The sequence below is a fragment of the Kitasatospora sp. NRRL B-11411 genome (assembly GCF_000721345.1).
In the GTDB taxonomy this organism is placed as follows: Bacteria; Actinomycetota; Actinomycetes; order Streptomycetales; family Streptomycetaceae; genus Kitasatospora; species Kitasatospora cineracea.
In genome coordinates, this window is record NZ_JOGH01000036.1 from 1 (window position 1) to 57,341 (window position 57,341).

Below are 57,341 nucleotides of genomic sequence, written 5' to 3' on the forward strand. Positions count from 1 at the left end.
CGTTCCGCGTCCCGCCCCGCCCCCGCCGGGCCCCGCATCCCGCGGCTCCCCGTGTGCCCGGCACGCCTCCGGTGCCCCGGCCGCTTACGCTGCGACCATGCCGCGCCGACACCTCAGCGTCCGGGCCGCCCAGACCGCCAGGATCAACACCGAGCTCGCCGACCTCAGGACCCGCCTGGAGATCCGCACCGACTGGCCCCCGGAGGTGCTCGCCGAGGCCGACCGGGCGGCCGCGCTGCCCCGGCTCCCCGAGTTCGACGCCACCGACCTCGACCTGTTCACCCTCGACCCGCCGGACTCCCGCGACCTCGACCAGGCGATGCGGCTGACCCGCCGGGGCAGCGGCTACCGCGTCCACTACGCGATCGCCGACGTCGGCGCGTACGTCGCCCCCGGCGGGGCGATCGACACCGAGGCCGCGCACCGGGTCCAGACCCTGTACTTCCCGGACGGCAACGTGCCGCTGCACCCCGTCCGGCTCTCCGAGGGCGCGGCCAGCCTGCTGCCCGGCGAGCTGCGCCCCGCCCTGCTCTGGCAGCTCGACCTGGACGCCGACGGCGCGCTGGTCCTCGCCGACCTGCGCCGGGCCCGGGTCCGCTCCCGCCGCCGGCTCGACTACGCCACCGTCCAGGGCCGGCTCGATGCCGGGGACGCCGACGAGCAGCTCGTCCTGCTCGCCGAGGTCGGCACCCTGCGCGAGGCCCTGGAACAGGCCCGCGGCGGCGTCAGCCTGCCCGTCCCGGAGCAGGAGGTGGCGGCCGAGGACGGCGGCTACCGGCTCGGCTACCGCGCGCCCCGCCCCGCCGACGGCTGGAACGCCCAGATCTCGCTGCTCACCGGCATGGCCGCCGCCGAACTCATGCTGGACGCCGGCACCGGCCTGCTGCGCACCCTGCCCGCCGCCCCCGACTCCGCGTACGCCCGGCTGCGCCGCACCGCCGCCGCGCTCGGCGTCGACTGGCCCGCGGGCCTGCCCTACCCGGCGCTGATCCGCTCCCTCGACCCGGCCCGCACCGCCGACGCCGCCTTCCTCAACGAGTGCACCGGCCTGCTGCGCGGCGCCGGCTACCGGGCCTTCGACACCGCCCGCGGCACCGCCCCGCCCGCCGACCCGGGCCACGCCGCGCTGGCCGCCCCGTACGCGCACTGCACCGCCCCGCTGCGCCGGCTCGGCGACCGGTACGCGCTGGAGATCTGCCTGGCGGTGGCGGGCGGCACCGACGTGCCGGGCTGGGTCCGCGACACCCTGCCGCTGGTGCCGGGGCTGATGGAGAGCGGCGACCGGCGGGCGCACGAGGTGGAGCGGGCCTGCGTGGACCTGGTGGAGACGGAGCTGCTGCGCGGCCGGGAGGGCGAGGAGTTCGAGGCGGTGGTGGTCGACGTGGACGAGCGCCGCCCCACCGTCGGCACCGTGCAGCTGCGCGACCCGGCGGTGGTCGCCAAGTGCGACGCCCCCGACCGGCTGCCGCTGGGCCACCGGGTCACCGTCCGGCTCACGCTGGCCGACCCGGCCACCCGCACCGTCCGGTTCGCGCTGGCGGCGGACGGGTAGCCGCGGCGCGGACAGGGGCCCCGGGGCCCGGGCGGTTCCCGGGGGTCCAGGAAGCGTTCATGAAGTGGTGGGATGATCGGACGATGAGCCGATCGACCGCCGCGCCGGACCGCCGTCACAGGCTGCTGATCCTGGCCATCTGCTGCCTCAGCCTGTTCATCGTCGGCCTGGACAACACCGTCGTGAACATCGCGCTGCCCGCGATCCGCACCGACCTGCACGCGCCCGCCTCCGGCCTGCAGTGGGTGATCGACGCCTACACCCTGGTGCTGGCCTCGCTGCTGATGCTGGCCGGCTCGGTGGCCGACCGGATCGGCCGCAAGCGGGTGTTCATGACCGGGCTGGTGCTGTTCGTGCTCGGCTCGTTGCTGTGCAGCCTGGCGCCCGGACTGGGCTGGCTGATCGGCTTCCGCGCGGTGCAGGCGGTCGGCGGGTCGATGATGAACCCGGTGGCGATGTCGATCATCACCAACACCTTCACCGACCGGGGCGAGCGGGCCCGGGCGATCGGCGTCTGGGGCGGCGTGGTCGGCATCAGCATGGCGCTCGGCCCGCTGATCGGCGGCTTCCTGGTGGACACCGCGGGCTGGCCGTCGATCTTCCTGATCAACGTCCCGGTCGGGCTGGTCGCCTGCCTGCTGACCTACCGCCACGTCCCGGAGTCCCGGGCGCCCCGGGCCCGCCGGCTGGACCCGGTCGGCCAGCTGCTGATGGTGCTGCTGCTGGGCTGCGGCACCGCCGCGATCATCGAGGGCCCGGACCACGGCTGGACCTCGCCCGGCATCCTCGCGCTGGCCGCGGTCGCCGTTGCCGCGCTGATCGCCTTCCCGCTGTGGGAGCGCCGGGTCGCCGAACCGCTGATCGACCCGCGGTTCTTCCGCAGCGCCCCGTTCACCGGCGCCACCGTCACCGCGGTCTGCGCGTTCGCCGCGCTCGGCGGCTTCCTGTTCCTCAACACCCTGTACCTGCAGGAGGTCCGCCACTACACCCCGGTGGTGGCCGGCCTGTGGACGCTGCCGATGGCCGGACTCACCCTGTTCGCCGCCCCGCTCTCCGGCCGGCTCGTGGCCGGGCGCGGCCCGCGCCTGCCGCTGCTCGGCGCCGGCACCGCGATCGCCGCCAGCGGACTGCTGCTGACCAGGCTCACCGCCGACTCCCCGGCGCTCCTGCTGCTGCCCGCGTACGCGCTGTTCGGCATCGGCTTCGGCCTGGTGAACGCCCCGATCACCAACTCGGCGGTCTCCGGCATGCCGCTCTCCCAGGCCGGGGTGGCCGCCGCGGTGGCCTCCACCAGCCGGCAGGTCGGCCAGTCACTGGGCGTCGCGGTGATCGGCACCGTGGTCACCAGCGCGGTCGCCTCGGCCGGCGGCTTCACCCCCGCCACCCACGCCGGCTGGTGGATCATCACCGGCCTCGGCCTGACCGTCCTGCTCCTCGGCCTGTTCACCACCACCCCCTGGGCGGCCGGCACCGCCGCCCGGGTCGCCGCCCGCTTCGACCACCTCCCCGCCCCCGCCCGCCAGGACACCGCGGGCCCCACCCGCTGACCGGCGTACGGGAGCGCCCCGCGGAGCGGCTACGATGACCAGTACGGCGGACGAGCCGGCCGGGCGGTCGCGTCGGGTCCCTTCGGGGCCCGCCGAGGAACGTCCGGGCTCCACAGAGCAGGGTGGTGGGTAACGCCCACCCGGGGTGACCCGCGGGACAGTGCCACAGAGAACAGACCGCCTGCCGCTCCGGCAGCAGGTAAGGGTGAAACGGTGGTGTAAGAGACCACCAGCGACCGAGGTGACTCGGCCGGCTCGGTAAACCCCACTCGGAGCAAGGTCAAGATCGGCGCCCCCGGGCGCCGTGCGCGAGTGTTCGAGGGCTGCTCGCCCGAGCTCGCGGGTAGACCGCACGAGGCTGTCGGCAACGGCAGCCCTAGATGGATGGCCGCCTCCCCCGGCCGCGCGAGCGACCGGGGAGACAGAACCCGGCGTACAGGCCGACTCGTCCGCCGCCTTCCGCTTCGAAGGGCCCGGCCGCGCACGCGCGCGGCCGGGCCCTTCGGCGTGGGCGGGGACGGCCGGGGTCAGCCGACCGAGGAGTTGTAGCTGTCGATGGCGGGCTGGAGTTCCTTGGCGGCGTCGGTCAGGGCCTGCTGGGCGGTCTTGGAGCCGGAGACGGTCTGTTCGATGGCGGTCTCCACGCCCTTGCGGGCCTGCGGCATGACGCCGAGCAGGCAGCCGGCGGTGGCGGGGGTGGGCTTGGTGGCGGCGAGTTGGTCGACGGCGGTCTGGAACTGCGGGTACTTGGCGATCCACTCCTTGTCGGTGGGGACGTCCAGCGACTTGGTGTTGACCGGGAAGTAGCCGGTGCCGACGTGCCAGGCGGCCTGCTGTTCGGGGGCGGTGAGGAACTTCTCGAGCTCCCAGGAGGCCCGCTTCTGGGCGTCGGAGTGGCCGGGGCCGGAGATCCAGAGGGAGGCGCCGCCGATGACCGGGCCGCCCTGGTCGCCGGCGGCGGTCTTCGGGAACGGCGCGGTGCCGACGGTGAACTTGGCGGCCTCGGTGTAGCCGCGCAGCACGCCGGTGGACTCCAGGTGCATGGCCACCGTGCCGGCCTTGAACGCGGCCTGGGCGTCGGTGGTCTGACGGCCGGTGTTGGCGGCGTAGCCGTTCTTGACCAGGTCGGCCCACCACTGGACGATCTCGGCGCCCTTGGCGGTGTCGAAGCCGACCTTGGCGGCCTTCCCGGTGCGGCCGTTGCCGTTGTCGCAGTACAGCGAGCCGGACTCGGCCATCAGCTCCTCGACGAACCAGCCGTAGACGGCCGCGCCGAAGCCGTAGCGGACGGTCTGCCCGCTGCCGTCCTTCTTGGTCAACTGCTTGGCGAGGTCGCCGAGTTCGGCCAGCGTGGTGGGCGGCTTGGCCGGGTCGAGGCCGGCCTCCTTGAAGGCGTCGTCGTTCAGGTAGAGCAGCGGCACCGAGGAGTTGAACGGCATCGAGGCGAGCTTGCCGTCCACCGAGTAGTAGTTGCGGATGTTGGGCTGCAGGTCGTCCAGCGCGTAGCCGTCCTTGTCGGCGAACGCCTGGGCCGGGACGGTCTGCTTGGAGTCGATCATGAAGCGGGTGCCGATGTCGTAGACCTGCACCAGCGCCGGGGTGGCCTTTTGCTGCACCGACGCCTTGTACTTGGCGATCAGGTCGTCGTAGGTGCCCTGGAAGACCGGCTTCACCTCGATCCTGCCCTGGTGCGCGGCGTTGAACTGGGAGACCAGCGCGGTCAGCGTCTCGGCGTTCTTGCCCGTCATCGAGTGCCAGAACTCGACGGTGGTCACCCCGGACGCCTGGTCGAGCGCGGAGGCGGCGGGCGCGGCGGCGTCACCGGAGGCGCCGCCGCCCCCGGAGCCGCCGGAGCTGCAGGCCGTCAGGGCCAGGCCGGACACCAGCAGGGCGGCGAGCGCGCGGGCACTCTTCTTCACGGGTTCTTCTCTCTTCTACGAGGGTGGGTGCCGGGAGAGTCGAGCGGAGCGGGAGGGCCGGCCGTCAGCGGACGGCGCCGGTGGTCAGGCCGCGGACGATGAAGCGCTGGCCGAACACCACCAGTGCCAGCGTGGGCAGCAGCGACAGCACCACGCCGGCCAGGATCAGGCCGGGGTCGGCCATCTCCGAGTCGCGCAGCGTGGACAGGCCGATCTGCAGGGTCTGCATCTCGGCGGTGCGGGTGATGATCAGCGGCCAGAAGTACTGGTTCCAGGCGGACAGGAACACGTAGACGGCGAGCGCCGCCAGCACCGGCCGGTTCAGCGGCACCAGGATCCGCCACAGGAACCGCCAGTGGCCCGCCCCGTCGATCCGGGCGGCGTCCCGCAGTTCGGCCGGGAACTGCCGGAACGACTGCCGCAGCAGGAACGTCCCGAAGCCGGAGGCCAGGAACGGCAGCACCAGCCCGAAGTAGGTGTTCCCCAGGCCCCAGCCGGACAGCGTCAGGTAGTTGGGGATGACCACGGACTCCCACGGCACCATCAGGGTGGCCAGGAACAGCCCGAACACCGGCTTGCGGGCCCGCAGCGGCAGGAACACGAAGGCGTACGCGGCCAGCACCGAGGTGAACAGCTGCGCCGCGGTGATCACGCCCGCCACCAGCACCGAGTTGGCGTACTGGCGGACCAGCGGTACCGCGTGCACGGCACCGGAGAAGTTGCGCCCGGTGACCGAGTGCGGCACCAGCGCGGGCGGGTAGCCGGCGATCTCGTCCGGGCGCATGAAGGCGCCCGCGAACACGTAGTAGACCGGGAACAGCACCGTCAGCGCGGCGGCCAGCAGCAGCAGGTACACCGCGGCCCCGGCCAGCGCGCTGCGCGGGTGGACCCGGCGGCGGGCGGTCCGGGCGGGCGCGGCGGCGGGCGCCCCGGGCTCGGTGAGGGCGGCGGTCATGCGTAGTGCACCTTCCGTTCCAGGGTGCCGAACTGGACGGCGGTGCAGGCCAGTACGACCACCAGCAGCACCACGGCCTGGGCGCTGGCGGTGCCGAAGTCGCTGGAGCCGTAGGCGAACGCCTTCTGGTAGACGGAGTAGACCAGGGTGCGGGTCGAGCCGTCCGGGCCGCCCCGGGTGAGGATGTGGATCTGGCCGAAGCTCTGCAGCGCGTTCACCGTGGAGACCACGACCAGGAAGAACAGGCTGGGCCCGAGCAGCGGCACCGTCACCGAGCGGGCCAGCCGCAGCCCGGAGGCGCCGTCCAGCCGGGCGGCCTCGGTGATCTCGTCCGGGATCGAGCCGATGCCCGCCGAGAGCACCAGCACGTTGTAGCCGAGGTTCATCCAGACCGTGGACGCGGCGACCGAGAGCAGCGCGTACCGGGAGTCGGTGAGCCAGCCGACCGGACCCAGGTGGAACTGCGACAGCAGCCCGTTGAGCACCCCGCTGGCCGGGTTGTAGAAGACCGAGAACACCACCGAGGCGCTGGCCACCGAGAACGCGAACGGCAGCGCGAAGGCCGAGCGCAGCAGCCGCACGCCGCGGATCCGGCTCTCCAGCAGCAGCACCAGGAACAGCGCCCCGAGCACCCCGGGCACCACCGTCAGCAGCACGAACAGGGCGGTGGTGAGCAGGGTGTCGCGGAACTCGGCCGAGGCCAGCAGGTCGGTGTAGTGCTGCAGGCCGACGTACCGGGAGGGCGCGCCGAACAGGTCGTTGGCGTGCGCGCTGAGGTAGAGGGTGCGCCCGAGCGGATAGCCGATGAACAGGGCGAAGACGGCGACCGAGGGCAGCAGGAACGCCCAGGCGAGCCCGTGCTCCCCGAGGCGGCGCGGCGGCGCCTGCGCGGGTGGTGCGGTCGGCATGGGGCGCGTCCGCCTTTCGTACGTCGGTTCCGGCCAAACCGTGTCGCGCCCGAACGACAGGCCGGCGAGGGGAGGGTGAGCGGAGCGTGTCGCGTTTCTTACGCGTTCGCGTCACACCGGGCGGCCCCGTGTGGCTACCCCCCTCCCGCCACTTCTGCACCTTCCGGATGTCACCGGTTCGCCGGATTCCGCGGTTGGCCGGATCCGTGCGGCGCGGGGGAGCCGCGGTACGGGCGGGCCGGGCCGGTCGTCGCTGTTCGGTTGTCAAGGAGCTTTGGTGCGGCGGGAGTTCAGCGCAGCAGGCGGCGCTCCTTGGCGATCGCCACCGCGCCGGAGCGGGTGTCCACGCCGAGCTTGGCGTAGATCCGGCCGAGGTGGGTCTTGACCGTCGCCTCGCTGATGAACAGCGCCCGGGCGATCTCCTTGTTGCCCAGCCCCTGGCCGAGCTGGTCCAGGATGTCCTGCTCGCGGTCGGTCAACTGGGGGAGCGGGGAGCGCATCTGGGCCATCACCCGGGAGGCGATCGGCGGGGACAGCGCGGGCCGGCCCGCCGCCGCGGCCCGGATCGCGGCGAACAGCTCCTCCGGCTTCTCGGCCTTCAGCAGGTAGCCGGTGGCGCCCGCGTTGATCGCCCGGCTGATGTCGGTGTCGGTGTCGAAGGTGGTCAGCACCAGGACGTGGCTCTCGCCGGGCCCGGCGAGGACCCGCCGGGTGGCCTCCACGCCGTCGATGCCGTCGCCGAGTTGGAGGTCCATCAGGACCACGTCCGGCCGGAGGGCGGCGGCCAGCGAGACCGCCTCCTCGCCGGTGCTGGCCTCGCCGACCACCTCGATCGCCGGATCGCTGGACAGCAGGGCCAGCAGCCCGGCCCGGACCATGGCGTGGTCGTCGCAGATGACCAGCCGGACGGTGTCGCTGCGGACGGTGTCGTTCATGAACCGCTCCTTCCGTGTGCTCCTCGGCGGCCGACGCTACCGGCCGGGGCCGTCGGACCGGGGCCACCGCCAGGGCCGGTGCCGCTGCCGTGCCCGGCGCCCCCGGCCCGGGTTCAGCGGCCCTCCAGCGGGATGGCCGCCGAGACCACCGTGCCCTCGCCCGGGGCGGACTCGATGGTCAGCGTGCCGCCGAGCTGGCGCAGCCGGGCCCGCATCGCCGGGAGCCCGTGCCCCCGGCTCCCGCCGGCCGGGCGCTCGCCGCGCTCGCCCCGCCCGGCCCGGCCCGGGGCGAAGCCGCGCCCGTCGTCCGCGACGTCCAGCACCGCCTGGTCGCCCAGGTAGGAGAGGGTGATCGAGGCGTGCTCGGCCTGCGCGTGCTCCCTGGTGTTGGCCAGCGCGCCCTGGGCGATCCGCAGCAGCGCGGACTGCGCGGCGGCCGGCATCGGCGCGGGCGCGCCGTCCAGGTGGAAGCGGACGGCCAGGCCGCTCTCGGCGGCCTCCCGGTCGGCCAGTGCGGCCAGCGCGGCCTCCAGGGTGCCCTGCTCCGCGAGGTCGGCCGGGGCCAGGTCGTGGACGAAGCGGCGGGCCTCCGCGAGGTTCCGCGCGGCGATCGAGGCGGCCGTCCGGACGTGGCCGCGGGCCGCCGCCGGGTCCTGCTCCCACGTCCGGTCCGCGGCCTGGAGCAGCATCTGCTGGCTGGACAGGCCCTGGGCGAGGGTGTCGTGGATCTCGACGGACAGCCGCTCCCGCTCGGCCAGCGCGCCCTGCCGGCGCTCCACCGCGGCCAGCTCCCGCCGGGTGCGGATCAGGTCGATGATCAGCTTCCGCTGCCGGGCGCCCTGCCGCTGCATGTACAGGAACACCGCGGTGGCCAGCGCGGCGACGGCGGGCGGCAGCAGCAGCATCGTCGGGTCGAAGCCGCCGGGCAGCCGCAGTTCGGAGACCACCACCAGCACCGTCAGCACCGTCACCAGCGGGATCGCGGCCCGCGGCGGCAGCGCCCGGAGCACCGTGTACACCAGCGGGACCGCGCACCAGGCGAAGCTCGGCGCCATCAGCACCAGCACCGCCCAGCTCGCCAGCACCGCCGCCAGCCAGCCCTGCCGCCGCTCGGACAGCCCCGACAGGTGGCCCACGGCCAGCGCCAGGCTCAGCCCGACCACCCAGGGCGTCAGCGGGCTGGAGAGGTGGTGCGTCAGGTACCTGGCCAGCGAGGTGCCGAGCAGCAGCAGGAAGGCCAGCCGCATGACGACCGTGAGCCAGCCCGCGTCCGGGTCGACCGCCCGGGAGAGGGGGTGACGCATCATGGCTGCCTCCTTACGTGCCCAGTGCTCCGTGTACTCCGGGTGCGCCGTGTGCCCCGGCTGCTCCGGCTGCCCCGTGTGCTCCGTGTGCTCCGTGTGCTCCGGGTGCCCCGGGTTCTCACGCTGCGTCACGCCCGTCATAGCGATGGTGGACCGGGCCGGCGCCCCGCGCATCAACCGATCGGTTGACACGGTTGTCGTCCATCATGCTCCGCGGAGCGAGCCGGTTCGCCGATCCGGGGAGGGGGTGCCGGGGCGAAGTATGGATGGCGAGGCCGGAGCGCACAGGAATCCGGCGCCGAACCGAACCCCCTCGATACAGGAGCCGAAAATGAAGAAGCTGAGCACCCGCACCCGCGTCGTCACCGGTGCCGTTGCGGTCGCCGCGGTCGGAGCCAGCGTCGTCGGTGCCGTCTCCGCCAACGCCGAGACCCCGAACGCGGCCCCGGCCACCGCGGTCAACTCCGACGTGCAGAACAAGAACACCTTCCAGTCCACCCACCTGACGGTCGAGGCCGCCACCAAGGCCGCCCAGGCCAGCCTGGACGCCGCCGCCAAGGCCGGCCAGAAGATCTCCGTCGCCGTCGTCGACCGCAACGGCAACGTGATCGTCGAGCTGCGCGGCGACGGCTCCGGCCCGCAGGCCTTCGAGTCGGCCGAGCGCAAGGCCTACACCGCGGTGTCCTGGAACGCGCCGACCTCCGAGCTGGTCAAGCGCCTGGCCCAGGCCCCGAACCTGAAGGACATCCCCGGCACCCTGTTCCTGGGCGGCGGCGCCCCGGTCCAGGTCAAGGGCGCCCCGATCGCGGGCGTCGGCGTGGCCGGCGCCCCGAGCGCGGACCAGGACGAGCAGTTCGCCCAGGCTGGCGTGGACGCGCTCAACAAGTGACCCGCCCCGCGTGACGCCGCCGACCGCCCCCCACGGCCCGGCGGCGCACAGCCCCGCGGGCCCGCTCCGTCCCGGAGCGGGCCCGCGGGGCCCTTCGGTGCGTGCCCGTACCGGCACGGGCGGGCGGGGGCTCAGTCCTCCCGGTAGACGCACAGCGCCCAGATCACGAACACGTCCAGTGCGATGATCACCAGAGCCCACAGCGGGTAGTACGGCAGCGCCAGGAAACTGCCGATCAGGCTCAGCGAGGCCAGGAAGATACCGGCGATCCTGGCCCAGGCCGCGCCCTGGATCACGAAGAAGCCGACCAGCGCGACCAGCGCGCCGATCACCAGGTGGATCCAGCCCCACCCGGTCAGGTCGAACCGGAAGACGTACCGCGGCGTGCTGACGAACACGTCGTCCTCGGCGATCGCCATGATCCCGTGGAACACCTCGAGGATGCCGTTCACCAGCATCACCACACCGGCGAACAGCACCATCCCGGAGACCCACCCCTTGTTGCGGGGTGCCCGGGCACTGCCGGCGGGAGCGCCGGGGGGCGGTGTCGCGGTCGGACCGACAGACGAACTCATGGAACCTCCTAGGCCGGAGCAGCACTTGCCCCCGACCCTCCGGCACCGCCCGCCCCCGGGCATTCGGGCGACTCCGTCCGAGTGAATCCGGCGGCCCCCGCCGGTGCCCCGCCCGGCCGCCCGGCACCGGATCGCCCGAACCCCTGGCGCTGTGTTTACTGGTCACAGAGCCGGGTCGGCCGGACCGGGCCCCGGCGAGGAGGTGCGCCCGCCATGGCCGAGGACCTCTGGAGCGCCCTGCCCCGGCCGCTGCGCCAGGTGCTGGACGGCACCGACGCCGGCGTCGCCGTCCTCGACACCGAACTGCGCTACCGCTACGTCAACCCCGCCCTCGCCGGGATGAACGGCCTGCCCGCCGAACACCACCTCGGCCGCACCATCGCCGAACTCCTCCCCGACATCGACGCCCGCGAGGACGTGCTGCGCGCCGTGCTCGCCGACGGCCGGTCCCGCGAGGTCACCTCCAGCGGCCGCACCCGGGCCGCGTCCACGCTGCCGCGCCGCTACTGGCACGGCGCCTACCACCGGATCGACGGCGCGGACGGCCGTCCCGTCGGCCTGGTCGGCATCGTGCTGGAGGTCACCGCCTCCCGCCGCCAGCAGCACGAGCTCGAACAGGCCAGGTCCCGGCTCGCCCTGCTGGACGCCGCCGCCACCCAGGTCGGCACCACCCTCGACGTCGACACCACCTGCGGCGAACTCGCCGCCTTCCTGGTCGAGCACCTCGCCGACGCCGCCACCGTCGAACTCCTCCCGCACCCCGACAGCAGCCACGCCCGGCCGCGCCCCGACGGCAGCCGCCGGCTGCGCCGCGCCGCGCTGGCCGCCGCCCCCGAACTGCTCGACCAGGTCCGCCGGCTCGGCGCCCCCGGTGAGCACATCGACTACCAGCCCGGCTCCACCATCCGCCGCTGCCTGGAGGCCGGCCGCCCGATCATCGAGAACCTGCTGAGCGACGAGGAGTTCGGCCGCTCCGCCCCCAACGCCGCCCGGGTCGCCCTGTACCGGGAGATCGGCATCCACTCCGGCCTGGTGGTGCCGCTCACCGCCCGCGGCCACCGGATCGGCGCCGTCACCCTGATGCGGATCGGCGCCTCCCCGGGCTTCGGCCCCGACGACGCCGTCTCCGCCCAGGACCTGGCCGGCCGCGCCGCGATCACCCTCGACAACGCCCGCCGCTACAGCCGCGAGCACGACGTCGCCGCCCGCCTGCAACGCGCCATGCTCGCCGAACCCGGCAGCCCGCACCCCGACCTCGACGTCGCCTTCCGCTACCGCCCGGCCGGCACCGGCGCGCTGATCGGCGGCGACTGGTACGAGACGGTCGCGCTGCCCGACGGCCGCACCGTACTGGCCATCGGCGACGTGATGGGCCACGGCATCGAGGCCGCCGCCCACATGAGCCACTACCAGGCGATGCTGCGCGCCATGGCGCTGCTCGAACCCACCGCCGACCGGCTGCTGACCCGGCTCGACCACCTCGCCTGCGAGGTCCACGACTACCGGCCCTCCACCTGCCTGGTGGTCTACGCCGAACCCGCCCGCGGCCGCTACGCGCTGGCCAGCGCCGGCCACCTGCCGCCCGCCGTGGTCCGCCCCACCGGGGAGCTCGCGCTGCTCCCGGTCGAGCCCGGCCCGCCGCTCGGCACCGGCCTGAACGGCTACGCCCCCACCACCGTCGTCCTGCCGCCCGACCACGCCCTGCTGCTGTACACCGACGGCCTGGTCGAGCGCCGCGACGAGGACATCGACCGCTCGCTGGCCCGGCTCACCGCCCGGCGGCTGCCGGCCGGCGCGGGCCCCGCCGGGCTGCTGGACGCCGTCCTGGCCGGGGCCCCCGACCCCGCCGAGGACGACATCGCGCTGCTCGCCGCCGCCCCCGCCGACCCGTACCCGGGGCGTCCCCGGTACCGGGAGGTGCTGACCGTGCTGACCGGCGGCCGCCGCACCGGGCCGGGCTGAGCGGCACGGCGGACCGGCAGCGGCTACCGGCCGTCGGGCAGCAGGGCGTGCAGCGCGGCGGCCCGCAGGTCGGCCAGCCGGGTGCGGTCCCAGCCGTGGTAGACGGCGTTGGTGCACAGCACCACGAAGCGGCGGGTGTCCGGGGCGAGGTAGAGGCTGGTGCCGGTGAAGCCGTGGTGGTAGGCGACCGGGCCCCGTTCGGCGACCAGCCAGGCCAGGCCCCGGGACAAGCCGGGTTCGACGGCGGCCAGCGGGCGGCGGCTCGACGCGAACCACCCGGGCAGCCAGGAGAGTTCGGACGGTCCGGACGGTCCGGGCCGCGCGGACGCCGAGGCCGACCCGGCCCGCTCGGGCTGCGGCCCGGCCGGCTCCGCGGGCCCGAGCAGGTGCTCGGCGAAGGCGGCCAGGTCGGCGGCGGACGAGAACACCCCGGCGTGCCCGGCCACTCCGCCGAGCAGGGCCGCGCTCGGGTCGTGCGGGATGCCCCAGGTCCGGGGCGCGCCGCGCAGCCGCTGCTCGGTCGGGGCGAGCCGGACGTCGCGCGGCAGCGGGCCGTACGCGGTGGCGGTCAGGCCGAGTCCGCGCCACAGCTCGTCGGCGAGCACCGGCAGCGGGCGGCCGAGCAGTTCGGGCAGCAGCAGGCCGAGCAGGATGAAGCCCCGGTCGATGTACCGGTGGTGCGCGCCGGGCGGCGAGACCAGCGGCTCGGCGCACAGGTGCTCGATCAGCGGGCGCCCGGTGTGCTGGTAGCGGGCCAGGCCGGTCTGCGGGAGCAGCCCCGAGGTGTGGGTCATCAGTTGACGCACCGTCAGGTCGCCGCCGGGGGAGGGGAGTCGGGGCAGCGCGGCGCGCAACGGGGCGTCCAGGTCGAGCAGTCCGGCGCGGACGGCGGCGCCGACCAGCGGCCAGGTGGCGAGCACCTTGGTCAGCGAGGCCAGGTCGTAGCGGGTGTGCTCGTCGGGGCGGACGTCGCCGCACTCGGGGGCGACCAGCCCGCGGCCCACCACCGCCCGGCCCGCCCCGGCCTGACCGACCACCAGCACCCCGCCGGGGAACCGGCCGGCGTCCACCGCGGCCCCGAGCCCGGCGCCCAGCGCGGCGGCGGTACCGGCCACCCAGTCGGCGGCAGCCGGTCCCGGGACGGCCGGTTCCGGGGCGGTCGGTTCCGGGGCGGGCCGGTCGGCGGGCGGCTGCGGATCGGCTGACACGGCGTCCCTCTCGTCCGGACCGGCGGGGCCTTCCTCCGGATTGTCGCCCGCCCGGGCCGCCGGGGCCAGGGCGCCTGCCGGGCCCGGCGGCCCTGAGCCCGGATCAGAGCTCAGAGCTCAGAGCTCAGAGCTCAGAGCTCAAGGCCCAGGGCTCAGGAGCGGGACGCCGCCAGCGAGTTGAGCGTCTCCAGGGCCCGGTCGGCCTCGTGGACGGGGACGAACAGGTGGTCGTGGTGGAAGCCCGCCACCACGTTGCAGCTGATCCCGCGCTCGGCGAGGGCGGTGGCGACGGCGGCGGTCAGCCCGACCGCCTCCAGCGCGGAGTGCACCCGCAGGGTCAGCCAGGCGGCGACGTACGTGTACGGCAGGCCGAGCGCGTCGGCCTCCTCCTGGGCGACCACGAAGGTCACCCCCTCGGGTTCGGCCACCGTGACCACCGGCCGCAGCCCGGCGGGCACCCGGCCCGGGAGGGTGCAGTACACGTAGCGGCCCGGGTTGTGGACGGGGTCCATGCCGGAGAGCAGTTCGTCGAGGTCGTGTTCGCCTGCCATGGCGTCACGGTAGCGGGCGCGGACCGGCCCGGCGGGGACGGCGCGGCCCCGTGTCGCAGCGTCCGCCACTCCTGCCACTTCCGCCCCGCAGGCCGCACTGGTGTGTCAACTGCCGGAACAGAGAAGGTAATTGACGGACCAACATCTTTGTTTGGTAACAACGCCGGAGCCTGTTGCCGAACCGTCCCGGGCAGGTGCAAGCTCGGAGCATGAACGCTCGACGTTCGGCGGTGACCGAATGAGCACGTTCGATCCGGGGGAGCCCACGCCCGCCGAGGCGCTCGGCGGGAAGCCGCCGATGACGCCCACCTTCGCCCGGCCCGGCACGCCCGCGGTACCCGCGTCCGCTCCGGCCGCGCCCGCCGCGCCCGCCGCTCCGGCGCCGGCCGGCAGCACCTGGGCGTCCCCGCCGGCGGTGCCGCCGCAGCCGACCGCGCGGGCGGCCACGGACGCGACCCGGTTCCTGTGCGCCGCCGTCCAGTTGGACGGGGCCCTGGGCAACCGGGTGGTCGACGCCGTGCTCAAGGAGCCGTACCGGGCCGTCGCGTTCTCGCCGGGCGTCGACCTGGTCTGCGTCCTGCGGTACGCGCTGGCCGCGCAGGCCCGGCAGGCCACCGCCCGGGGCGTGCTCACCTGCGTCGCGCTGGTGCTGGTGTCGCCGCTGCTCCTGCAGGCGCCGCCCCCGGTGCCGCTGCCGGTGTTCGTCCTGCTGCTGCTCGTCGTGGCCTGGGCGACCGTGCTGACCGAACGGCTCGTCACGTTCTACGGGGTGCTGCGGCCCCGGCTGAGCCGGCACGCCTTCGACCCGGCCCGGGCGCCGCACGCCCAGCCGGCCGAGGAGAAGCTGCTGGGCGAGGTCGCCGCACAGGACCGGCAGGGGAACGTCTCGGTCTTCGCCGGATTCGACCCGTTCCTCGGCTACGGCAAGCTGGTCTCCCCGTGGAACTTCACCATCGCGGTGGACCGGCCCGACGAACAGTCCGACCAGGTCCTCCCGTTCACGCTCGCGGAGCTGAACACCGAGGTGACCGGCGTGCTGCGGGCCCTCGGACTGCCCGGGGTGACGGTCGCCGAACGGGTCTTCGTGAACGGCGCCGACCTCGCCCAGGGGCTCGACCCGGCGCTGCAACGGCTGCTGCTGCCCAGGCCCGACGGCCGGCCGCGGACCGACCTGCCCCCCGACACCCTCGACCGGCTGCGCGAGGACGGCGCGGGCCGGGCCCGGCCCTACCTGATGACCACGGTCTCCGGCTGGAGCGGCGAACTGGTGGTCGGCACCGTCACCCGGTTCTCGCTGAGCGCGGCCCGCGACCTGCTCTTCGTCGAGGGCGGCACCACCGTCCTCCCGCCGCTGCACCACTGGTACCACCAGGTCGACCACCTGCTCGACCGCCCGACCTGGCGGCAGCTGCTCACCCTGCTCGGCTCCTCGGCCGCCGCCGTGCCGGGCCGGCTGCTGGCCGCCCCCGGGGAGGTGCTGGGCCGGCTGGCCGAGGGGCCGGCCGAGCGCCGCAAGAAGCGCGAGCAGCTGCGCCGGATCGCGCTGGGGGCCTTCAACTACGGCGCCGAGCTGAGCATCCGGGAGGCGGCGGCCGAGCCCGGCTTCCACCGGTACTTCCAGCAGGTCGACAGCCAGATGTACACCAAGATCGTCGAGCGCCGGGTGCTGGACGCGCTCACCGACTTCCTGGCGGACCACCAGGTGGACGTCTCCGAGCTCCGGGAGCGCCAGAACGTGATCTACAACGGGGGGATCTTCACCTCCGGCAACGCCAACGTCAGCTTCGTCAACTCCCCGGTGGCCGCCGGTGTCGGCAGCCGGATCATGCGGATGGCCGGCCGGGCCCCGGGCGGCCGGAAGAAGGAGGACAGATGACCGAGCAGCGCAACGTCACCGGCGGGCTGCACATCAGCGGCAACGCCCAGGTCACCATCACCGGCGCCGGGATCGCCGCGGGCCAGAACTCCTCGGCCACCGTCCACAACACCGCGGTGGACGAGGAGGCCCTGGTCCGGCGGGTGCTGGCGCTGGTCGAGCAGCTGCGGCAGAGTGCCGAGCCCGCCACGGTGCGGGCCGCGGAGGAGCTCGGGCAGGAGGTGGCCGCGCCCGCCCGGCGCTGGGAACGGGTGCTGGCCTACCTGACCCGGGCCGGCCAGGGAGTGGCCGCCACCGCGGCGGTGGCCACCGAGATCCAGGGGCTGGAGCAGTCGGTCCGGGCCCTGCTGCAGTAGCGCCCGCCGGGCAACGGCCCGGGACGGGAAACCGAGTGTCGCACGGGCGACGTGAAGGGGGAGAGGGTGGCCGAGACCAGGGGTGTGCTGTTGCCCGCCTACGTGCTGGCCGACGAGTCGGCCTCGATGGGCCCCTACCGCAAGGAGCTGTCCGACGGCCTGGTCTCGCTCTGCGAGGGACTGCGGGCCGAACCGATGATCGCCGCGAAGCTGCGGCTGGCCGTGCTCGGCTTCTCCGACACCGTGCAGGTCCGGCTCGCGGTCGCCGACATGCGCACCGAGACCACCCTGCCCGAGGTGGTCATCCGGGGCTCGACCCGGTACGGGGCGGTCTTCGAGGACCTGCTGCAGCGCATCCCCACCGACGTGCAGTGGCTGCGCGGCCAGGGCTACAAGGTGCACCGCCCGGTGGTGTTCTTCCTCAGCGACGGCCAGCCCACCGACGGCAACGGCTGGCGGCGCGCGCACGGCGAACTCGTCGACCGGACCCGCACCCCCACCGCCCCCAACATCATCGCCTGCGGCATCGGCGACGCCCAGGCCCGGACCATGCTGGAGGTCGCCACCCGGCAGGAGTTCGCCTTCGTGGCCCGGTCCGGGACGGACATCGGCCAGGCCGTCGCCGAGTTCTTCCAGTCGCTCACCGCCAGCCTGGTCGCCTCCGGCCACGCGCTGAACTCCGCCGAACCGCAGCTGGTGGTCAACCGGCCGGACCGGTTCACCATGGCCATCGACGAGGTCGGCTAGTGGGTCCGCACGGGGGCGGCGGCGGCACCCCCGCGCCGCTCCCGCCGCCGTCGCTCCCGTCCCCGCCGGTCCCGCCCCCGCCGTCCGGGCCGCCACCGGCCGGGCCGCCGCCCTGGCAGCGGATCGCGGTCGGCACGCCCGGGGCCGAGTTCGAGCCCAGGCCCCCCGGCGAGGACGCCTACGACGTGCCCGACACCGAGTGCGACGGCTGGTCCACCGCCGAGTTCACCCTGCGGCTGGCCTCGGTCCGCGGCGCCCAGCACCGCTACTACCGCCGCCCCCGGCAGGACGCCGCCCGGGCCGTCCCGCACGGGGACAGCGGCGCGGTGGCGTTCGCCGTCGCCGACGGCGTCTCCAGCGCCACCCGGGCCGAGCGCGGCGCCGCCGAGGCGTGCCGGGCCGCCCTGGAGCGGATCCTGCTCCAACTCGCCTGGAGCCCGGCCGCGCTCGACCACCGCGACGTGGCCGGGCACGCCGCCGAGCGGCTGCACCGGCTGGCCCGGGCCCGGCTGCACCGCGCCGACCCGTCCCCGGCCGAGGTCGCCGGCCTGTACGCGACCACGCTGGTCGCGGGCCTGGTCCGGCCGGACCCGGCCGGACCGGTCGTCGAACTGTTCCGGATCGGGGACTCGGACGCCTGGCTGCTCGACCCGCACCGGGGCGGCTACCGGCCGCTGTTCCCGTCGAAGACCGGCGCGGACACCCTGCTGGTCTCCAACGAGGTCCGGCCGCTGCCCAGCGTCCCCGACCCGCTCGAACAGGCCACCGTCCGGCTGGCGCCGGGCCAGGTGCTGCTGGTCGGCACCGACGGCTTCGGCGACCCGCTGGGGGACGGGGACGGCCTGGTCGGCGCCCTGTTCGCCCGTCAACTCGCCACGCCCCCCTCGCCGTTGTGGCTCGCCCAGGTGCTGGACTTCTCCCGGGAGACCTTCGACGACGACCGGACCCTGCTCGCCCTCTGGCGGCGCGACCCGGCGGCGCGGTGAGCACCGCCCCCGGCGGCTCCGTCGACCGCGCCGCCCTGGTCCTGGACCGGCGGCTGGGCCAGGGCGGCCAGGGCGTCGTCCACGCGGTGGCCAACCGGAGGATCAACCGGGCCGCCGCCGACGGCGGTTGGGACGTGGTCTACAAGGAGTACGCCCCGGAGCTGCTCGCCGCGCTCGACACCGCCGCACTGACCGCCATGGTCGGCCTGCTCGGCGAACTGGACGGCGACGAGGGCCGGTGGCTGTGCGAGAAGGCCGCCTGGCCGGCCGCGGTGGTCCGCCGGGCGGGCGAGGTCAGCGGGTTCCTGATGCGCTCCGCCCCCGACCGCTTCCGGTTCGACTTCCGCAGCCTGCGCGGCCCGTCCGGCGGCACCCGGCGGCTGGCCAACCTCGAGTTCCTGCTCAACGACGACGCGTACGTGGCCGGCATCGGACTCACCGTCAGCGAACGCGACCGCCTGCTGCTGCTGGCCGACCTGGCCGGCACGCTCGAACGGCTGCACCGGCTCGGCATCGCGGTCGGCGACCTCTCCCCGAAGAACCTGCTGTTCGCCGCCGACGGCCGGCCCGAGTGCTTCCTGATCGACTGCGACGCGATGCGGCTGCGCGGCGCCAGCGTCCTCCCGCAGGCCGAGACGCCGGACTGGGCGCTGCCGCCCGGCGAGGAGAAGGCCACCCCGGCCGGGGACGCCCACAAGCTCGCGCTGCTCGCCGTCCGGCTGATCGCCCGCGACCAGGGCAGCACCGACCCCGCCGCGCTGGCCGCGCTGAGCCCGGCCCTCGGCGACCTGGCCCGCCGCGGCCTCGACCCCGACCCGCAGCGGCGGCCGGCCCCGGGCGAGTGGGCCGAGCACCTCCAGGCCGCCGCCGAGACCGCCTCGACCATCCCCGCCACCGCCCCCGACTCCGGGCCCGCGCCCGCCCCGAAACCCGTACCCGTGCCCGGGCCGGGGTCCGCCCCGAAGCCCGGGTGGGTGCGGGCCGCCGCCCCGGCCTTCGCCCTGGTCGCGCTGCTCGCGGGCTTCCTGCTGCTGGTGGCCCAGCCCTGGAAGGACACCGGCCGCACCGCGACGCCCGCCTACAGCTACTCCCCGACCCCGTCGCCGTCGCCGAGCCCGTCCCCGTCGCCGAGCCCCTCCCCGTCCCCCACCCCGTCGGTGGAGAGCAGCCCGGCCTTCGACCCCGCCTCGCTGGACCTCGCGCGGACCGACGGCACCCCGCTGACCGCGAACGCGCTGCTCCCCACGTCGTTCACCGACGCCAAGGGCGTGGAGTACACCCGCAACAGCGGCTCGGCCCAGGGCTGCCTGGACAGCACCATCGCGGACAACGTCAAGACGGTGCTGAGCCGGGTCGGCTGCGACCGGCAGGTGGTCGGGACGTACACCGACTCCAAGGACCGGATCATGGTGGTGGTCCTGGTGATCCCGCTCGCCGACCGGAAGACCGCCGAGGACGCCGACGACGCCCTGGCCGGGGCCTCCACCACGGACTGGGGCTTCTGGTGCCCGAAGACCGGCCCCGGCTCCGAACTCTGCGACGGCGGCACCGACCTCACCGGCGCCACCCAGAGCGGCTACCGCGGCCACCACCACCGCTACCTGCTGCACTCACTGGCGATCTACCTGAGCCTCGGCAACGACAGCAGCCTCGAAGAGTGGACGAAGGCCGCCGCCAGCGCCGCACTCGACGAGGCCGGCCCGTCGAACTACCCGGGCAACCACTGACCCCTCCGCCGTCCCCGTCGGCCGACTGTCGGAACGGCATTGCCATCCGATAGTTAACGATATATCGTCGAGGTATCGAGATGCTTCGTTGAGTGGAGCGTCCATTCCTCTGGGAAGACAGGTGTTCGTCATGCGGTACGACAAGCGATTCGGTGGAGAAGGCCGGCGTCGTTGGGCCGAGGGCCCGGGGCGGCCGGGGCGTGCGGGGGTGCCCGGTGAGGGTGTCGACGAGTTCGAGGGGCGGGCGGCGTTCGGGCCGTTCGGGGCGCCGGGGCGGCCGATGCCGCCGTTCGGGCCGGGGTTCGGGCCGCGCGGCCGGGGGTTCGGCGGGCACGGTCCGCGGGGGCACGGGGGCGGGCGGCGGGGCGGGCGGGCCAGGCGCGGTGACGTGCGGGCCTCGCTGCTCGCGCTGCTGCGGGAGCGCCCCATGCACGGCTACGAGATGATCACCGAGATCGGTGAGCGGACCGGCGGGGTCTGGCGCCCCAGTCCCGGGTCGGTCTACCCGACGCTCCAGCTGCTGGAGGAGGAGGGGCTGGTCAAGGCCAACGAGGAGTCCGGCAAGAAGCTGTTCGAACTGACCGAGCAGGGCCGGGCCGAGGCCGAGCAGAACAGCCCGTCCCCGTGGGACGAGGCCGGCCGGCGGGACGACTGGGAGGCCGTGCAGGAGGTCGGCGCCGCGCTCGCGGCGGTGGACCACGCGGTGCGGCAGGTCATGACGACCGGCACCGAGGAGCAGCGGACCAAGGGCCTCGCGGTGCTGGCCGAGGCGAAGAAGAAGCTGTACCTGATCCTGGCCGAGGAGGACTGAGCCCCGAGGAGGGGCTGACGGCCGGTCAGGCGTCGGCGTCGTACTCGTAGCGCCAGCGGTAGCGCCCCTTGGGCCCGTACTCCTTGGCGCGGCGGTAGACCAGGACGGTCGCCGGGGTGTCCCCGTGCGCGGGGACGGGTACCCGGTAGACCTTGGGGACGCTGTGCATCATGCCCAGCAGGACCGGCAGGACCCGGCCGTCCAGCGGGCCCCCGGAGAACTCGGTGTCGGCGCTCTTCACCCGACCAGGGTAGGCGCGGCGCGGCCGGGGCGGAGCGGGCGGGTGTGTCCGTTCCGGGACGGGGGTGTGGAGCGGGTGTGACGGGGACGGCACGCCCCCGGTCATCCGGAGGGCTCCGGGAGCCTTATCCTGCTACGTACGCCCCCGGGGTCCACCCCGGGTCCGCGGGCCCGTACGGGCCGGGTGGGGCGCGCCGTGGTGCGCCCGCCCGGCGGGCGCGACTCTCGTCCCCCGTACCCGACCCCGGACGTCGGCCGCCCGGAGACCCCGGCCCGGCCGGCGGCAGGACGCCCCCGCGCGCGGTGCACCCCTCGGGAAGCAGCGGGCGGCTCCGTGCGTTGGCGTCGGTTGTTGCGTCGGTGGCCGTGCCGTACCTGGCACGGCAGCTCAGGCAGGTGCGTGCGGAAGGGGCCAGATGGAAACCAGCAGCAGGTGGACGTCCTGGTGGCGGCGGGAGCGGCGGGAACGCCCGGGGCCCGCCGGCGGGGACGCGGCCGCGAGGCTGGACCTGTTGCTGGGGGCGGCCAGGGCGGGGTTCCCGGTGGCGCCCGCGGCGCACCCGGCCGGGTACCGGTGCTCGTGCGACCGGGTCGGCTGCCCGGCCCCGGCCCAGCACCCGCTCTCCTTCGCCTGGCAGTCCCAGGCCACCACCGACGCCGAGCAGTTGGCGCGCTGGCTGTCCCGGGACCCGGAGGCGAACTTCGTCACCGCGACCGGCCGCGCGCACGACGTGCTGGACGTGCCGGCCGAGGCGGGCGTGCTCGCCCTGCAGCGGCTGGAGGCGCTCGGCGCGGTCGGCCCGGTGGCGGCGGTCGGCGCCGACCGGTACCTGTTCTTCACCGCGACCCGCGGCACCCCGCAGGACGAGGACGAGTGGTGGACCAGCGCGCTGGACTCCACCCCCGACACCGTCTCCGAGCACCCCGGCCTGCGCTGGCACTGCCGCGGCTCGTACACCCTCGTCCCGCCGGCCGCGCTGCCGGACGGCTCCGAGGTGCGCTGGCTGCGCGGCCCCGAGCTCGCGCTGCCGGACCCGCTGCGGGTGCTGGACGTGCTGACCGACGCCTGCACCGAGGTCGGTGCGGTGGCCCAGGAGCAGTGGCTGATCGGCTGAACCGCCGCCGTGGTGCGGGGTGACGGGCCGTCAGGGCAGCGTGAGGATCTCCGCGCCGTCCGCGGTGACCAGCAGGGTGTGCTCGAACTGGGCGGTGCGCTTGCGGTCCTTGGTGACCACCGTCCAGCCGTCCGGCCAGACCTCGTAGTCGTAGGTGCCCAGGGTGAGCATCGGCTCGATGGTGAAGGTCATCCCGGGCTTGATCACCTCGGTGGCCCGCTCGCTGTCGTAGTGCGGGACGATCAGGCCGGAGTGGAACGAGGTGTTGATGCCGTGGCCGGTGAAGTCGCGCACCACCCCGTAGCCGAACCGCTTGGCGTACGACTCGATCACCCGGCCGATCACGTTGATCTGCCGGCCCGGCCGGACCGCCTTGATCGCCCGGTTCAGCGACTCCTCGGTGCGCTCGACCAGCAGCCGGGACTCCTCGTCCACCTCGCCGCACAGGTAGGTGGCGTTCAGGTCGCCGTGCACACCGTGGATGAACGCGGTGGCGTCGATGTTGACGATGTCGCCGTCCTGCAGCACGGTCGAGTCCGGGATGCCGTGGCAGATCACCTCGTTGACCGAGGTGCAGATCGACTTCGGGAAGCCCCGGTAGCCGAGGTCCGACGGGTACGCGCCGTGGTCGCACATGTACGCGTGGGCGACGGCGTCCAGCTCGTCGGTGGTGGTGCCGGGGGCGATCAGCTTCGCCGCCTCGGCCATCGCCCGCGCGGCGATCCGCCCGGCGATCCGCATCTTCTCGATCGTCTCGGCGTCCTGCACCTCGGGGCCGGTGTACGGCGTCGGCGCGGGCTTGCCGACGTACTCCGGACGCGCGATGTGCGCGGGGACCTTGCGGGTGGGGGACAGCGTGCCGGGTACCAGAGCCATGACGGCGAGTGTATCGGCCGCCGCCCGCCCGGCCCCGGGTCGCGTACGGGGCGGGGCAGCGGGAAGGATCACCGGTGACCGCCGCGGTACCCAGCACAGGACGGGAGACGCAGACGATGGTGTTCGGCCGCAGCAAGCCCACCGGGCAGCCGGGGGAGTGGTTCTACTGCATCAAGCACGGCAAGGTCGAGGAGGGCCCGGAGTGCCCGGCCAAGGACCGGCTCGGCCCGTACGCCAGCCGGGAGGAGGCCGCGCACGCCCTGGAGACCGCCGCCGAGCGCAACCAGGAGTGGCGGGACGACCCGCGCTGGAACGACGAGGAGCCCCGCGGGGGGAACTGACGGCGGCTCAGGACCCCACGGAGACGCCCGCGGCCTGGCGCTCGTGCTGGGCCCGCACCGCCAGCGCGTGCGGGTCGGTGCGCGAGTCCCAGGCCAGCAGCTTGGGGATCGCCGCGGTCAGCGCCAGCACGCCCGCCACGCACAGCAGCCCGCCGGCCCAGATCGAGCCGCGCACCCCGGCCAGCGCCGCCATCCCGCCGGCCCGGACCTGGCCCAGCTGCGGGCCCACCGAGTACGAGAGCAGCTCCACCCCGGCGAGCCGCCCGCGCAGTTCGTCGGGGATGGACTGGTTCCAGATCGTCGACCGGGCCACCCCGCTGATCTGGTCCGCCCCGCCGGCCACCGCCAGGAACAGCAGCACCAGCCAGATGTTCCCGGCCAGCCCGGCCAGCGTCATCGCGCCGCCCCAGCCGAGCGCCGCGAACAGCAGCATCCGCCCGTGCCGGTGCACCCGGGCCGTCCAGCCGCCGGTCGCGGCCACCAGCAGCGCCCCGGCCGCCGTCGCCCCGTACAGCAGGCCCAGCGCCCACTCGGCGTCCAGCGACGAGGCCAGGAACGGGTACAGCGCCACCGGGTAGGCGAACAGCATCGCCACCACGTCGATCGCGTAGGTGCCCAGCAGGTCCTTGCGGCTCCAGGCGTACGCCAGGCCCTGCCCGATGCTGCGCAGCGACGGGGCCCCGGCGCTCTCGGCGGGCGGCACCGGGCGCATCCGGGAGATCAGCGCCAGCGAGACCAGGAAGGTCAGCAGGTCCAGCGCGTAGGCGCTGCGGGCCCCGGCCACCGCGACCACCACGCCCGCCAGCGGCGGGCCGGCCACCGAGGCGACGTTGCGGTACAGCGAGTTGAGGGCGAACGCGGCGGGCAGCTGGTCGTGCGCCACCACCCGGGGCACCATCGAGTCCAGCGCCGGGCGCTGCAGGCCGTCCAGCGCCGCGACCAGGGCCGCGACCAGGTAGATCGGCCACAGCATCGGGTGCGGCAGCAGCGCGTTGGCCAGCATCAGCGCCGACAGCAGGGCCAGCCCGGCCTCGCTGAGCAGCACCAGGCGGCGCCGGTCCAGTGCGTCCGCCAGGGCGCCGCCCCACAGGCCGAACACCACCAGCGGCACCAGCTCGCACGCGCCGACCAGGCCCACCGCGAAGGTCGAGCCGGTCAGCTCCTTGATCTGGATCGGCAGCGCCACGAACGACAGGAAGCTGCCGAAGCCCGTCACGCACCCCGAGACCCAGAGCAGCCGGAAGTCCCGGGAGGCACGCCAGGGCGTGAGGTCCGGAAGGATTCTGCGCAGCAGCGGAGCGGTACGGGTCACATGGCCAGATGCTGCGCGCCCGGGACGGGCCGGGGCAAGCGGTTTTCCGCCCGGCCGGGGCGGCCCCCGGCCGGGCGGGGGCTACCAGCGCAGCACGGGGGAGGCGGTCAGGCGTTCGGTCAGCCGGGCCAGCCGGGAGCGCGGCGGGGCCGCCGAGGCGGCCGAGCTGACCAGGTGCTGGACCAGCTCGAACGGTTCCTCGGCGGCGCCGGGGACGGTGAGCCGCTCGTGGGCCAGGTCGGTCAGCTCCGGGTCGCCGTCGTCCAGGGCGAGCAGCACCGCCCCGGCCCGGCGGGCACCGTCCAGCCGCTCCAGCAGCGGCGCGTCGGCCGGGCCGGGCGCCACCAGGAGCACCGTCGCGCCGGCGCGCGCCTCCGCGAGCCGGGGCAGGCCGCAGGCCAGGTGCTCCGGGGCGCCGGTCGGGACGGCGTGCCGCAGCAGGGTCGGGGCCAGCTCCGGCAGCCCGCCGTAGGCGGCCTCGTCGCTCAGGTGCGCCGCCAGGTGCCACGGCTCGTAGCGGGGGGTGCCCACCAGCAGCAGGCCGCTCGCGCTGCGCCTGGTCACCGAGCCGCGCAGCGCGGCGGCGAAGGCGCCCGCCCGTTCGGGCCAGCCGGTGCCGGCCAGCGACTGCCGGAGTGCGGAAACTCTCACCGCGTCCATGCGCGACAGCATGCTGCTCCGGCGGCCGGTTTGGCAGGATCTTCGGCATGACGCAACCCGATTCAGTGAACGCGACGGCCGGACCGGGCCGGAACCTGCCCGACGTCTCCCACCTCGTGGTGGGGATCCTCGGTGGCACCGGCGACCAGGGCCGCGGTCTCGCCTACCGGTTCGCCAGGGCCGGACAGCAGGTGGTGGTCGGCTCCCGCAGCGCCGAGCGCGCCGAGTCCTGCGCCGCCGAACTGGGCCGGGGCGTGCGCGGCGCCGACAACGCGGCCTGCGCCGCGGCCGCCGACGTGGTGATCGTCGCGGTGCCGTGGGATGGCCACGCCGAGACGCTGGCCGGGCTGCGCGCCGAACTCGCCGGGAAGATCGTGGTCGACTGCGTCAACCCGCTGGGCTTCGACAAGCAGGGCGCCTACCCGCTGCAGGTTCCCGAGGGCTCGGCCGCCCAGCAGGCCGCCGCGCTGCTGCCGGACTCCACCGTCACCGCGGCCTTCCACCACCTGTCGGCGGTGCTGCTGCAGGACGAGGCCGTGGAGCGGATCGACACCGACGTGATGGTGCTCGGCGAGGACCGGGCCGCCACCGACACCGTGCAGGCGCTGGCCTCCCGGATCCCCGGCATGCGCGGCGTCTTCGCCGGGCGGCTGCGCAACGCCCACCAGGTGGAGTCGCTGGTCGCCAACCTGATCTCGGTCAACCGCCGCTACAAGGCCCACGCGGGGCTGCGGATCACCGACGTGTGAGCGCCCGGCGCGCGCCGCGGTCCGCCCCGCGCTCCCGGCGCGCGCCCCCGGGTGCCCCACCCCCGGCCCCGGCGGCCCCGTTCGGTCGGCGAGAATGGCCGGGCACACCACCGCCCCGAGGAGCCCCCGCCATGCCCCGCAACGCCCTGTACGCCCTGACCGTCCTCGTCCTGGCGGTGACCGCCGCGGTGGTCTCCTTCATGAAGGGCAACTGGCTCGGCGTGGTGTGGATCCTGATGGCCGGCGTGGCCAGCAACATCGCCTGGTACTACCTCCGCAAGGACCGCGCCGAGCGCCGCGCCGCCGCGGGCCAGGGCTGAGCCGCCCCGGCCGCCGCGGTCCGGCCCGGGACGGCTACTGCCAGAACCGGAACAGGTGGTCGCCGAGCGCCGGGTAGACCGGGTCGACCCCGAACAGGTCGAAGACGTGCAGCGACGCCTGCTGCAGCCACTGCCCGACCTGGCTCTGCCACACCAGCGCGAACAGCAGCAGCATCCCGTACGGCGCGTACGGGGCGATCGCGCGGCGGACCTTGTCCGACAGCCAGGGCTCGACGATGCCGTAGCCGTCCAGGCCGGGCACCGGCAGCAGGTTCAGGATCGCCGCGGTGACCTGCAGGTAGGCCAGGAAGCCCAGCGCGGCCGGCAGCGGCGAGAGCGCGTAGTCGATGCCGCCCGCGGTGGACGGCACCTCCGGGTCGTCGAACCAGCCCTGGCCCACCAGCAGCAGCGTCACCACGCCGAACGCCACGTTCACCAGCGGTCCGGCCGCCGAGATCAGGCTGTGCTTGAGTCGGCCCGAGATCCGGCCCCGCTCGATGTACACCGCGCCGCCGGGCAGGCCGATCCCGCCCATGATCACGAAGACCACCGGCAGCACGAAGCTCAGCACCACGTGCCCGTACTTCAGCGGGTTCAGCGTCAGGTAGCCCTTGGTGCCGACCGTGATGTCGCCGCCCGCCAGCGCGGTGCGGGCGTGCGCGTACTCGTGCAGGCAGAGCGAGACCATCCAGCCCGCCACCACGAACAGGAACACGCCCAGCCGGTCGTTGCCCCAGCCCGCGGCCAGCGCGGCGCCGGAGGCGAGGAAGATGCCGGCCAGCGCCAGGAAGATCGGGCTGACCCGGTGCTCCGCGCTGCGCTGGCCGGTACTGGCGTACGTCATGGTGGAAGGGCTCCGGAGGTGGTGGCGGGACGGGCGTCCGATCATGCCGCCGACCGGGGGCGCCGGACAAGCGGCCCCGGGTGAACGTACGGGAGCGGGCGGACGTTCCGCCGCCCCGGCCGCGCCCGGCGGGGGCCTTCGCACGGGTGTGCGCCCCGGGGCGGTGGCGCGTCCCCCAGAATGGGCGGGTGCACTACGGCATCCTCGGCACCACCACCGCCCACCACGACGACGGCACCCCGGTCGCGCTCGGCGGCGCCCGGCTGCGCGCCCTGCTGGCCGCGCTCGCCCTGCGCCAGGGCCGCCCCGTGCCCGCCGAACTGCTCGCCGACGAGGTGTGGGCCGACGAGCCGCCGCAGGACGCCGCCGCCGCGCTGCAGACCCTGGTCGGCCGGCTGCGCCGCACCGTCGGCCGGGCCGAGATCGGCTCCGGGCCCGCCGGGTACTGGCTGACCGACCCGCGCACCGACGTCGCCGAGTTCCAGCAGCGCTCCGCCGAGGGCGCCCGCGCCCTGCAGGGCGGCGACCCGGCCGCCGCCGCCGAGCAGCTCACCGCCGCGCTCGCGCTGTGGCGCGGCCCCGCGCTCGCCGACCTGCCCGACCGCACCGCCCCCGCCGCCCGGCTGGAGTCCCAGCGCGCCGAGGCCCGCCGGCACCGGCTGACCGCCGACCTCGCCCTCGGCCGCACCGCCGAGGTCACCGCCGAACTCGCCGAACTCTGCCGCGACCACCCCTTCGACGAGCAGCTCCAGGCCCTCCAGCTGCGCGCCCTGCGGGCGGCCGGCCGCACCGCCGAGGCGCTCGGCCGCTACGAGGAGGTCCGGCGCACCCTGGCCGAGGAGCTCGGCACCGACCCGGGCCCCGAACTGCGCGCCCTGCACCGGGAGTTGCTCACCGCCGACGCGCCCCCGGCACCCGCCTCGGCCCCCGCTCCCGCGCCCCCGGCCGCCGCCCCCGCCACCGGCAACCTGCGCCCCGGCCGGACCAGCTTCGTCGGCCGGGACGGCGAACTCGCCACCGTGGCCGACGCCCTGACGGCCGGCCGGCTCACCACCCTGACCGGCCCCGGCGGCTCCGGCAAGACCCGGCTCTCGGTCGAGGCCGGCCGGATCGAGCAGGACGCCGCCCGCTGGCCCGGCGGCGTCTGGCAGATCGAGCTCGCCCCGCTGGAGGACCCGGCCGCCGTCCCCGACGCGGTCGCCTCCGCGCTCGGCCTGCGCGAGACCGTGCTGCACACCGGCGGCGCCGTCGCCGAGGCGATCGAGGGCGGCCGCAAGGACCCGGTCTCCCGGCTCGTCGACCACCTCGGCCGCCGCCGCGTCCTGCTGCTGCTCGACAACTGCGAGCACGTCGTCCAGGCCGCCGCCGACCTCGCCGACCGGCTGCTCGCCGACTGCCCCGGCGTCACCGTGCTCGCCACCAGCCGCGAACCGCTCGGCGTCCCCGGCGAGAGCGTGCTGCCGGTCGAGCCGCTGCCCGACCCGTCCGCGCTGCGCCTGCTCGCCGAGCGCGGCGCCGCCGCCCGCCCCGGCTTCCGCACCGACCAGGACCCGGCGGCCTGCGCCGAGCTGTGCCGCCGCCTCGACGGCCTGCCGCTGGCCATCGAACTCGCCGCCGCCCGGCTGCGCGGTCTCACCCCCCGCCAGCTCGCCGACCGCCTCGACTCCCGGTTCGCCCTGCTCACCGCGGGCTCCCGCACCCTGCTGCCCCGCCAGCAGACCCTGCGCGCCGTCGTCGACTGGTCCTGGGACCTGCTCGGCAAGCGCGAGCGCGCCGTGCTGCGCCGGCTGTCGGTGTTCGCCGGCGGCTGCACCCTGGAGGCCGCCGAACAGGTCGTCGCCGACGGCGCGCTGGTGCGCCGCGAGGAGGTCGCCGACCTGCTGCTCTCGCTGGTCGACAAGTCCCTGCTGGTGGCCGGGCTGGGCGAGCAGCCCCGCTACTGGATGCTGGAGACCATCCACGAGTACGCCGCCGAACGCCTCGCCGAGGCCGCCGAACCCGACACCGCCGACCGGCACACCCGGCACTACCGGGAGCTCGCCCGCACCGCCCACCTGAACCTGCACGGCCCGGGCCAGCTCGACGAGCTCGCCCGCTTCGACCGCGAGCAGGAGAACCTGCGGGCCGCGCTGCGCCGCGCCGTCGACACCGGCCAGGAGCAGGAGGGCCTGGCCCTGGTGCTGTCGATGGCCGGCTACTGGATGCTGCGCGACTACCGCACCGAGTCCCGCACCTGGTACGAGGCGGTCTCCGCGCTCGGCCCCGACCCGTACGCCGACGGCGCCCCGCCGCCCGTCCCGCTCACCGCCAACCCGCTGGACGCCCCGCTGCCGATGCCGCCCGACCTGCTCGACGAGGCCCGCCGCCAGCTCGGCCTGCTCCGGCTGATCAGCCTGTTCTCCGGGGACATGAGCATGCTGCACAGCTCGGGCGCGCTGGACACCGCCGAACGCATCCTGGCCGCCTACACCCCCGACCTGCCGCAGTCCTACCGGCAGCCGGTGCTCGCCCGGATCTTCACCGTCTTCCTCACCGGCGAGATGGAGCGCACCCGCGAGGTGATGGACGACGCGGTGGCCGGCGCCCGGGTGCACGGCGACCCGCTCGACCTGGCGTTCGCCCTGCAGCTGCGGGCCCGGCTGCTCAACGACCTGGCCGGCGGGCTGGACCAGGCGATCGCCGACAGCGAGGAGGCGCTCGCCCTCTACACCGCGCAGGGCGACCGCTGGGGCATGTCCGACGCGCTCTCCGGCAAGGCCGAGAACGCCACCAAGTCCGGCGACGCCGCCGAGGCCGAGGCGGCCTTCCGGCAGGCCATCGAGCTCTCCACCCAGCTCGGCGCGCACCAGGAGGTCCCGATGCTGCGGGCCCGGCTCGGCGAGGTGCTGGCCGAACGGGACCCGGAGGCCGGCGAGCGGATGGTCCGCGAGGCGGTCGCCGACGCCTCCGGGGAGCACACCGACGCCGAGGGCGCCCGGATGTACGGGCGGCTGGTGCTGTGCAACCTGGCGGTGCGCCGCGGCGAGTACGCCGAGGCGCTGGCCGTGCTCGACGAGCTGCCCGCCGACCCCGGCGCGCGCGGACCCGTCCCCTCGGTGTTCGCCGGCATCGTCGGCTGCATCCGCGGCTGGGTGGTGGCCCGCTCCGGCGACCCGGCCGCCGGCCTGGAGCTGATGCGGGCCGGCCGCCGCACCATGACCGAGGTCGAGGGCGGCCCCACCATCTTCGTCGAGCACATGGCGATGATGCTGATGACCCCGCTGGCCGGCGCCCTGGTCGAGTACGCCCGGGCGTACGGCGAGCCCGCCGCGGCCCGCCGCGCCGCCGCCCTGCTCGGCGCCCACGAGGGCATCAGCGGCATGCCCGGCTCGTTCATGGAGCGCAGCGAGCACGCCCGGTGCGCCGCCGCGGCCCGCGAACTGCTCGGGGCGGACGCGTACCTGGCCGCGTACGAGGAGGGCGGACGCCTCACCCTGCGCGAGGCGTCCGCCCTGCTGAACGATCCCGGCCCGTTCCGCGCCGGGGCCGCCTGACCCACCGTCAGGTGCGCTTGCGGAAGCGGGCCACCGCGAGCGGCGCGGTCACCGCGGTGATCCCCGCGGCCCAGAGCAGCACCGTCAGCACCGAGTTGCCGACCGGCTGGTCGTTGATCAGCGCCCGGCAGGCGTCGGCCAGCGCGGAGAGCGGGTTGTGCCGGGTGAACGCCTCCAGCCAGCCCGGCATGCTGGTCGGCTTGGCGAAGATCGAGCTGCCGAACTGCAGCGGCATCATCACCAGCATCGACATGCCCTGCACCGCCTGGGCGCTGCGCAGCGACATGCCCAGCAGCATCGACACCCACATCAGCGAGGAGCCGAACAGCAGCGACAGGCCGACCGCGGCCAGCAGCTTCAGCGGCCCGCCCGCGACGTCCAGGCCGAGGACCATCGAGAAGCCGATCAGCACCGCGAAGGCGACCACCGCGCGCAGCGTCTCGGCGATCATCTTGGACAGCAGCACCGCGGAGCGCCCGATCGGCAGGGTGCGGAAGCGGTCCATCACGCCGGTCTGGAAGTCGGTGTTCAGGCCGGTGCCGAGCGCCATCGCCAGGTTCAGGCCGGTGGTGCCGAGCAGGCCGGGCACCATGTACTGCATGTACGTGTGCTGGTCGCCGGCCATCGCGCCGCCGAACACGTAGACGAACAGCACGATCATGATGACCGGGACCAGCAGCGCGTCCAGCATCGACTCCGGGTCGGCCTTGATCCGCATCAGGTTCCGGCGGGTCAGCGCGCCCAGGTGGCGCAGGTTGCCGCGCAGGCCGATCCGGGTGTCGTCGGCGCCGGCGGGGGCCGCGGCGGGCGCGGGGGTCAGGGTGGCGGTGCTCATGCGACGGGCTCCTTGTCACGGTTCCGGGCGGGGACGGCGGACTTGCCGGTGATGGTCAGGAACACCTCGTCCAGGCTGGGCAGCTCGGTGCCGATGCCGGCCACCCCGAAGCCGCGGGTGCCCAGCACCCCGATCACGGCGGTCAGCTGGTGCTCGTCGGTCAGGTGCACCGAGAGCAGGGCGGACTCGGCGGAGAAGGTGGCCGGGATGCCGGACTCCTGCAACGCCCGCGCCATCTCCGGGAGTTGGGCCGGGTCGGCGGGCCGCACCTGCAGGCTCTGCCCGCCGACCTGCTTCTTCAGCTCCTCGATGCCGCCGTTGGCGATCACCCGGCCCTTGTCGATCACGGTCAGGGCGTGCGCGAGCTGCTCGGCCTCCTCCATGTACTGGGTGGTCAGCAGCACGGTCGAGCCCTCGCCGACCATCCGCTGCACCTCGTCCCACACCTCGTTGCGGGTGCGCGGGTCCAGGCCGGTGGTGGGCTCGTCCAGGTAGAGCACCTTCGGGCGGCCGATCATCGAGGCGGCGAGGTCGAGCCGGCGGCGCATGCCGCCCGAGTAGCCCTTGGCGGGCCGCTTGGCCGCGTCGGTGAGCGAGAAGCGCTCCAGCAGCTCGGCGGCGCGGGCCTTGGCGTCCTTCGCCGAGAGGTCGAGCAGGCGCCCGATCAGGTAGAGGTTCTCGTAGCCCGACAGCAGCTCGTCCACCGAGGCGTACTGGCCGGTCAGGCCGATGGTGCGGCGCAGCTGCTTGGGCTGGCGCAGCACGTCGTAGCCGCCGACGAACGCGCTGCCCGCATCCGGCTTGATCAGCGTCGACAGCACCCGCACCAGGGTGGTCTTCCCGGCGCCGTTCGGCCCGAGCAGCCCGAGCACCGTCCCCTCGCGCACCGTCAGGTCGACCCCGTCCAGGGCCTTCGTCTCCCCGTAGTGCTTCACGATGCCGTGGACCTCCACGGCGTTCCGCTCGATTCGTGTCATGGCAACCACCGTGCCGGGGGCGGCTGTCACGGCGCTGTCAGCCCGCTGTCAGGGGGGATGACGGCGGGCTGACGGGGAGACTGCCGGCGGTGAGCCGCCGTCAGCGCTCGGCGGGCTCCTCGGCCAGGACCAGGGCGAGCAGGCCGGGGAAGCGCCGGTCGAACTCCGCGCGGCGCAGCCGGTTCAGGCGCCGGGCGCCCTCGTCGCGCTGCTCCAGCAGGCCGACGGCGCGCAGCGCCGTGAAGTGGTGGGTCCGGGTGGCCTTGGACACGGGCAGGTCGATGGAGCCGCAGGCGTGCGTCCAGTCGGGGGCCGCGGCCAGGGCGCGGACGATGAGGCGGCGCACCGGGTCGGCGAGCGCGTCCAGGGCCGCCTGCAGGGGGACCAGGTCCGGGTCGGCGGGTGCCGGTTCCGTGCCGCGTGCGGGCATCGCGCTCCTCCTTGCCGGGTGTTCGACAACCATCGTACAGTTCGGGTGTTCGATCCGCGTCGAACATCCAGCCGCCGTACCACCCCACCCCTTCAGGAGCAGCCGTGCCCTTGGTGCGCATCGACCTCGCCGACTCCCGTCCCGCCGACCTCCGCCGGGCCATCGCCGACGGCGTCCACGACGCCCTGGTCGCCGTCGTCGGCATCCCGGCGGGCGACCGCTTCCAACTGCTCACCGTCCACCCCGCCGACGAGCTGGTCTTCGACGCCGACCACCTCGGCATCCGGCGGCTGGACGTGGTGTACGTGCAGATCACCCTGGTGGCGGGCCGTCCCCGGCCGCTCAAGGTGGAGCTGTTCCGGCGGATCGCGGCGAACCTCGCGGCCGTCGGCGTCCGGCCCGAGGACGTCCACGTCACCCTGACCGAGAACACCGTCGAGGACTGGTCGGTCGGCAACGGCGAGGCCCAACTGCTCGCCCTCGGCCCGGTCGCGGGCACCGCGGGCTGAGACCGGCCGGCCCGCGGAGGGCGGCGTCAGCGCGCGGGGCGCCGCTCCGGCCGCCGGCCCCACGGCTTGAACACCGACAGCACCACGTCGGCCAGGTGGAGCAGCAGGGCCACGGTGGGGACGATCACCAGGTGGTAGCGCAGGAACCCCGGCTCCACGGCCGGGACGGAGCCCGTCGGGTGCCGCTCGGCCGCCCGCGCCGCCTCGTGCAGCCGGGCGGTGAGCGCGAGGACCGAGGCCGCCGTCGCCGCCGGCGTCAGCCAGAACTTGACGGCGACCCGGCGGAACCGGAACAGCCCCCACCGGGTGCCGAGCGCCAGCGCCACCCCGCTCGCCAGGCTGGTCGGGCTCAGCGGGACGACCGGCGCGTCGCCCGGCACCGCCATCGCCCGGTAGGCGGTCCGCGCCGTGCCGGCGTCGTCCGTCGGCAGCGCCCGCACCGCGAGGGTGAGCAGGCACAGCATCAGGGCCGGCCGGCCGAGGCGACCACGTGCACCGCCAGCGTGCCGTGCCGGGCCCGCGGGGACGGCCGCCGGCCCGTTCCGGCCGGCCGCCCGGCGCCGCGGTCGCCGGCCTTCCGGGCTGTCGTCGGTCCGGCGGACGGGGACGTGCGCACCTCGCTCGGCCCGCGGGTCACGGACGGACCCCGGCCTCCCCCGCCCGCCCCGCCCGGGCGTCCTCCGGCGGGAGCAACTCCCCCTGCTCCCGGCCGAGTACGCCCGTCCGTCCGCCCCCGGGGGAGGGGCGGGCGGACGGGCGTGCACGGGCGCTAGCTGAAGCTGTGCTCCGGGCCGGGGAAGGTGCCCTCGCGGACGTCGGCGGCGAACTCGGTCGCGGCCTGGGCGAGCGTCGCGCGGAGGTTCGCGTACTGCTTGACGAACTTGGGGACGCGGCCGGCCGTCATGCCGGCGAAGTCGGTCCAGACCAGGACCTGCGCGTCGGTGCCGGGGCCGCCGCCGATGCCGACGGTGGGGATCGCGGAGTGCTCGGTGACCTGCGCGGCCAGCTCGGCCGGGACGGCCTCCAGGACGACGGCGAAGGCACCGGCCTGCTGGACGGCCTTGGCGTCGCGCAGCAGCCGGTGGGCGGCCTCGTCGCCGCGGCCCTGGACGGGGTAGCCGCCGAAGGCGTGCACGGACTGCGGGGTGAGGCCGATGTGGGCCATCACCGGGATGCCGGCGTCGACGAGCAGTTCGATGGTGCGGGCGCTGCGCTCGCCGCCCTCCAGCTTGACGGCCTGGACGCCGGCCTCCTTCATCAGGCGGGCGGCGTTGTGCAGGGCCTGGGCGGGGGACTCCTGGTAGGAGCCGAACGGCAGGTCGCCGACGACGAGGGCGCGCTTGGTGCCGCGGACCACGGCGGCGGAGAGCATCACCATCTGGTCCATGGTCACCGGCACGGTGGTCTCGTAGCCGAGGTGGCAGTTGCCCGCGGAGTCGCCGACCAGCAGGACCGGGATGCCGGCCTCGTCGAAGACTCCGGCGGTGAGGGCGTCGTAGGCGGTGAGCATCGCCCAGCGCTCGCCGTTGCGCTTGGCCTTGGCGAGGTCCCGGACGGTCACCCGGCGGCTGGTGACGCCGCCGTAGAGGGTGGTGCCGGCGGGGGCGTCCTGCGTCTGGGCAGGCTGAAGCGGAGAGGCGTTCATCGAACAGACTCCAAGTGTGTGTCGTCTCGTGGCGCCGTGCGGCGTCCCCGGATCTGGCTCCATGCTTGCACGCCGCGGGCCGTGCGCAAAGAGTCGGGAGCCCGGTCGTGTCCGGCCGCGCCCGGCGGCGGACGGGCCGGCGGGGCCGGCGGGGCGGGTCGGCGGGCGGTGCGGGCGCTTGGGGAAGTCTTTACTCTTCCTTGACCTCGGAGTACCGATACGAGACCGTCTCGTATTGGAAAGGGGTCTAGGCTGTCCGTATGACCTCGCCGACCGCCGCTGCCCCGGTATCCCGGGTGCCGGAAGCCGTACACCGCCGACGCTGGTGGATCCTGGGCACCCTGGTGCTCGCCCTGCTCGTCGTCGTCCTCGACAACTCGATCCTCAACGTGGCGATGAAGACCATCGCCACCCCCGCCCCGGTCGGCCTCGGCGCGAGCCAGAGCGACCTGGAATGGGCGATCAACTCCTACACGCTGGTCTTCGCGGGCCTGCTGTTCACCGCGGGCCTGCTCGGCGACCGGTTCGGCCGCAAGTGGACGCTGCTGGCCGGCATGCTGGTCTTCGGCCTCGGCTCGCTGCTGTCCGCGCTGGCCGCCAGCCCGGGCGAACTGATCGGCTACCGCGCGGTGATGGGCCTCGGCGGCGCCTTCGTGATGCCCGCCACGCTGGCCATCATCATGAACGTCTTCGAGCGGCACGAGCAGCCCAAGGCGATCGGCATCTGGGCCGGCGCGGTCGGCCTGGCCATCGCCATCGGCCCGATCACCGGCGGCCTGCTGATCGAGCACTTCTGGTGGGGCTCGGTCTTCCTGGTCAACGTCCCGATCGTCGTCGTGGCGCTCGGCCTGATGGGCTGGCTCGTCCCCGACTCCAAGGACCCCAACCCCGGCAAGCTCGACCCGGTCGGCGTGCTGCTGTCCATCGTCGGCCTGGTGGCGCTGATCTACGGCATCATCAAGGGCGGCGAACTGGCCGACTTCACCGACCCGAAGGCCTGGATCCCGACCCTGGTCGGCGTGCTCGCGCTGGTCGCCTTCGTGCTGTTCGAGAAGCGCACCCGGTACCCGGCGCTGGACGTCACCTGGTTCCGCAACAAGGTGTTCTCGGCCTCGATCGGCGTGGTCGGCATCGTGTTCTTCGCGCTGATGGGCGTCTCGTTCTTCGGCGTCTTCTACATCCAGAGCGTGCGCGGCTACAGCGCCCTGGAGGCCGGCGAGCTGATGCTGCCGCTGGCCGTCGCCCAGCTGGTCTTCGCGCCGCGGGCCCGGTTCGTGGTCGACCGCTTCGGCATCCGCGCCACCTGCGCGGGCGGCATGCTGCTGGTCACCGTCGGCTTCCTCGGCTACGCCTTCCTCACCGCCACCAGCCCGATCTGGCTGCTGATCGTGCTCGGCTTCGTGATGGGCACCGGCATGGCGCACGTGATGCCGCCGGTGACGGTCGCCATCATGGGCGCGCTGCCGCGCGAGAAGGCCGGCGCCGGCTCCGCCCTGAACAACACCTTCCGCCAGGTCGGCGGCTCGCTCGGCATCGCGGTGCTCGGCGCGCTGCTGTCGACGGTCTACCGCAACGGCATGGACGACCACCTGGCCGCGGTGCCCGAGCAGGTCCGCGACCGGGCCGGCGAGTCCATCGAGTCCACCCTCGGCGTCGCCGAGAAGCTCCACCTGCCCGCCCTGGTCGACCCGGCCAAGGACGCCTTCATCCACGCCATGCACGTGGTCTCCGGCGTCTCGGCCGGCGTCACCGTGCTCGGCGCGGTGCTGGCGCTGCTCCTGCTGCCCGGCAAGGTCGCCGCCCCCGGCGGCCCGGGCGCCCCGGCCCCCGGCCCGCAGGACCGCAGCGGCTCCGGCGCGAGTGCAGCCAAGGTCTGATCGCGAGGGTGGAGAATAGGGCCATGACGAGCGCCGAAACTCCGCTCCAGCCGTGCCACGGCCCCGCCGCGGAGCAGGACGCTCCGCGGCGGGGCCGCCCGCGCAGCGAGGCCGCCGAGCAGGCGATCTACCGCGCGGTGGAACAGCTGATGGAGGACGGCACCGGCCTGTCCGAGCTGTCGATCGAGCGGATCGCCGCCGAGGCCGGCGTCGGCAAGGCCACCATCTACCGGCGCTGGCCCAACAAGGAGGCCCTGCTGGTGGACGTGGTGGCCCGGCTGGAGGAGCCGCTGCCCCCGCTGCTCGGCCCGACCTACCGGGACGACCTGATCAACGCCGTCGACTACATGCGCCGGCGCGGCCTGATCAAGCGCTCCCGCTGGATCGTCAAGTCCGCGCTGGGGCAGATGAACACCTGGCCGGAGCTCAAGCACACCTACCAGGAGCGGGTGGTGCAGCCCCGCCGCGAGATGGTCCGCCAGATCGTCCGGCGCGGCGTCGACGCCGGGGAACTGCGCGCCGACCTGGACGTCGAGCTGCTCTGCGAGCTGCTGATCGGCCCGATCCTGGTGCGCACCGTGCTGTGGGACGACTCCCCGCTGGAGGACCCGGACCTGCCCCGCCAGATGGTCGACGCCGCGCTCCAGGGCATCGGCGCCCGCCCGGCCCCGTCCCCCGCGCACTGACCGCCCCGCAGCCGCCCCGCCACCGCCGCCGCCGGCCCCGTCCGGCGCAGGACCGGAACTTTCCGGGCACTTCGCCGCGTCCATCCCGTCATAGGCTGATCCGGGAATCGGATCGGATCGGGGCAGGTCGGGGCCGCCGTCGGCGGCGCGGCCGGCCGGTGCGGCGGTGAGGAGCGGGCGATGGTGCGGGCGGACGGCCCGGCGGTGGCGACGGCGTCGGACGAGCGGGCCGCGGCCCGGTGGGAGGGGCTGCGCCGCTGGTTCGCTTGGCGCCGCGGGTGGCCGCTCACCGTGCTCGGCCTGCTGGTCACCCTCCTGCTGGTGTGCCACGCCCAGGTGCCCAACGCGGTCGGCAACCTGGGCAGCCTGCTGGAGACCTTCCTGCCCTGGCTGGGGCTGGCCGTCCCGGTGCTGCTCGGGCTCGCGCTGTGGCGGCGGGCCGGGATGGCGGTGGTCGCCGCGCTGCTGCCCGGCGCGGTCTGGCTGAACCTGTTCGGCGCGCTGCTGGTCGACAAGAGCAGCGGCCCCGGCGACTTCACCGTGCTCACCCACAACGTGGCCGCCGCCAACGACGACCCGCAGGGCACCATCCGGATGCTCGCCGGCTCCGGCGCCGAGATCGTCGCGCTGGAGGAGCTGTCCGCGTCCGCCGCCCCGGTGTACGCCGAGGGGCTGGCCGCCGCCTTCCCGTACCACGTGGTGGAGGGCACCGTCGGGCTGTGGTCCGGCTACCCGATCGACGAGGTCTCCGTGGTCGACCTCAAGATGGGCTGGACCAGGGCCTTCCGCGCCCGGGTCAGCACCCCCAAGGGCCCGCTGGCGGTGTACGTCGCCCACCTGCCCTCGGTCCGGGTCAAGTTCGACAGCGGCTTCACGGCCGGGCGGCGCGACGTCAGCGCGCAGGCCCTCGGCGACGCGATCGAGCACGAGCCGCTGCGCAAGGTGCTGCTGCTCGGCGACCTCAACGGCACCATGAACGACCGCAGCCTGGCCCCGATCACCTCGCAGTTGCGCTCCGCCCAGGGCGCGGCCGGCGACGGCTTCGGCTTCTCCTGGCCGGCCTCCTTCCCGACCGCCCGGATCGACCAGATCCTCAGCAAGGGCGGCCTGGTCCCCACCGACTCCCGCACCCTCCCGGCGGACGCCAGCGACCACCTCGCGGTGGCCGCCGACTACCGCTACTAGGCCCTGCCCCTACCGGGCCCGGACGCCGATCACCACGGTGGCGTCCCGCTCCTCGTCCTGCTCCGTGTGCGCTTCGAGGCCCTGCCCGGCCAGCAGGGCGGCGGTCGCCGGGGCCTGGCGTCCGCTGGTCTCGATCAGCAGGCGGCCGCCGGGGGCCAGCCAGCGGGGGGCGGCGGCCGCGACCCGGCGCTGGACGGCCAGGCCGTCGGCGCCGCCGTCCAGGGCCGTCGCGGGCTCGTGGTCGCGGGCCTCGGGCGGCAGCAGCGGGATCTCCCCGGTCGGCACGTACGGGGCGTTGGCCAGCAGCAGGTCGACCCGGCCGCGCAGGGCGGGCGGCAGCGGGGCGTCCAGGTCGCCGAGGTGGACCAGGCCGCCGTACGGGGCCAGGTTGCGGCGGGCGCAGGCCACCGCGGCCGGGTCGACGTCCGCGGCGTGCAGGACGGTGTCCGGGCCGAGCCGGGCGGCCAGCGCGGCGCCGATCGCGCCGGAGCCGCAGCACAGGTCGAGCAGCACCGCGCCGGGGCGGCCCAGCGCGGCGGCCCGCTCGACCAGGAACTCGCTGCGCCGGCGCGGCACGAACACCCCGGGGGCGAGCGCGATGCGCAGTCCGGCGAACTCGGCGAAGCCCACCACCTGTTCCAACGGGTGCCCCGCGCAACGGAGTTCGAGCATCCGATCGAGTTGCGCGGGGTCGGTGGCGGCGGCCAGCAGCAGCCGGGCCTCGTCCTCGGCGAAGACGCACCCGGCGGCGCGCAGCCGGTCGGTGAGCAGGGCTGGGGGGAGTGACACGGGGACCTCTCGAAGAGCCTGGCGGGCTCCCCGTCCGGTCAGGCCGCGACCCGGCGGCGGGGGAGCACCTCGACGACCTGCACGGTGATCTCTCCCACCTCCTCGGTCCGGCGCGCCCGCCATGACCGGACGCGTGCTGCGGCGCTCACCCTAACCCGTCCGCCCCGCACTGTCAGCCCTGCCGCCAGCGGTTGGTGATGGGCAGCCGGCGGTCGCGGCCGAAGTTCTTCGGCGAGACCTTCGGGCCCGGCGGGTACTGCCGCCGCTTGTACTCGGCGGTGTCGACCAGCCGCACCACCCGGTCCACCACCTCGGCCGGGAATCCGGCGGCCACGATCGCGTCCCGGCCCTCGTCGCCCTCCACGTACCGGGCCAGCACGGCGTCCAGCAGGTCGTAGTCGGGCAGCGAGTCGGTGTCCTTCTGGTCCGGCCGCAGCTCGGCGGACGGCGGCTTGGAGATGGTGTTCTCCGGGATCGGCGGCACCTCGCCGCGGGCCTCGGCCGCCGCGTTGCGCCAGCGGGCCAGCTTGAAGATCAGCGTCTTGTACACGTCCTTGATCGGCCCGTAGGCGCCCACCGAGTCGCCGTACAGCGTCGAGTAGCCGACCGCCAGTTCGCTCTTGTTGCCCGGCGCCAGGACCAGCTGCCCCTCCTGGTTGGAGATCGCCATCAGCAGGGTGCCGCGCATCCGCGACTGCAGGTTCTCCTCGGCCAGGCCGGTCAGCTCGGCGGCGCCCATGTAGGCGTCGAACATCGGGGCGATCGAGACCGTGCGGAAGTGCAGGCCGGTGCGGCGGGCCAGCTCGGCCGCGTCGTCCCGGGAGTGCTGCGAGGAGTAGCGCGAGGGCATCGAGACGCCGTACACGTGCTCCGCGCCGATCGCGTCCACCGCGATCGCCGCGACCAGCGCCGAGTCGATGCCGCCGGACAGGCCGATCAGCACCGAGCGCGCGCCGTTCTTGCGGACGTACGCCCGGGTGCCCTCGACCAGCGCCGCGTACACCTCGGCCTCGTCGTCCAGCCGCTCGGAGACCTGCGGCTCCAGCGGCTGCGCGGGCCGCTCCTTCGGCGCGCCGCCCAGGTCGACCCTGGTCAGCTTCAGGCCGTCGGCGAGCACCGTGCCGTCCGGCAGGCCGTCCTCGTTCGCGGCCGGCAGGTCGAGGTCGACGACCAGCAGCGCCTCCTCGAACTGCGGTCCGCGGGCCAGCAGTTCGCCGCCCTCGGTGACCACCATCGACTCGCCGTCGAAGACCAGCTCGTCCTGCGCGCCGACCATGTTCAGGTACACCAGCGGGCAGCCCGCCTCGGCGGCCCGGCGCTTGACCAGCTCCAGCCGGACGTCGTCCTTGTCGCGCTCGTAGGGCGAGCCGTTGACCGACAGCAGCAGGCCCGCGCCGGCCTGGCCGGTGGCGGCGACCCGGCCGCCCTCCTGCCAGATGTCCTCGCAGATCGCCAGCGCGACGTCCACGCCGTGCAGCCGCAGCACCGTCAGCTGGTCGCCCGGCACGAAGTACCGGTACTCGTCGAACACGCCGTAGTTCGGCAGGAAGTGCTTGGCGAACCTGGTCACCACCGCGCCGCCGCGCAGCACCGCCGCGCAGTTCTGCGGCTTGCCGGCGTACCGGGTGCCCGGCTCGCCGCGGCCCAGGTAGCCGACCACCACCGGGGTGTCGCCCAGGCCCTCGGCCTGCAGCTTCGCCGCCAGGTCGACCAGCGCGGCGCGGGAGCCCTCGACGAAGGAGCCGCGGAAGGCCAGGTCCTCCACCGGGTACCCGGTGAGCACCATCTCGGGGAAGGCGATCAGGTCGGCGCCGGACTCGGCGGCCCGCTTCGACCAGCGCAGCACCTCCTCGCTGTTGCGGGCGAGGTCACCGACCCAGGGGTCGATCTGGCACAGGGCGAGACGCAGATTCGGCATGCCCCCGAGTGTAATCGTCTAACTGACGCTATGTCGCGGGGGTACCCCCGTCGGCACGCCGGACACCCAGCCGGCACCCAGGTTCGCCCCGCTGCCCGCCCGGGATCGGCAAGCGGGCCCGGATCCGCCATGATGGGTGGCGACGCGGTCAGGGCGAGGTCTTCGCCGGGCCGGCCGGCCGGTGCGGGCGGCGTAACACGGGCGTAAAGAGCAGAGGTGAGACTGTCCCCATGGGCAAGCAGCAGGAGTTCGTGCTTCGCACGCTCGAAGAGCGTGACATCCGGTTCGTCCGGCTGTGGTTCACCGACGTGCTCGGGTTCCTCAAGTCCGTGGCGGTGGCCCCGGCCGAACTGGAACAGGCCTTCGAGGAAGGCATCGGCTTCGACGGCTCGGCGATCGAGGGCTTCGCCCGGGTCTACGAATCCGACATGATCGCCAAGCCGGACCCGACCACCTTCCAGATACTGCCGTGGCGCTCCGAGAACCCCGGCACCGCCCGGATGTTCTGCGACATCCTGATGCCCGACGGCTCGCCCTCCTACGCCGACCCGCGCTACGTCCTCAAGCGCACCCTGGAGAAGGCCTCCAACCTCGGCTTCACCTTCTACACCCACCCCGAGATCGAGTTCTTCCTGCTCAAGGACCTACCCGGCGACGGCACCCCGCCGACCCCCGCCGACCAGTCCGGCTACTTCGACCACACCCCGCGCGGCATCGGCCACGACTTCCGCCGCCAGGCCATCACCATGCTCGAATCCATGGGCATCTCGGTCGAGTTCAGCCACCACGAGGGCGCCCCCGGCCAGCAGGAGATCGACCTGCGCTACGCCGACGCGCTCTCCACCGCGGACAACATCATGACCTTCCGCCTGGTCATGAAGGAGGTCGCCCTCGAACAGGGCGTCCACGCCAGCTTCATGCCCAAGCCGTTCTCGCACTTCCCCGGCTCCGGCATGCACACCCACGTCTCCCTCTTCGAGGGCGACCGCAACGCCTTCCACGAGTCCGGCGCCGAGTACCAGCTCTCCAAGGTCGGCCGCTCCTTCATCGCCGGCCTGCTCAAGTACGCCGCCGAGACCGCCGCCGTCACCAACCAGTGGGTCAACTCCTACAAGCGCATCTGGGGCGGCTCCCAGCGCACCGCCGGCGCCGGCGGCGAAGCCCCCTCCTACATCTGCTGGGGCCACAACAACCGCTCCGCGCTCATCCGCGTCCCCATGTACAAGCCCGGCAAGCAGGGCTCCACCCGCATCGAGGTCCGCTCCCTCGACACCGGCTGCAACCCCTACCTCGCCTACGCCGTCACCCTCGCCGCCGGCCTCAAGGGCATCGAGGACAACCTCGAACTCCCCCCCGGCGCCGACGACGACGTCTGGGCCCTCACCGACGCCGAACGCCGCGCCCTCGGCATCCAGCCCATGCCCCAGAACCTCGGCGAGGCCATCGACCTCATGCAGCGCAGCGAACTCGTCGCCGAGACGCTGGGCGAGCACGTCTTCGACTTCTTCCTGCGCAACAAGCGCCAGGAGTGGGAGGAGTACCGCTCGGAGGTCACGCCGTTCGAGCTCCGCAAGGTGCTGCAGGTGCTGTAAGCACGGTGACGATCCGTCAGGCCCCGGCCGGGGAGCGGGAGTCCGGCCGGGGCCCGGCGGTTTTCCATCGGGGCCCGGTTTCGTGTTGGGTACGGGGTGGGGCAGGGGGAAGGAGACCCCTGGACCGGTGACCCGGAGGATGGGAGGGCAGATGGAACTGCGGCTGAGGTACGCGCCCCAGGCGGTGAACGCCGGGCGGTTCGCGGCGGACATCGTGACGTCGGCGGCGCAGGTCAGCGGGGTGCAGCTGGACTACTCGGTGGGGAGCCTGGCCGCCGTCGACGAGATCATCGAGGACTTCCGGGGCAGCGGGATCGACAGCGGCCAGGTCGGCGAGACGCTGTTCGGATTCGGCTGCTACGTCGGCGAGGTGATGGTCCGCCAGGGCGGCGCCTCCTGGCGGGAGGTGGGCGGCGAGGAGGTCCCGATGTTCGGCTTCCCGCTGGTGGTGCAGCTGCCGAGCGGGCAGGTGTGCAACCCGATCGGGAAGGTGTTCAAGCGGATGGACAACGGCCCCGAGGACAACCTGCCCTACTTCTACCGGGTGTTCGCCGAGCCGTGGCGCCGGGCTTAGCGCCGGGAGCCGCCGGGCGGGCGGATCCGGTCGCCTCGCGGTCGGAGGCGAGCCGTACCCTCGTGCCATGCGGCGAGGAGAGATCACCGAAGAGTCCGTGCTGAAAGCCATCGAAGAGCACGATGACATGGGGCGTGAGGAGTTCCTGTCCCATTACGGCTTCCGCAAGGCGCAGTCCTACGTCCTGGTGCACGAGGGCAGGGAGTACGACTCGAAGGCCATCGCGGGGGTCGCCCACAAGTGGGCGCAGGGCGAGGCGCTGCCCGCTGACGGTTTCAGCGGCGGCAAGGACCACGCGGCCGCTTGGCTGAGGGGCCTGGGCTTCACGGTCAAGGAGGTCAAGAACCCGGACTGGGTCTGGGACGAGGTGATCCTCGCCTGCGACCTCGTGGCATCGAACGGCTGGCACCAACTCGACGCCGACGACCAGAAGGTCCAGGAACTGTCGGAGCTGCTCCAACTGCTCCCGTTCCACGGGGAGGACGTGCGGGGCGCGAAGTTCAGGGACCGCAGCAACGTCGCCCGCAAGACCGCCGACATAGCGACCGGGCATCCCGATCACGAGGGCAGGGCGGCCAAGGGCGGCGCGACCGACCGGAGGGTGCTGCGCGAGTTCCTCGAACGGCCGGAGGAGATGGCGCAGGCCGCACGGCTCATCCGGGCGCAGCTGGCTACGGGGGAGGCCCTGGCCGGAACTCCGGCGGACGGGGAGCCGGACGAGGAGTACGAGGCGCCGGAGGGGCGGCTGCTCATGCGCCGGCACCAGGCCAGGGAGCGGGACCGGAAACTCCGGCAGAAGAAGATCGACTCGGTGCTGGGGAAGGGCGGCACCCTGGCCTGTGAGGTCTGCGGGTTCGACTACCAGGCCGTGTACGGGGAACGCGGCGCGGGTTACGTCGAGTGCCACCACGTGGTGCCCCTGCACGTGGCGGGTGAGGGGACGACGAAGCTCGCCGATCTCGCGCTGATCTGCGCCAACTGCCACCGGATGATCCACCGGAAGGCCCCGTGGCCCACGCCTGCGGAGCTGCGGGAGGCCGTCGAGGGGCGGCGGGGCACCGGGTCCGGCGGGGCCGGGTAGCGGTCCTTCGGCAGTGGAGGCGGGGAGCACCGGGACCCGGTTGACGGTGCGTCACGGGGCGCGTCCGGGGCGGGCGGGAACGTACGCTTCGGAGCAGGGATCGGCGACGGGAAGCGGGAGCACGGTGGAGGAACGGGCCGGGAGCCGGGTCAGCCGGTTGGAGACCCGACTGGTGCGGCGCGGGTTCTCCGATCCGGACCAGGCGGTGCGGCTGCTCGACGAACCGGCGCTGCACGGGCTGGCCGGCGATCCGGTGCTGCTGGACGCGCTGAGTGCCGCGGCCGATCCGGACCAGGCGCTGTTCGGGCTGGCCCGGCTGCTGGAGGCGCTGGATCCGCACGAGCGGCACACCCTGCGCGACACCCTGACCGCCGCCAAGCCGCTGCGGGACCGGCTGCTGGGCGTCCTGGGCGCCTCGACCGCGCTCGCCGACCACCTGGCCCGGCACCCCCGCGACTGGCACGCCCTGGTCTCCTTCGAGCTGCGCGACATCCACCCCGGCCGGGGCGACTTCCTCGGCGAACTCACCCGCCGGGTGTGGGCCGAGCCGGAGGGCGACCGGGCCGACGCGCTGCGCGCCGCCTACCGGCGCTGCCTGCTGGCCATCGCCGCCCGCGACCTGTCCGGCACCACCGACCTGCCGCAGGCCGCCGCCGAACTCGCCGACCTGGCTGGCGCCACCCTGCAGGCCGCCCTCGACATCGCCGCCGAGCAGGACCCGGAGGCCGCCGCGGCCGCCCGGCTGGCGGTGATCGGAATGGGCAAGTGCGGCGGCCGCGAGCTGAACTACGTCTCCGACGTGGACGTGATCTTCGTGGCCGAGGCCCGCGAGGGCGTCGACGAGCAGAAGGCCGTGCAGGCCGCCACCCGGCTCGCCGCGCACGCCATGCGGCTGTGCTCCGACACCACCGGCGAGGGCACCATCTGGCCGGTCGACGCCAACCTGCGCCCCGAGGGCCGCAACGGCCCGCTGGTGCGCACCCTGGCCAGCCACCTCGCCTACTACCAGCGCTGGGCCAAGACCTGGGAGTTCCAGGCCCTGCTCAAGGCCCGCCCGATCGCCGGCGACCCCGAACTCGGCCGCGCCTACGCCGAGGCCGTCGCCCCGCTGGTGTGGCAGGCCGCCGCCCGGGAGAACTTCGTCACCGACGTCCAGCAGATGCGCCGCCGGGTGGTCGACGCCATCCCGGCCGGCGAGCTGGACCGGCAGCTGAAGCTCGGCCCCGGCGGCCTGCGCGACGTCGAGTTCGCCGTCCAGCTGCTGCAACTCGTGCACGGGCGCACCGACGAGGCGCTGCGCAGCGGCAACACGCTGGAGGCGCTGGCCGCGCTCAGCGCCGGCGGCTACGTCGGGCGGGCCGACGCCGCCTCGCTGGACGCCGCGTACCGCTTCCTGCGCACCCTGGAGCACCGGATCCAGCTGCAGCGGCTTCGCCGCACCCACCTGATGCCCACCGACCCCGCCGACCTGCGCCGGCTGGCCCGCACGATGGCCCCCCAGCTCGGCCCGGACAGCAAGGGCGACCCGGTGGCGGCCCTGCAACGGGAGTGGAAGCGGCACGCGGTGGAGGTCCGGCGGCTGCACGAGCGGCTGTTCTACCGGCCGCTGCTGGACGCCGTCGCCGAACTGCCGGTCGCCGAACTGCGGGTCACCGGCTCCGGCGCCGCCGGGCTCAGCACCGAGGCCGCCAAGCAGCGCCTGGCCGCCCTCGGCTACGCCGACCCGGCCGCCGCGCTGCGGCACATCTCCGCGCTCGCCTCCGGCGTCAGCCGCAAGGCCGCCATCCAGCGCACCCTGCTGCCGGTGCTGCTCGGCTGGTTCGCCGACTCCGCCGACCCCGACGCCGGGCTGCTCAACTTCCGCCAGGTCTCCGACGCGCTCGGCCGCACCCCCTGGTACCTGCGGCTGCTGCGCGACGAGGGCGCCGCCGCCGAACAGCTCGCCCGGGTGCTGTCCGCCGGACGCCTCGCCCCCGACCTGCTGCTGCGCGCCCCCGAGGCGGTCGCCATGCTCGGCGACGCCGGCGGCCTCGTCCCGCGCGGCCGGGCCGCGCTGGAGGCGGAGGTGCTGGCCGCCGTCGGCCGGGCCGGCAGCCCCGCCGCCGCAGTCGCCGCGGCCCGGGCCGTCCGCCGCCGCGAACTGTTCCGCACCGCCGCCGCCGACGTCCTCGGCCGACTCGACGAGGACCCGGCCCGCGCCCTCGACCTCACCGGCGAGGCACTCACCTCGATCACCGCCGCCACCCTGCAGGGCGCGCTGCGCGCCGCGGGCAACGGCTGGGAGGACCGGGGCGGCGAGCTGCCCACCCGGATCGCGATCGTCGCGATGGGCCGGTTCGGCGGCCACGAACTCGGCTACGGCTCGGACGCCGACGTGCTGTTCGTGCACGATCCCCGGCCCGGCGTCCCCGACGAGGAGGCCGCCCGGGCCGCCCGCGAGGTGGTCGGCGAACTGCGCACCCTGCTGGCCGCCCCGTCCGTCGAACCCCCGCTGCTGGTCGACGCCGACCTGCGCCCCGAGGGCCGCAACGGCCCGCTGGTGCGCACCCTCAGCTCGTACGCCGCGTACTACGCGCGCTGGTCGCACGCCTGGGAGAGCCAGGCGCTGCTGCGGGCCGAGCCGATGGCCGGCGACCCCGAGCTCGGCGCGCGCTTCCGGGAGCTGATCGACCCGCTGCGCTACCCCGGCGCGGGCGTCCCCGACCGGGACCTGATGGAGATCCGCCGGATCAAGGCCCGGATCGAGGCCGAACGGCTGCCGCGCGGCGCCGACCCCACCACCCACACCAAGATCGGCCGCGGCGGGCTGGCGGACGTCGAGTGGACGGTGCAGCTGCTGCAGCTCCGGCACGGCCACGAGCTGCCGGCCCTGCGCACCACCCGCACCCGGGCGGCGCTGGCCGCCGCGACGGAGGCCGGGCTGGTCGACCGGGAGGACGCGGAGGTGCTGGACGCCGCCTGGGTGCTCGCCTCCCGGGTGCGGGCCGCGGTGATGCTGGTGCGCGGGCGCGCGGGGGACAGCTTCCCCGGCGACGCGCGGGAGCTGGCGGGGGTGGCGCGCTACCTCGGCTACGGGGTGGGGCACTCGGGGGAGCTGGTGGACGAGTACCGGCGGACGACGCGGCGTGCCCGCCGGGTGGTGGAGCGGCTGTTCTACGGCGGGGAGTAGCGCGCAAGCGCGGGCTTCGGGTGGGCGCACAGCAGGATCGCGGCGCAGGAGGGTGGTCCGTCCTGTGCCGCGATCCTGCGGGAGGTGCGTGGCCGGTCGCGCAGTTCCCCGCGCCCCCGGCGGCGTGCCGGCGTTAGGCGTTGACCTTGGTGTCCCACTGGGCGGGGACGGTGAGTTCCCGGTCGGCCGGTTCGCCGGGCCGGCGGGGGAGGCGGTAGACCCAGGTGTGGTAGATCAGGCGGGCGGAGAGGAAGCCGACGGCCAGGCAGACCTCGCCGCCGACCGCGTCCAGCCAGAAGTGGTTGGCGGTGGAGACGATCACGCTGAGGGTGGCCAGGGGGTAGGCCAGGCCGAGCAGGCGGACCCAGGTGCGGCGGGCCAGGAAGAAGATGGTCAGGCCGCACCACATGGACCAGCCGATGTGCATGGAGGGCATCGCCGCGTACTGGTTGGAGACCGTCGCCCCGGCGCCGGAGGCCAGCGAGCCCCAGGTCTGGTGGAGGGTGACGGTGTCCAGGAAGCCGCCGCCGGTCATCAGGCGGGGCGGGGCCAGCGGGAAGCAGTAGAAGCCGACCAGGGCGATGCCGGTGGTGACGAACAGCACCGTCCGGGCGGCGGCGTAGCGGCCGGGGTGGGAGCGGTAGAGCCAGACCAGCACGCCGATGGTGATGATGAAGTGCAGGGTGGCGTAGTAGTAGTTCATCCCGACGATCAGCCAGCTGACCGAGTTGACGCCGTGGTTGATGGAGCGCTCGACGGCGATGCCGAGGGTGTGCTCCAGGTTCCAGACCCAGGTGGCGTGCTTCTGGGCGATCTCGGCCTGCTCGGGGACGGCGTTGCGGACCAGCGAGTACAGCCAGTAGCTGAGGCCGATCAGGGCGAGTTCGAAGAGCAGGTGCGGCCGACGCGGGGTGCGGCGCTGCTCGCGCAGGCGGCCGCGGACGGCGGCCCCGGGTGACCGGGCGACGCGGGTGGCTCCGCCGGGCGTACGGGCGGTGCGGTCCGTGCCCGGGTCGGAACCGGTGTGCGTGGTCCGGTCGGCACGTTCGGCGCCGGTTGTCTGGATCTCGGTCGGTTCCCCCATGGACGAGAAGTCTGCCAGACCAGGTGTGGCCGCTTGCTCATCCTCTGGTTGGGGATTCTTCACCGATTGTCCCCCTACGGGGGTAGGGGTCGATCGGTTCTCGAGGCGCATGCCGTCCATTGTGGCGCGCGGGTTACGAGGGGTCGAACCGGGGTCTGGTTCGGGCACGCACCCCGGCGGGGGCGGGGCGGGGGCGGGGGAGCGGCCGCGGGGCGGGCCGGGAAGGGGCTCAGGTCACGACTCGGTATGACTCCGGGGCGAAACCGCTTTCGCATCTTGCTGAAACATCTTGCAGGGCGCTAGGTTCCACGCCACCCACCCCATGCCCGAGCGCCCCCGAGGGAGAGCCCTGCCGTGGCCGACGCCCCGTTCCGCCCCCAGCGCCGCACCACCCCCTACCGCCGTCCCGGACGGGCCGCCGTCCTGGTCGCGGCCTCGCTGATCGCCGCCACCCTGGGCGCCGCCCCGCTGGCCGCGGCCGCGCCCGCCAAGCCCGCGGCCCCGCCGTCCGACAAGGACCTGGCGGCCACCGCGAGCCGGCACGACCTGACCCGCGAGCAGTTCTACTTCGTGCTGCCGGACCGCTTCGCCAACGGCAGCACCGGCAACGACACCGGCGGTATCACCGGCGGCCGGATGGACAACGGCCTCGACCCGGCCGACAAGGGCTTCTACCACGGCGGTGACCTGCAGGGCCTGATCGACAAGCTCGACTACATCCAGGACCTGGGCACCACCGCGATCTGGATGGCGCCGATCTTCAAGAACCAGCCCGTGCAGGGCGCCGGCGCGGACGCCTCGGCCGGCTACCACGGCTACTGGATCACCGACTTCACCCAGGTCGACCCGCACTTCGGCACCAACGCCCAGCTCAAGGAGCTGATCGACAAGGCGCACAAGCGCGGCATCAAGGTCTTCTTCGACGTCATCACCAACCACACCGCCGACGTCATCGACTACGCGGAGAAGACGTACGACTACCGCTCCGAGGGCGCCTACCCGACCCTCGACGCGGACGGCAACCCGGTCGACGAGACCGCGGTCGCCGACGCCCGGGCGCAGTGGCCGAACACCACCAAGGACTCCTTCCCCTACACCCCGGTGTTCCGCGACCAGGCGGGCACCACGGCGAAGACCCCGTCCTGGCTGAACGACCCGTCGCTGTACCACAACCGGGGCAACTCGACCTTCGTCGGCGAGTCCGCGACCGAGGGCGACTTCTCCGGCCTGGACGACCTGGACACCCAGAACCCCAAGGTCGTCGCGGGGATGGAGAAGATCTACCAGCAGTGGGTCGCCGAGACCGGCGTCGACGGCTTCCGGATCGACACCGTCAAGCACGTCAACCTGGCGTTCTGGGAGCAGTGGGCGCCCGCGCTGAAGCAGTTCGCCGCGCAGCAGGGCAACAAGAAGTTCTTCATGTTCGGCGAGGTGTACTCGGGCGACCCGGCGATCACCTCCCCGTACGTCACCAAGGGCAAGCTGCAGGCCACCCTGGACTTCGCGTTCCAGGAGGCGGCCCGCTCGTACGTCTCGCAGAACGGCTCGGCCAAGGCGCTCAGCGCGCTGTACGCGCAGGACTACCGGTACACCACGGCCGACACCGACGCCTACGAGCTGCCGACCTTCCTCGGCAACCACGACATGGGCCGGTTCGGCTCCTTCCTGCAGAGCGACAACCCGGGCGCCTCGAACGACGCGCTGCTGGCCAAGGACCGGCTCGCCAACGAGCTGCAGTTCCTGACCCGCGGCCAGCCGGTGGTCTACTACGGCGACGAGCAGGGCTTCACCGGCGCGGGCGGCGACAAGGACGCCCGGCAGGACATGTTCGCCTCGAAGACCCCCTCGTACAACACCGACACCGTGATCGGCGGCGAGTCGGGTTCGAAGGACCGGTACGGCCAGGACGGTGCGCTGTACCAGGGCATCGCGGGCCTGGCGAAGCTGCGCAAGGACAACCCGGCGCTGGCCGACGGCGCCCAGGTCGAGCGGTACGCGGCGGACGGGCCGGGCGTGTACGCGTTCTCCCGGATCGACGCCAAGGAGCAGGTCGAGTACCTGGCGGCGGTCAACAACGCCGCCGAGGCGAAGACCGTCACGCTGGACACCTTCTCGGCGGGCATGGACTTCGACGGCCTGTACGGGTTCAAGGGCAAGGTCACCAGCGGCGCGGACGGCAAGGTGACGGTCACCGTGCCCGCGATGTCCTCGCTGGTGCTGAAGGCCGAGCACAAGCTGGCCAAGCCGGCGGCCGGTCCGTCGATCACCGCCAGCGCGCCGGCCGACGGTTCGTACGGCACCGTCACGCTGGGCGCGAGCGTGCCCGGCGGCGGGTTCAACCGGGTCACCTTCGCCGCGCAGGTGGGGGACGGGGCCTGGCAGACGCTGGGCACCGCCGACAACGGCGTGTACCGCGTCACCCAGAACCTGGACGGGGTCGCGCCGGGGACCGTCGTCCGCTTCAAGGCCGTGGTCGAGGACTCGGCGGGCCGACTGGCCTCCACCACCGGGGAGTTCACCACCGGGCAGCAGCCGGCGGCGCCGGCGCCGAGCGCGGTGTCGCGCGAGTACGCGGTGGTGCACTACCAGCGCAAGGACGGCGACTACGACGGCTGGAACCTGTACACCTGGGGCGACATCGCCGACGGCGAGGCGACCACCTGGCCGGCCGGGCACGGCTTCGTCGGGCGGGACGCGTACGGGGCGTTCGCGTACGTGAAGCTCAAGGGCGGGGCGTCCGACGTCGGGTTCGTGGTGGAGAACAACGGCACCAAGGACGTCGACCAGGACCGGCACATCGACATCTCCGCCACCGGCGAGGTGTGGATCAAGGAGGGCGACGCCACCGTCCGCACCGCGAATCCGGACGCGGCGCAGCCGGTGCCCGAGGGCAAGGCGGTCATCCACTACCGGCGGGCCGACGGCAACTACACCGGCTGGGGCCTGCACGACTGGACCGGCGCGGCCGCGCCCACCGACTGGGGCAGCCCGCTGATGCCGGCCCGGCAGGACGCGTTCGGCGCGGTCTTCGAGGTGCCGCTGGCCCAGGGCGCGACCAGCCTCAGCTACATCATCCACAACGGCGGCGACAAGGACCTGCCGCAGGACCAGTCGCTCGACTTCGCCACCTCCGGCCGGGAGATCTGGATCATCGGCGGCCAGGAGGGCCACCTGCTGCCGCAGGCCGGCGGCACCTCCTCGCAGCTCGACCTGGGCTCGGCCAAGGCCCAGTGGATCGACGCGAAGACCGTCGTGGTGCCCGCCAACTACGGTGCGGGGGACGCCCAGTTGAAGGGCGGCACCAGCGCCCAGCTGATCTACGACCCCGAGGGCGGGCTGAGCGTCGACAAGGGCGTGCTGTCCAAGCCGGGCCACTGGATCCGGCTCAACCAGGCGGCCGGCCTCACCGACGCGCAGAAGGCGAAGTTCCCGCACCTGGCCGGGTACCGGGCGTTCACCGTCGACCCGCGCGACGCGGGCCGGATCACCGCCGCGCTGCGCGCCCAGACGGTGTTCACCGAGCACCTGCCCAACGGCGCCGCGCTCGCCGCCACCGGCGTGCAGACCCCCGGCGTGCTGGACGACCTGTACGCGGCCAAGGCGGCCTCCGCGCAGCTCGGCCCGGTGTACTCGGGCGACCAGGGCAAGGGCAACAACGGGAACGGCAAGGACAAGGACAAGGGCGACAAGCGGAAGGTGACGCTGTCGCTGTGGGCGCCGACCGCGACCGACGTCGCGGTGCAGCTGTTCGACAAGGCGAGCGGCGGCACCCCGAGGACCGTGCCGCTGAAGCGGGACGACGCGTCCGGCGTCTGGTCGCTGACCGGGGACGCCAAGGACCTGGACGGCAAGTACTACCTGTACCAGGTGAAGGTGTGGGCGCCGAGCGTCCAGCAGATGGTCACCAACCTGGTCACCGACCCGTACTCGACCGCGCTGGCCGCGGACTCCAAGCGCAGCCTGGTCGCCGACCTGTCCTCGGCCGCGACCAAGCCCAAGGGCTGGGACCAGCACCGCAGTCCGGAGGCGATCCCGGCGGTGAAGCAGCAGATCCAGGAGCTGCACGTGCGGGACTTCTCGTCCGCCGACAGCACCGTGCCGGCCGACGAGCGGGGCACCTACCTGGCGTTCACGCAGTCCAGGTCGGCGGGCATGCAGCACCTGAAGGACCTCGCCAAGGCCGGCGTGACCACCGTCCACCTGCTGCCGACCTTCGACATCGCCACCATCCGGGAGAACCGGGCCGACCAGAAGCTCCCGGCCTGCGACCTGGCCGCGCTGGCCGCCGACTCCGAGAAGCAGCAGGAGTGCGTGGCGGCCGTGCAGGCCGACGACGCCTACAACTGGGGCTACGACCCGCTGCACTACACGGTGCCGGAGGGCTCCTACGCCACCGACCCGAACGGCACCGCGCGCACCGAGCAGTTCCGCGCGATGGTGCAGGCGATGCACGAGGCGGGCCTGCGGGTGGTGCTGGACGTGGTGTACAACCACACCGCGGCGGCCGGGCAGGACGACAAGTCGGTGCTCGACAAGGTCGTCCCCGGCTACTACCAGCGGCTCAGCGACAGCGGCAAGGTCACCACCGACTCCTGCTGCGCCGACACCGCGCCCGAGCACGCCATGATGAACAAGCTGGTCGTGGACTCAGTGGTGACCTGGGCCAAGCAGTACCGGGTGGACGGCTTCCGGTTCGACCTGATGGGCCTGGACCCGAAGTCGACCATGCTGGACGTGCAGTCGGCGCTGCGGGCGCTCACCCCGCAGAAGGACGGCGTCGACGGATCGAGCGTCTTCCTGTACGGCGAGGGTTGGAACTTCGGGACGGTCGCCAATGACGCCCGGTTCGTCCAGGCCACCCAGGTCAACATGGCCGGCACCGGCATCGCGACCTTCAACGACCGGATCCGGGACGCCGGGCGCGGCGGCAACTTCGAGCTGTCCTCGGCCCCGCAGCAGGGCTTCGCCTCCGGCCTGTTCACCGACCCGAACGGCTCGGCCGACAACGGCACCCCCGAGCAGCAGAAGGCCCGGCTGCTGCACCAGATGGACCAGGTGAAGGTCGGCCTGACCGGCAACCTGGCGGCGTACAAGTTCACCGACAGCAGCGGGAAGCCGGTCACCGGCAGCGGTGTCGACTACAACGGCTCGCCGACCGGCTACGCGGCCGCCCCCGGCGAGGCGGTGGAGTACCTGGACGCGCACGACAACGCGGACCTGTACGACGCGCTGGCGTTCAAGCTGCCGCAGTCCACCTCGCCCGCCGACCGGGCCCGGATGCAGGCGCTGGGCCTGTCGCTGACCGCGCTGAGCCAGGGCCCGGGCTTCGCCCAGGCCGGCAGCGACCTGCTGCGCTCCAAGTCGCTGGACGCCAACTCCTTCGACTCCGGTGACTGGTTCAACTCGATCAGCTGGGACTGCAAGCTCGGCAACGGCTGGGGCCGCGGCCTGCCGATGGCGGCCGACAACCAGTCGATGTGGGCCCGCGACAAGCAGCTGCTGGCCGACCCGAAGCTGCGGATGGGCTGCAACGAGACGGGCGCCAGCACCGCCATCTACCAGCAGTTCCTGAAGATCCGTCAGTCCTCGCCGCTGTTCGCGCTGGCCAGCACGGCGGAGGTGCAGCGCCGGCTGTCCTTCCCGCTGTCCGGCACCGCGGGGGAGGACCCGGGCGTGATCACCATGCACCTGGACGGCACCGGGCTGAAGGGCGCCGAGAAGGGCATCACGGTGGTCTTCAACGCCACCCCGACCGCGCAGACCCAGACCGTGGCGGGCCTGCGCGGCAGCAGGCAGGAACTGCACAAGGTGCAGGCGAAGGGCAGTGACCCGGTGGTGAAGCAGGCCGCCTTCGACCCGGCTACGGGCACCTTCACGGTGCCGGGCCGGACGGTGGCGGTGTTCGTCCAGAACTGATTGTTTCCCGGCGGTAACAGGGGCCTCACCTCCGGGTGGGGCCCCGCTCCGTGGTGGCCGAAAATCGACGCTCGCGGCGAGGTTTGGCATGGACCTTTCCGATGCTGTCCCACATGCCGGACCATGCAGGGGTGTTCGAGGGGTCGAGGGGCAGTCATTAATCGGTCAATCAGTGGCATGCATCTGTCATTCACGAGGTGTTTGCTGCCAGGATTCCCCCGGCTGCGGACCGACAGGTAGCCCCAACTCCCGCCGGTGGAAACCTCCCCAGGACTCCGGCGGCCGCAGCCCGGCACGCGTACCCCACGTGCCCGGTACCGCGTACGTGCACCGCACCCCGAGCCGCGACCGGCGGCAGGGGCCCCCGCTGCGCCGCAACCGCGGCCAGATTCTCTCCACCGCTCGTGACCCCGCGACGGTCGGTAAAGGAGTCCCGCATGTCTCGCTACACGCATGCCCGCGTGAGCATGGCCGCCCTGGCCGCCACCACCGCCCTGCTGGTGACCGCGATCCCGGTGGCCGTGGCCCAGGCCGCCCCCACCGCCGGCGCCCAGGTCGCCGGCCAGCAGGCGGCCGCCGGGCACGCCCAGCTGATCGCCGACGCGGGCACCCGCTCCGCCGGCTTCGCGCAGGGCCTGGGCCTGGGCTCGGCCGAGAAGCTGGTGGCCAAGGACGCGTTCAAGGACGCCGACGGCACCCAGCACTTCCGCTACGAGCGCACCTACAACGGACTCCCCGTGCTCGGTGGCGACCTGATCGTCCACCAGGCGGCCAACGGCACCACCAAGGGCGTCGACCGGGCCTCCACCGCCTCGCTGACCGGCCTGTCCACCACCCCGAAGCTGGCCGCCGCCAAGGGCCAGTCCACCGCGCTCGCCGCCGAGGCCGGCTCCGCCCTGGAGACCGCGCCCCGCCTGGTCGTCTGGGCCGCCGACAACAACCCGCGGCTGGCCTGGGAGACCGTGGTCTCCGGCACCGAGAAGGACGGCACCCCGAGCAAGCTGCACGTGATCACCGACGCCACCACCGGCGCCGTGATCCAGAAGGTCGAGGGCGTGCAGACCGGCACCGGCAACGGCGTCTTCGTCGGCAACGTCACCATCGGCACCACGCTGTCGGGTTCGACGTACCAGATGAAGGACGCCACCCGCGGCGGGATGTACACCACCAACCTGAACAACGGCACCAGCGGCAACGGCACCCTGTTCACCAAGTCGACCGACAGCTGGGGCGACGGCACCGTCTCCAACAAGGAGTCCGCGGCCGTCGACGCCCACTACGGCGTCTCGATGACCTGGGACTACTACAAGAACACCTTCGGCCGCAACGGCATCCGCAACGACGGCGTCGGCGCGTACAGCCGGGTCCACTACGGCAGCAACTACGTCAACGCGTTCTGGGACGACACCTGCTTCTGCATGACCTACGGCGACGGCTCGGGCAACACCCAGCCGCTGACCGAACTCGACGTCGCGGGCCACGAGATGACGCACGGCGTCACCTCCAACACGGCGGGCCTGAACTACTCGGGCGAGTCCGGCGGCCTGAACGAGTCCACCTCGGACGTGTTCGGCACCATGGTCGAGTTCTACGCGAACCTGCCCAAGGACAACCCGGACTACCTGATCGGCGAGCTGATCAACATCAACGGCGACGGCACGCCGCTCCGTTACATGGACAAGCCCTCCAAGGACGGCTCCTCGGCCGACTCCTGGTACAGCGGCGTCGGCAACCTCGACGTCCACTACTCCTCCGGCGTCGGCAACCACCTCTTCTACCTGCTGTCCGAGGGCAGCGGCGCCAAGGTGGTCAACGGTGTCAGCTACAACTCGCCGACCGCCAACGGCATCACCGTCACCGGCATCGGCCGGGACAAGGCCGCCGCGATCTGGTACCGCGCGCTGACCACCTACTGGACCTCCACCACCAACTACGCCAGCGCCCGGGCCGGCATGCTCTCCGCCGCGACCGACCTGTACGGGGCCAACTCGGCCGAGTACAACGCCACCGCCACCGCCTGGGCCGCCGTCAACGTCGGCAGCGCCCCCAGCACCGGCGGCCCGACCGTCACCAGCCCGGGCAACCAGTCCACCGCGCTGAACGGCTCGGTCAACCTGCAGGTCAAGGCCACCGGTGGCACCGCGCCGCTCAGCTACTCGGCCACCGGCCTGCCCACGGGCCTGTCGATCAACGCCTCCACCGGCGTGATCAGCGGCACCGCCACCGCGGCCGGCACCTACAACGTGACCGTCACCGCCAAGGACGCCGCCAACAAG

The 57,341-nt window shown here is 74.0% G+C and carries 46 protein-coding genes and 1 other RNA gene; 26 read left to right on the top strand and 21 right to left on the bottom strand.

What is annotated here, in order from left to right:
* The first annotated feature begins 97 nt into the window (after positions 1-97).
* From IH44_RS0118400 to rnpB, 3 genes are all read left to right on the top strand, one after another.
* Entirely contained in the window at positions 98-1,552 is a 1,455-nt protein-coding gene (locus IH44_RS0118400) for an RNB domain-containing ribonuclease (RefSeq protein WP_030460694.1), read from the top strand.
* An 83-nt stretch (positions 1,553-1,635) separates the two neighbouring features.
* On the top strand, positions 1,636-3,099 hold the full coding sequence (locus IH44_RS0118405) for an MFS transporter (RefSeq protein ID WP_030460695.1): 1,464 nt from the start codon (positions 1,636-1,638) through the stop codon (positions 3,097-3,099).
* A 51-nt stretch (positions 3,100-3,150) separates the two neighbouring features.
* Positions 3,151-3,551: RNase P RNA component class A (gene rnpB / locus IH44_RS42885), an RNA gene on the top strand.
* 75 nt (positions 3,552-3,626) lie between these two features.
* Here rnpB and IH44_RS0118410 read toward each other — a convergent pair.
* From IH44_RS0118410 to IH44_RS0118430, 5 genes are all read right to left on the bottom strand, one after another.
* Positions 3,627-5,018, bottom strand: coding sequence for an ABC transporter substrate-binding protein (locus IH44_RS0118410; protein ID WP_030460696.1), 1,392 nt, complete (start codon positions 5,016-5,018; stop codon positions 3,627-3,629).
* Between the two features lie 64 nt (positions 5,019-5,082).
* Positions 5,083-5,973, bottom strand: coding sequence for a carbohydrate ABC transporter permease (locus IH44_RS0118415; RefSeq protein WP_081966959.1), 891 nt, complete (start codon positions 5,971-5,973; stop codon positions 5,083-5,085).
* A complete protein-coding gene (locus IH44_RS0118420) occupies positions 5,970-6,881 on the bottom strand; it encodes a carbohydrate ABC transporter permease (RefSeq protein ID WP_030460698.1) in 912 nt (303 codons plus the stop codon). Before IH44_RS0118420 ends, IH44_RS0118415 begins: the two co-directional genes overlap by 4 nt.
* A 290-nt stretch (positions 6,882-7,171) precedes the next feature.
* Complete coding sequence (locus tag IH44_RS0118425) at positions 7,172-7,816, bottom strand: response regulator transcription factor (protein ID WP_030460699.1); 645 nt, start codon at positions 7,814-7,816, stop codon at positions 7,172-7,174.
* Positions 7,817-7,929: 113 nt separating this feature from the next.
* Positions 7,930-9,123: a sensor histidine kinase gene (locus IH44_RS0118430; RefSeq protein WP_030460700.1), complete on the bottom strand. Its 1,194-nt coding sequence runs from the start codon at positions 9,121-9,123 to the stop codon at positions 7,930-7,932.
* Positions 9,124-9,451: 328 nt separating this feature from the next.
* Here IH44_RS0118430 and IH44_RS0118435 point away from each other — a divergent pair, with 328 nt between their 5' ends.
* The gene (locus tag IH44_RS0118435; RefSeq protein WP_030460701.1) at positions 9,452-10,009 is read left to right on the top strand and encodes a heme-binding protein; all 558 of its coding nucleotides are present in this window, start codon (positions 9,452-9,454) and stop codon (positions 10,007-10,009) included.
* Between the two features lie 131 nt (positions 10,010-10,140).
* Here the strand turns inward: IH44_RS0118435 and IH44_RS0118440 are convergent, their stop codons facing one another.
* Positions 10,141-10,584 (bottom strand): hypothetical protein, encoded by a 444-nt coding sequence (locus tag IH44_RS0118440; RefSeq protein ID WP_051817040.1) that lies wholly within the window; start codon positions 10,582-10,584, stop codon positions 10,141-10,143.
* Between the two features lie 213 nt (positions 10,585-10,797).
* Here IH44_RS0118440 and IH44_RS0118445 point away from each other — a divergent pair, with 213 nt between their 5' ends.
* A complete protein-coding gene (locus IH44_RS0118445; RefSeq protein WP_051817041.1) occupies positions 10,798-12,546 on the top strand; it encodes a SpoIIE family protein phosphatase in 1,749 nt (582 codons plus the stop codon).
* Positions 12,547-12,569: 23 nt separating this feature from the next.
* On the opposite strand, the gene IH44_RS0118450 is transcribed toward IH44_RS0118445, so the two are convergent.
* Entirely contained in the window at positions 12,570-13,754 is a 1,185-nt protein-coding gene (locus IH44_RS0118450) for a serine hydrolase (protein ID WP_232795001.1), read from the bottom strand.
* A gap of 152 nt (positions 13,755-13,906) precedes the next feature.
* Positions 13,907-14,305, bottom strand: a complete 399-nt coding sequence (locus IH44_RS0118455) for an ACT domain-containing protein (protein WP_030460705.1) — start codon at positions 14,303-14,305, stop codon at positions 13,907-13,909.
* Between the two features lie 238 nt (positions 14,306-14,543).
* Here IH44_RS0118455 and IH44_RS0118460 point away from each other — a divergent pair, with 238 nt between their 5' ends.
* The 6 genes from IH44_RS0118460 (at position 14,544) to IH44_RS44320 (ending at position 20,808) form a co-directional block, all read left to right on the top strand.
* A complete protein-coding gene (locus tag IH44_RS0118460) occupies positions 14,544-16,181 on the top strand; it encodes a hypothetical protein (protein WP_051817042.1) in 1,638 nt (545 codons plus the stop codon).
* Positions 16,178-16,537 (top strand): hypothetical protein, encoded by a 360-nt coding sequence (locus IH44_RS0118465; RefSeq protein WP_030460707.1) that lies wholly within the window; start codon positions 16,178-16,180, stop codon positions 16,535-16,537. The genes IH44_RS0118460 and IH44_RS0118465 overlap by 4 nt, the downstream gene beginning before the upstream one ends.
* Before the next feature lie 66 nt (positions 16,538-16,603).
* On the top strand, positions 16,604-17,284 hold the full coding sequence (locus tag IH44_RS0118470; RefSeq protein ID WP_030460708.1) for a hypothetical protein: 681 nt from the start codon (positions 16,604-16,606) through the stop codon (positions 17,282-17,284).
* Positions 17,284-18,270 (top strand): protein phosphatase 2C domain-containing protein, encoded by a 987-nt coding sequence (locus tag IH44_RS0118475; protein WP_030460709.1) that lies wholly within the window; start codon positions 17,284-17,286, stop codon positions 18,268-18,270. The genes IH44_RS0118470 and IH44_RS0118475 overlap by 1 nt, the downstream gene beginning before the upstream one ends.
* On the top strand, positions 18,267-19,997 hold the full coding sequence (locus IH44_RS0118480; RefSeq protein ID WP_030460710.1) for a hypothetical protein: 1,731 nt from the start codon (positions 18,267-18,269) through the stop codon (positions 19,995-19,997). Before IH44_RS0118475 ends, IH44_RS0118480 begins: the two co-directional genes overlap by 4 nt.
* A gap of 130 nt (positions 19,998-20,127) precedes the next feature.
* Positions 20,128-20,808 (top strand): PadR family transcriptional regulator, encoded by a 681-nt coding sequence (locus IH44_RS44320; RefSeq protein ID WP_081966960.1) that lies wholly within the window; start codon positions 20,128-20,130, stop codon positions 20,806-20,808.
* Between the two features lie 25 nt (positions 20,809-20,833).
* On the opposite strand, the gene IH44_RS0118490 is transcribed toward IH44_RS44320, so the two are convergent.
* Complete coding sequence (locus tag IH44_RS0118490) at positions 20,834-21,049, bottom strand: hypothetical protein (protein WP_051817043.1); 216 nt, start codon at positions 21,047-21,049, stop codon at positions 20,834-20,836.
* Positions 21,050-21,464: 415 nt separating this feature from the next.
* Between IH44_RS0118490 and IH44_RS0118495 the strand changes: the two genes are divergently transcribed.
* Entirely contained in the window at positions 21,465-22,163 is a 699-nt protein-coding gene (locus IH44_RS0118495; protein ID WP_030460713.1) for a bifunctional DNA primase/polymerase, read from the top strand.
* A gap of 30 nt (positions 22,164-22,193) precedes the next feature.
* On the opposite strand, the gene map is transcribed toward IH44_RS0118495, so the two are convergent.
* Positions 22,194-23,039 (bottom strand): type I methionyl aminopeptidase, encoded by an 846-nt coding sequence (gene map, locus IH44_RS0118500; protein WP_030460714.1) that lies wholly within the window; start codon positions 23,037-23,039, stop codon positions 22,194-22,196.
* A gap of 116 nt (positions 23,040-23,155) precedes the next feature.
* Between map and IH44_RS0118505 the strand changes: the two genes are divergently transcribed.
* A complete protein-coding gene (locus tag IH44_RS0118505; RefSeq protein WP_030460715.1) occupies positions 23,156-23,380 on the top strand; it encodes a hypothetical protein in 225 nt (74 codons plus the stop codon).
* A gap of 7 nt (positions 23,381-23,387) precedes the next feature.
* Here IH44_RS0118505 and IH44_RS0118510 read toward each other — a convergent pair whose 3' ends face one another.
* Together IH44_RS0118510 and IH44_RS0118515 are read right to left on the bottom strand one after the other, a co-directional pair.
* On the bottom strand, positions 23,388-24,692 hold the full coding sequence (locus tag IH44_RS0118510) for an MFS transporter (protein ID WP_030460716.1): 1,305 nt from the start codon (positions 24,690-24,692) through the stop codon (positions 23,388-23,390).
* 81 nt (positions 24,693-24,773) lie between these two features.
* On the bottom strand, positions 24,774-25,352 hold the full coding sequence (locus IH44_RS0118515; protein ID WP_030460717.1) for a hypothetical protein: 579 nt from the start codon (positions 25,350-25,352) through the stop codon (positions 24,774-24,776).
* 47 nt (positions 25,353-25,399) lie between these two features.
* Here IH44_RS0118515 and npdG point away from each other — a divergent pair, with 47 nt between their 5' ends.
* On the top strand, positions 25,400-26,101 hold the full coding sequence (npdG, locus tag IH44_RS0118520) for an NADPH-dependent F420 reductase (RefSeq protein ID WP_030460718.1): 702 nt from the start codon (positions 25,400-25,402) through the stop codon (positions 26,099-26,101).
* Between the two features lie 131 nt (positions 26,102-26,232).
* Positions 26,233-26,421 carry a hypothetical protein gene (locus IH44_RS0118525; RefSeq protein ID WP_030460719.1) on the top strand — a complete coding sequence of 63 codons (189 nt, stop codon included), beginning with the start codon at positions 26,233-26,235 and terminating at the stop codon, positions 26,419-26,421.
* A gap of 34 nt (positions 26,422-26,455) precedes the next feature.
* Here IH44_RS0118525 and IH44_RS0118530 read toward each other — a convergent pair whose 3' ends face one another.
* Positions 26,456-27,265 carry a site-2 protease family protein gene (locus tag IH44_RS0118530; RefSeq protein WP_030460720.1) on the bottom strand — a complete coding sequence of 270 codons (810 nt, stop codon included), beginning with the start codon at positions 27,263-27,265 and terminating at the stop codon, positions 26,456-26,458.
* 188 nt (positions 27,266-27,453) lie between these two features.
* Between IH44_RS0118530 and IH44_RS0118535 the strand changes: the two genes are divergently transcribed.
* Positions 27,454-30,798: a BTAD domain-containing putative transcriptional regulator gene (locus tag IH44_RS0118535; protein WP_030460721.1), complete on the top strand. Its 3,345-nt coding sequence runs from the start codon at positions 27,454-27,456 to the stop codon at positions 30,796-30,798.
* Positions 30,799-30,805: 7 nt separating this feature from the next.
* On the opposite strand, the gene IH44_RS0118540 is transcribed toward IH44_RS0118535, so the two are convergent.
* From IH44_RS0118540 to IH44_RS0118550, 3 genes are all read right to left on the bottom strand, one after another.
* Positions 30,806-31,633, bottom strand: coding sequence for an ABC transporter permease (locus IH44_RS0118540; RefSeq protein ID WP_030460722.1), 828 nt, complete (start codon positions 31,631-31,633; stop codon positions 30,806-30,808).
* On the bottom strand, positions 31,630-32,610 hold the full coding sequence (locus tag IH44_RS0118545) for a daunorubicin resistance protein DrrA family ABC transporter ATP-binding protein (RefSeq protein WP_030460723.1): 981 nt from the start codon (positions 32,608-32,610) through the stop codon (positions 31,630-31,632). The genes IH44_RS0118540 and IH44_RS0118545 overlap by 4 nt, the downstream gene beginning before the upstream one ends.
* Positions 32,611-32,710: 100 nt before the next feature.
* Positions 32,711-33,040 carry a helix-turn-helix transcriptional regulator gene (locus tag IH44_RS0118550; RefSeq protein ID WP_035955575.1) on the bottom strand — a complete coding sequence of 110 codons (330 nt, stop codon included), beginning with the start codon at positions 33,038-33,040 and terminating at the stop codon, positions 32,711-32,713.
* 104 nt (positions 33,041-33,144) lie between these two features.
* Here IH44_RS0118550 and IH44_RS0118555 point away from each other — a divergent pair, with 104 nt between their 5' ends.
* Entirely contained in the window at positions 33,145-33,549 is a 405-nt protein-coding gene (locus IH44_RS0118555) for a tautomerase family protein (RefSeq protein WP_030460725.1), read from the top strand.
* A gap of 26 nt (positions 33,550-33,575) precedes the next feature.
* On the opposite strand, the gene IH44_RS41160 is transcribed toward IH44_RS0118555, so the two are convergent.
* Both IH44_RS41160 and panB read right to left on the bottom strand, forming a co-directional pair.
* Complete coding sequence (locus tag IH44_RS41160; RefSeq protein WP_051817044.1) at positions 33,576-34,013, bottom strand: hypothetical protein; 438 nt, start codon at positions 34,011-34,013, stop codon at positions 33,576-33,578.
* A 305-nt stretch (positions 34,014-34,318) separates the two neighbouring features.
* A complete protein-coding gene (panB, locus tag IH44_RS0118565) occupies positions 34,319-35,194 on the bottom strand; it encodes a 3-methyl-2-oxobutanoate hydroxymethyltransferase (RefSeq protein ID WP_030460726.1) in 876 nt (291 codons plus the stop codon).
* 260 nt (positions 35,195-35,454) lie between these two features.
* Here panB and IH44_RS0118570 point away from each other — a divergent pair, with 260 nt between their 5' ends.
* From IH44_RS0118570 to IH44_RS0118580, 3 genes are all read left to right on the top strand, one after another.
* The gene (locus IH44_RS0118570) at positions 35,455-37,071 is read left to right on the top strand and encodes an MFS transporter (RefSeq protein WP_030460727.1); all 1,617 of its coding nucleotides are present in this window, start codon (positions 35,455-35,457) and stop codon (positions 37,069-37,071) included.
* 23 nt (positions 37,072-37,094) lie between these two features.
* Positions 37,095-37,757, top strand: coding sequence for a TetR/AcrR family transcriptional regulator (locus tag IH44_RS0118575; RefSeq protein WP_030460728.1), 663 nt, complete (start codon positions 37,095-37,097; stop codon positions 37,755-37,757).
* A gap of 180 nt (positions 37,758-37,937) precedes the next feature.
* On the top strand, positions 37,938-38,942 hold the full coding sequence (locus tag IH44_RS0118580) for an endonuclease/exonuclease/phosphatase family protein (RefSeq protein ID WP_030460729.1): 1,005 nt from the start codon (positions 37,938-37,940) through the stop codon (positions 38,940-38,942).
* A 9-nt stretch (positions 38,943-38,951) separates the two neighbouring features.
* Here IH44_RS0118580 and IH44_RS0118585 read toward each other — a convergent pair whose 3' ends face one another.
* Positions 38,952-39,731, bottom strand: coding sequence for a putative protein N(5)-glutamine methyltransferase (locus IH44_RS0118585; RefSeq protein WP_030460730.1), 780 nt, complete (start codon positions 39,729-39,731; stop codon positions 38,952-38,954).
* A gap of 172 nt (positions 39,732-39,903) precedes the next feature.
* A complete protein-coding gene (locus IH44_RS0118590; protein ID WP_030460731.1) occupies positions 39,904-41,649 on the bottom strand; it encodes an NAD+ synthase in 1,746 nt (581 codons plus the stop codon).
* Between the two features lie 230 nt (positions 41,650-41,879).
* On the opposite strand from IH44_RS0118590, the gene glnA reads away from it, so the two are divergent.
* From glnA to IH44_RS0118610, 4 genes are all read left to right on the top strand, one after another.
* Entirely contained in the window at positions 41,880-43,241 is a 1,362-nt protein-coding gene (gene glnA, locus IH44_RS0118595; RefSeq protein WP_014135480.1) for a type I glutamate--ammonia ligase, read from the top strand.
* A gap of 151 nt (positions 43,242-43,392) precedes the next feature.
* Positions 43,393-43,815, top strand: coding sequence for a hypothetical protein (locus IH44_RS0118600; RefSeq protein ID WP_030460732.1), 423 nt, complete (start codon positions 43,393-43,395; stop codon positions 43,813-43,815).
* Between the two features lie 67 nt (positions 43,816-43,882).
* Positions 43,883-44,896, top strand: coding sequence for an HNH endonuclease (locus tag IH44_RS0118605; RefSeq protein WP_030460733.1), 1,014 nt, complete (start codon positions 43,883-43,885; stop codon positions 44,894-44,896).
* Positions 44,897-45,020: 124 nt separating this feature from the next.
* Complete coding sequence (locus IH44_RS0118610; protein ID WP_198545011.1) at positions 45,021-48,065, top strand: bifunctional [glutamine synthetase] adenylyltransferase/[glutamine synthetase]-adenylyl-L-tyrosine phosphorylase; 3,045 nt, start codon at positions 45,021-45,023, stop codon at positions 48,063-48,065.
* A gap of 133 nt (positions 48,066-48,198) precedes the next feature.
* Here the strand turns inward: IH44_RS0118610 and IH44_RS0118615 are convergent, their stop codons facing one another.
* Positions 48,199-49,149, bottom strand: a complete 951-nt coding sequence (locus IH44_RS0118615) for a phosphatase PAP2 family protein (RefSeq protein WP_030460735.1) — start codon at positions 49,147-49,149, stop codon at positions 48,199-48,201.
* 354 nt (positions 49,150-49,503) lie between these two features.
* Here IH44_RS0118615 and pulA point away from each other — a divergent pair, with 354 nt between their 5' ends.
* Together pulA and IH44_RS0118625 are read left to right on the top strand one after the other, a co-directional pair.
* Positions 49,504-55,065 (top strand): pullulanase-type alpha-1,6-glucosidase, encoded by a 5,562-nt coding sequence (gene pulA, locus IH44_RS0118620; protein ID WP_030460736.1) that lies wholly within the window; start codon positions 49,504-49,506, stop codon positions 55,063-55,065.
* Between the two features lie 437 nt (positions 55,066-55,502).
* Positions 55,503-57,341, top strand: a 1,839-nt coding sequence (locus IH44_RS0118625) for a M4 family metallopeptidase (RefSeq protein WP_051817046.1), incomplete at its 3' end; no start/stop codon positions are given.

Coding starts and splice junctions, on each gene's coding strand:
- IH44_RS0118400 (WP_030460694.1), top strand. CDS start 98: ATGCCGCGCCGACACCTCAGCGTCCGGGCCGCCCAGACCGCCAGGATC.
- IH44_RS0118405 (WP_030460695.1), top strand. CDS start 1,636: ATGAGCCGATCGACCGCCGCGCCGGACCGCCGTCACAGGCTGCTGATC.
- IH44_RS0118415 (WP_081966959.1), bottom strand. CDS start 5,973: ATGACCGCCGCCCTCACCGAGCCCGGGGCGCCCGCCGCCGCGCCCGCC.
- IH44_RS0118420 (WP_030460698.1), bottom strand. CDS start 6,881: ATGCCGACCGCACCACCCGCGCAGGCGCCGCCGCGCCGCCTCGGGGAG.
- IH44_RS0118425 (WP_030460699.1), bottom strand. CDS start 7,816: ATGAACGACACCGTCCGCAGCGACACCGTCCGGCTGGTCATCTGCGAC.
- IH44_RS0118430 (WP_030460700.1), bottom strand. CDS start 9,123: ATGATGCGTCACCCCCTCTCCCGGGCGGTCGACCCGGACGCGGGCTGG.
- IH44_RS0118435 (WP_030460701.1), top strand. CDS start 9,452: ATGAAGAAGCTGAGCACCCGCACCCGCGTCGTCACCGGTGCCGTTGCG.
- IH44_RS0118440 (WP_051817040.1), bottom strand. CDS start 10,584: ATGAGTTCGTCTGTCGGTCCGACCGCGACACCGCCCCCCGGCGCTCCC.
- IH44_RS0118445 (WP_051817041.1), top strand. CDS start 10,798: ATGGCCGAGGACCTCTGGAGCGCCCTGCCCCGGCCGCTGCGCCAGGTG.
- IH44_RS0118455 (WP_030460705.1), bottom strand. CDS start 14,305: ATGGCAGGCGAACACGACCTCGACGAACTGCTCTCCGGCATGGACCCC.
- IH44_RS0118460 (WP_051817042.1), top strand. CDS start 14,544: ATGAGCACGTTCGATCCGGGGGAGCCCACGCCCGCCGAGGCGCTCGGC.
- IH44_RS0118465 (WP_030460707.1), top strand. CDS start 16,178: ATGACCGAGCAGCGCAACGTCACCGGCGGGCTGCACATCAGCGGCAAC.
- IH44_RS44320 (WP_081966960.1), top strand. CDS start 20,128: ATGCGGTACGACAAGCGATTCGGTGGAGAAGGCCGGCGTCGTTGGGCC.
- IH44_RS0118495 (WP_030460713.1), top strand. CDS start 21,465: ATGGAAACCAGCAGCAGGTGGACGTCCTGGTGGCGGCGGGAGCGGCGG.
- map (WP_030460714.1), bottom strand. CDS start 23,039: ATGGCTCTGGTACCCGGCACGCTGTCCCCCACCCGCAAGGTCCCCGCG.
- IH44_RS0118505 (WP_030460715.1), top strand. CDS start 23,156: ATGGTGTTCGGCCGCAGCAAGCCCACCGGGCAGCCGGGGGAGTGGTTC.
- IH44_RS0118515 (WP_030460717.1), bottom strand. CDS start 25,352: ATGGACGCGGTGAGAGTTTCCGCACTCCGGCAGTCGCTGGCCGGCACC.
- npdG (WP_030460718.1), top strand. CDS start 25,400: ATGACGCAACCCGATTCAGTGAACGCGACGGCCGGACCGGGCCGGAAC.
- IH44_RS0118525 (WP_030460719.1), top strand. CDS start 26,233: ATGCCCCGCAACGCCCTGTACGCCCTGACCGTCCTCGTCCTGGCGGTG.
- IH44_RS0118530 (WP_030460720.1), bottom strand. CDS start 27,265: ATGACGTACGCCAGTACCGGCCAGCGCAGCGCGGAGCACCGGGTCAGC.
- IH44_RS0118540 (WP_030460722.1), bottom strand. CDS start 31,633: ATGAGCACCGCCACCCTGACCCCCGCGCCCGCCGCGGCCCCCGCCGGC.
- IH44_RS0118545 (WP_030460723.1), bottom strand. CDS start 32,610: ATGACACGAATCGAGCGGAACGCCGTGGAGGTCCACGGCATCGTGAAG.
- IH44_RS0118550 (WP_035955575.1), bottom strand. CDS start 33,040: ATGCCCGCACGCGGCACGGAACCGGCACCCGCCGACCCGGACCTGGTC.
- IH44_RS41160 (WP_051817044.1), bottom strand. CDS start 34,013: ATGCTGTGCCTGCTCACCCTCGCGGTGCGGGCGCTGCCGACGGACGAC.
- panB (WP_030460726.1), bottom strand. CDS start 35,194: ATGAACGCCTCTCCGCTTCAGCCTGCCCAGACGCAGGACGCCCCCGCC.
- IH44_RS0118570 (WP_030460727.1), top strand. CDS start 35,455: ATGACCTCGCCGACCGCCGCTGCCCCGGTATCCCGGGTGCCGGAAGCC.
- IH44_RS0118575 (WP_030460728.1), top strand. CDS start 37,095: ATGACGAGCGCCGAAACTCCGCTCCAGCCGTGCCACGGCCCCGCCGCG.
- IH44_RS0118580 (WP_030460729.1), top strand. CDS start 37,938: ATGGTGCGGGCGGACGGCCCGGCGGTGGCGACGGCGTCGGACGAGCGG.
- IH44_RS0118590 (WP_030460731.1), bottom strand. CDS start 41,649: ATGCCGAATCTGCGTCTCGCCCTGTGCCAGATCGACCCCTGGGTCGGT.
- glnA (WP_014135480.1), top strand. CDS start 41,880: ATGGGCAAGCAGCAGGAGTTCGTGCTTCGCACGCTCGAAGAGCGTGAC.
- IH44_RS0118600 (WP_030460732.1), top strand. CDS start 43,393: ATGGAACTGCGGCTGAGGTACGCGCCCCAGGCGGTGAACGCCGGGCGG.
- IH44_RS0118605 (WP_030460733.1), top strand. CDS start 43,883: ATGCGGCGAGGAGAGATCACCGAAGAGTCCGTGCTGAAAGCCATCGAA.
- IH44_RS0118615 (WP_030460735.1), bottom strand. CDS start 49,149: ATGGGGGAACCGACCGAGATCCAGACAACCGGCGCCGAACGTGCCGAC.